Source organism: Bacteroides sp. AM07-18, assembly GCF_003602695.1.
In the GTDB taxonomy this organism is placed as follows: domain Bacteria; phylum Bacteroidota; class Bacteroidia; order Bacteroidales; family Bacteroidaceae; genus Bacteroides; species Bacteroides uniformis.
The window spans coordinates 1-42,851 of the sequence record NZ_QTLM01000025.1; the positions used below are offsets into that span (position 1 = coordinate 1).

37 protein-coding genes, 1 tRNA gene and 2 pseudogenes are annotated in these 42,851 nt (G+C 41.9%); 20 read left to right on the forward strand and 20 right to left on the reverse strand.

Annotated features, from left to right (window positions below; translation table 11 throughout):
• The first annotated feature begins 18 nt into the window (after positions 1-18).
• Both DW096_RS18525 and DW096_RS18530 read left to right on the forward strand, forming a co-directional pair.
• Complete coding sequence (locus tag DW096_RS18525) at positions 19-2,835, forward strand: SusC/RagA family TonB-linked outer membrane protein (protein WP_074668637.1); 2,817 nt, start codon at positions 19-21, stop codon at positions 2,833-2,835.
• Positions 2,836-2,852: 17 nt separating this feature from the next.
• Entirely contained in the window at positions 2,853-4,370 is a 1,518-nt protein-coding gene (locus DW096_RS18530) for a RagB/SusD family nutrient uptake outer membrane protein (protein ID WP_005828430.1), read from the forward strand.
• A gap of 59 nt (positions 4,371-4,429) precedes the next feature.
• On the opposite strand, the gene DW096_RS18535 is transcribed toward DW096_RS18530, so the two are convergent.
• The 5 genes from DW096_RS18535 to DW096_RS18555 all read right to left on the reverse strand — a co-directional run bounded on the left by DW096_RS18535 (position 4,430) and on the right by DW096_RS18555 (position 8,119).
• Positions 4,430-5,095 carry a MarC family protein gene (locus DW096_RS18535; RefSeq protein WP_008665785.1) on the reverse strand — a complete coding sequence of 222 codons (666 nt, stop codon included), beginning with the start codon at positions 5,093-5,095 and terminating at the stop codon, positions 4,430-4,432.
• A 52-nt stretch (positions 5,096-5,147) separates the two neighbouring features.
• On the reverse strand, positions 5,148-5,846 hold the full coding sequence (locus tag DW096_RS18540; protein ID WP_118931246.1) for a YjjG family noncanonical pyrimidine nucleotidase: 699 nt from the start codon (positions 5,844-5,846) through the stop codon (positions 5,148-5,150).
• An 87-nt stretch (positions 5,847-5,933) separates the two neighbouring features.
• Entirely contained in the window at positions 5,934-6,812 is an 879-nt protein-coding gene (locus DW096_RS18545) for a hypothetical protein (RefSeq protein ID WP_005828438.1), read from the reverse strand.
• A 34-nt stretch (positions 6,813-6,846) separates the two neighbouring features.
• A complete protein-coding gene (gene rsmI, locus DW096_RS18550) occupies positions 6,847-7,521 on the reverse strand; it encodes a 16S rRNA (cytidine(1402)-2'-O)-methyltransferase (protein WP_005828441.1) in 675 nt (224 codons plus the stop codon).
• 13 nt (positions 7,522-7,534) lie between these two features.
• On the reverse strand, positions 7,535-8,119 hold the full coding sequence (locus DW096_RS18555) for a hypothetical protein (RefSeq protein ID WP_117966393.1): 585 nt from the start codon (positions 8,117-8,119) through the stop codon (positions 7,535-7,537).
• A 110-nt stretch (positions 8,120-8,229) separates the two neighbouring features.
• Here DW096_RS18555 and DW096_RS18560 point away from each other — a divergent pair, with 110 nt between their 5' ends.
• The 10 genes from DW096_RS18560 to DW096_RS18605 all read left to right on the forward strand — a co-directional run bounded on the left by DW096_RS18560 (position 8,230) and on the right by DW096_RS18605 (position 18,865).
• Positions 8,230-8,829 carry a thymidine kinase gene (locus tag DW096_RS18560; protein ID WP_057282122.1) on the forward strand — a complete coding sequence of 200 codons (600 nt, stop codon included), beginning with the start codon at positions 8,230-8,232 and terminating at the stop codon, positions 8,827-8,829.
• Positions 8,830-8,914: 85 nt separating this feature from the next.
• The gene (locus DW096_RS18565; RefSeq protein WP_057282121.1) at positions 8,915-10,030 is read left to right on the forward strand and encodes an AI-2E family transporter; all 1,116 of its coding nucleotides are present in this window, start codon (positions 8,915-8,917) and stop codon (positions 10,028-10,030) included.
• A gap of 94 nt (positions 10,031-10,124) precedes the next feature.
• Positions 10,125-10,200, forward strand: a tRNA-Lys gene (locus DW096_RS18570).
• Between the two features lie 97 nt (positions 10,201-10,297).
• Complete coding sequence (locus DW096_RS18575; protein ID WP_120028774.1) at positions 10,298-11,497, forward strand: site-specific integrase; 1,200 nt, start codon at positions 10,298-10,300, stop codon at positions 11,495-11,497.
• A 555-nt stretch (positions 11,498-12,052) separates the two neighbouring features.
• Entirely contained in the window at positions 12,053-13,972 is a 1,920-nt protein-coding gene (locus DW096_RS18580; RefSeq protein WP_118931245.1) for a hypothetical protein, read from the forward strand.
• Positions 13,973-14,320: 348 nt separating this feature from the next.
• Complete coding sequence (locus DW096_RS18585) at positions 14,321-14,767, forward strand: RadC family protein (RefSeq protein ID WP_118931244.1); 447 nt, start codon at positions 14,321-14,323, stop codon at positions 14,765-14,767.
• Between the two features lie 105 nt (positions 14,768-14,872).
• Positions 14,873-15,547, forward strand: coding sequence for a recombinase family protein (locus DW096_RS18590; RefSeq protein WP_118931243.1), 675 nt, complete (start codon positions 14,873-14,875; stop codon positions 15,545-15,547).
• Between the two features lie 614 nt (positions 15,548-16,161).
• Entirely contained in the window at positions 16,162-16,482 is a 321-nt protein-coding gene (locus tag DW096_RS18595; RefSeq protein WP_118931242.1) for a hypothetical protein, read from the forward strand.
• A gap of 72 nt (positions 16,483-16,554) precedes the next feature.
• Entirely contained in the window at positions 16,555-17,010 is a 456-nt protein-coding gene (locus DW096_RS18600; RefSeq protein ID WP_118931241.1) for a lipocalin family protein, read from the forward strand.
• Between the two features lie 679 nt (positions 17,011-17,689).
• Positions 17,690-18,865 carry a site-specific integrase gene (locus tag DW096_RS18605; protein WP_118931240.1) on the forward strand — a complete coding sequence of 392 codons (1,176 nt, stop codon included), beginning with the start codon at positions 17,690-17,692 and terminating at the stop codon, positions 18,863-18,865.
• A gap of 189 nt (positions 18,866-19,054) precedes the next feature.
• Here the strand turns inward: DW096_RS18605 and DW096_RS18610 are convergent, their stop codons facing one another.
• The 3 genes from DW096_RS18610 to DW096_RS18620 are packed head-to-tail and all read right to left on the reverse strand — an operon-like array spanning position 19,055 to position 21,065.
• Positions 19,055-19,486: a hypothetical protein gene (locus DW096_RS18610; RefSeq protein ID WP_158589306.1), complete on the reverse strand. Its 432-nt coding sequence runs from the start codon at positions 19,484-19,486 to the stop codon at positions 19,055-19,057.
• A 45-nt stretch (positions 19,487-19,531) separates the two neighbouring features.
• Positions 19,532-20,725 carry an MFS transporter gene (locus DW096_RS18615; RefSeq protein ID WP_118931238.1) on the reverse strand — a complete coding sequence of 398 codons (1,194 nt, stop codon included), beginning with the start codon at positions 20,723-20,725 and terminating at the stop codon, positions 19,532-19,534.
• A gap of 13 nt (positions 20,726-20,738) precedes the next feature.
• Positions 20,739-21,065 (reverse strand): multidrug efflux SMR transporter, encoded by a 327-nt coding sequence (locus tag DW096_RS18620; protein ID WP_118931237.1) that lies wholly within the window; start codon positions 21,063-21,065, stop codon positions 20,739-20,741.
• 160 nt (positions 21,066-21,225) lie between these two features.
• Between DW096_RS18620 and DW096_RS18625 the strand changes: the two genes are divergently transcribed.
• Positions 21,226-21,789 (forward strand): Crp/Fnr family transcriptional regulator, encoded by a 564-nt coding sequence (locus DW096_RS18625; RefSeq protein WP_118295918.1) that lies wholly within the window; start codon positions 21,226-21,228, stop codon positions 21,787-21,789.
• Between the two features lie 102 nt (positions 21,790-21,891).
• On the opposite strand, the gene DW096_RS18630 is transcribed toward DW096_RS18625, so the two are convergent.
• The 4 genes from DW096_RS18630 to DW096_RS18645 form a co-directional block, all read right to left on the reverse strand.
• Entirely contained in the window at positions 21,892-23,442 is a 1,551-nt protein-coding gene (locus DW096_RS18630; protein ID WP_120028775.1) for a mobilization protein, read from the reverse strand.
• Positions 23,443-23,745: 303 nt separating this feature from the next.
• Entirely contained in the window at positions 23,746-24,351 is a 606-nt protein-coding gene (locus tag DW096_RS18635; protein ID WP_118931236.1) for a hypothetical protein, read from the reverse strand.
• On the reverse strand, positions 24,345-25,094 hold the full coding sequence (locus DW096_RS18640; protein ID WP_118931235.1) for a MarR family transcriptional regulator: 750 nt from the start codon (positions 25,092-25,094) through the stop codon (positions 24,345-24,347). The genes DW096_RS18635 and DW096_RS18640 overlap by 7 nt, the downstream gene beginning before the upstream one ends.
• Positions 25,075-25,320 carry an AlpA family transcriptional regulator gene (locus DW096_RS18645; protein ID WP_118113047.1) on the reverse strand — a complete coding sequence of 82 codons (246 nt, stop codon included), beginning with the start codon at positions 25,318-25,320 and terminating at the stop codon, positions 25,075-25,077. Before DW096_RS18645 ends, DW096_RS18640 begins: the two co-directional genes overlap by 20 nt.
• A gap of 754 nt (positions 25,321-26,074) precedes the next feature.
• Between DW096_RS18645 and DW096_RS18650 the strand changes: the two genes are divergently transcribed.
• Positions 26,075-27,301, forward strand: a complete 1,227-nt coding sequence (locus DW096_RS18650) for a site-specific integrase (RefSeq protein WP_057282120.1) — start codon at positions 26,075-26,077, stop codon at positions 27,299-27,301.
• Positions 27,302-27,682: 381 nt separating this feature from the next.
• On the opposite strand, the gene DW096_RS18660 is transcribed toward DW096_RS18650, so the two are convergent.
• Together DW096_RS18660 and DW096_RS18665 are read right to left on the reverse strand one after the other, a co-directional pair.
• On the reverse strand, positions 27,683-28,525 hold the full coding sequence (locus DW096_RS18660) for an RteC domain-containing protein (protein WP_057282118.1): 843 nt from the start codon (positions 28,523-28,525) through the stop codon (positions 27,683-27,685).
• Positions 28,526-28,543: 18 nt separating this feature from the next.
• Positions 28,544-29,431 carry a radical SAM protein gene (locus DW096_RS18665; RefSeq protein WP_057282117.1) on the reverse strand — a complete coding sequence of 296 codons (888 nt, stop codon included), beginning with the start codon at positions 29,429-29,431 and terminating at the stop codon, positions 28,544-28,546.
• A gap of 157 nt (positions 29,432-29,588) precedes the next feature.
• Between DW096_RS18665 and DW096_RS18670 the strand changes: the two are divergent.
• A pseudogene (locus DW096_RS18670) lies at positions 29,589-29,941 on the forward strand (winged helix-turn-helix transcriptional regulator).
• Between the two features lie 112 nt (positions 29,942-30,053).
• On the opposite strand, the gene DW096_RS18675 reads toward DW096_RS18670, so the two are convergent.
• On the reverse strand, positions 30,054-31,844 hold the full coding sequence (locus DW096_RS18675) for a hypothetical protein (RefSeq protein ID WP_057282116.1): 1,791 nt from the start codon (positions 31,842-31,844) through the stop codon (positions 30,054-30,056).
• A 727-nt stretch (positions 31,845-32,571) separates the two neighbouring features.
• On the opposite strand from DW096_RS18675, the gene DW096_RS18680 reads away from it, so the two are divergent.
• Complete coding sequence (locus tag DW096_RS18680) at positions 32,572-33,456, forward strand: phage integrase SAM-like domain and Arm DNA-binding domain-containing protein (protein ID WP_233555734.1); 885 nt, start codon at positions 32,572-32,574, stop codon at positions 33,454-33,456.
• Between the two features lie 99 nt (positions 33,457-33,555).
• Here the strand turns inward: DW096_RS18680 and DW096_RS18685 are convergent, their stop codons facing one another.
• From DW096_RS18685 to DW096_RS18700, 4 genes are all read right to left on the reverse strand, one after another.
• On the reverse strand, positions 33,556-34,878 hold the full coding sequence (locus DW096_RS18685; protein ID WP_057282115.1) for a sigma-54 dependent transcriptional regulator: 1,323 nt from the start codon (positions 34,876-34,878) through the stop codon (positions 33,556-33,558).
• On the reverse strand, positions 34,871-37,201 hold the full coding sequence (locus tag DW096_RS18690; protein ID WP_057282114.1) for an ATP-binding protein: 2,331 nt from the start codon (positions 37,199-37,201) through the stop codon (positions 34,871-34,873). The genes DW096_RS18685 and DW096_RS18690 overlap by 8 nt, the downstream gene beginning before the upstream one ends.
• Before the next feature lie 132 nt (positions 37,202-37,333).
• Positions 37,334-37,882: a flavodoxin family protein gene (locus DW096_RS18695; protein WP_005678299.1), complete on the reverse strand. Its 549-nt coding sequence runs from the start codon at positions 37,880-37,882 to the stop codon at positions 37,334-37,336.
• Between the two features lie 11 nt (positions 37,883-37,893).
• Positions 37,894-38,643: a DUF1349 domain-containing protein gene (locus DW096_RS18700; protein WP_057282113.1), complete on the reverse strand. Its 750-nt coding sequence runs from the start codon at positions 38,641-38,643 to the stop codon at positions 37,894-37,896.
• A gap of 86 nt (positions 38,644-38,729) precedes the next feature.
• On the opposite strand from DW096_RS18700, the gene DW096_RS18705 reads away from it, so the two are divergent.
• The 4 genes from DW096_RS18705 to DW096_RS18720 all read left to right on the forward strand — a co-directional run bounded on the left by DW096_RS18705 (position 38,730) and on the right by DW096_RS18720 (position 42,107).
• Positions 38,730-39,494, forward strand: a complete 765-nt coding sequence (locus tag DW096_RS18705) for a response regulator transcription factor (protein WP_064774951.1) — start codon at positions 38,730-38,732, stop codon at positions 39,492-39,494.
• 90 nt (positions 39,495-39,584) lie between these two features.
• Complete coding sequence (locus tag DW096_RS18710; protein ID WP_008761217.1) at positions 39,585-39,959, forward strand: transferase; 375 nt, start codon at positions 39,585-39,587, stop codon at positions 39,957-39,959.
• 137 nt (positions 39,960-40,096) lie between these two features.
• Positions 40,097-40,840, forward strand: a complete 744-nt coding sequence (locus DW096_RS18715) for a DUF1349 domain-containing protein (RefSeq protein ID WP_057282162.1) — start codon at positions 40,097-40,099, stop codon at positions 40,838-40,840.
• 70 nt (positions 40,841-40,910) lie between these two features.
• Positions 40,911-42,107: an MFS transporter gene (locus DW096_RS18720; RefSeq protein ID WP_005678306.1), complete on the forward strand. Its 1,197-nt coding sequence runs from the start codon at positions 40,911-40,913 to the stop codon at positions 42,105-42,107.
• Between the two features lie 339 nt (positions 42,108-42,446).
• On the opposite strand, the pseudogene DW096_RS18725 reads toward DW096_RS18720, so the two are convergent.
• Positions 42,447-42,746 (reverse strand): annotated as a pseudogene (locus DW096_RS18725) (DNA methylase); the annotation flags it as partial.
• Positions 42,747-42,851: the final 105 nt, after the last annotated feature.

The window sequence follows — 42,851 nt, forward strand, 5'->3', positions numbered from 1 at the left end:
AGTTCCGCGAAAACTCTGGTGATTTCGTTTGTTGGTATGCAAACCCAAGAAGTAACGATTAAACCTCATGTAAAGGTAATTTTGAAATCCGATTCTGAGCTGCTTGAAGAGGTTGTGGTTACCGGTTACGGTACATTTAAAAAAGCATCATTTACTGGAGCTGCTTCTACTGTAAACACTTCCACCTTGGAAGATGTACCTGTTCTTTCTGTTGCCGACAAACTTTCTGGTAATGTCGCTGGTGTTACTTTTGGCTCAAGTTCAAGTAATCCGGGTTCTGTAAGCAGTATCCGTGTACGTGGTATGGGTTCCATCAATGCCGGAAACAATCCGCTTTATGTTATTGACGGAACACCGGTCACAAGTGGAGACTTATCCGAGTTCACTTATAGTGATGCAGGAACTGATATTTTGTCTTCACTCAATACCAATGACATCGAGTCTATCACAGTTATCAAAGATGCGGCGGCTGCCTCTCTTTACGGCTCGCGTGCTGCTAACGGTGTTGTGGTCATTACGACGAAAAGCGGAAAACAAGGCAAAACAAATGTAAGTTTCCGTTCCGACTGGGGTTTCTCAAACATGGCAATAGATTATCGTCCTATGCTCGACGGTGACTCGCGCCGCGAACTCTTATGGACCGGTCTCAAGAATTACGGGTTATACACCGGAAACATGTCCGATGCAGATGCCGCAACTTTTGCAGACCAGAACATCGAGGACTTTGCTTCAAAACCCTCGACCGGATGGACGGATTGGAAAGACCTGCTTTTCCGTAACGGTTCTCATCAGAACTACCAGCTGAGCGTATCTGGTGGCAATGACCGTACCAAGTTCTACACCTCAGTAGCTTATACCAATCAGGAAGGTATCATTTACAAACAAGGTCTGGAACGTTTCACTGGTAATGCAAACCTCACTCATAAGTTTGGAGACTTTGAGGTTCAAGTTACAAGCCAATTCTCAAAAGTAAGACAAAACAAAACCAATGAAGCGACCTCCTATGATGGGCCTGTGGCCAATTACGCATTCTTCCAGAGCCCCTCATCAACCCCTTATAATGAAGACGGCACATTAAACAATGGTTGCGGCGTATTTGGAGTCAATCCTTTGTATGAAAGAGAACACAGCTCCGACGTTTATACCCTGATGAAGGCATTCAATACAATCAAGTTGACCTATAATATTTGGGACAAGTTGAATTTAAGTGAAAAGATTGCTTATGATTACGCACAAGGTACCAATGATGTTCTTTGGGACAGACACTCAAACAACGGCGCTCCGGGTGGTGTCATGCAGCGTATTGTCAATCGTAATGACCAGCTGAATACACAAACCCAGCTCTCTTACATCAACTCTTTCGGTCTGCACAATATTGATGCCCTGCTTGGTTTTGAAACACAAGATACGGAATATGCTTTCAACTACATGGCAGGCCAAGACTATCCGGGTGATTTGTACGAATTGACAAATGCCGGTTCAACAAGTGCCGAGACCAACAGACAGAGCTATCGCATGACTTCGTTCCTCGGACGTGCCAATTATAACTACGCAGACAGATATTATCTCGGTCTCAGCTATCGTACCGACGGAAGTTCACGTCTGGCAAGAGAAAACCGTTGGGGAAGTTTCTGGTCGGTTTCTGGAGCATGGAGATTCATAGACGAAAGTTTCCTAAATCCCGTCAAGAGTGTATTGACAGATGGAAAGCTCCGTGTGTCATACGGTGTAAACGGAACGCAACCTTCAGACTATTACGCTTATATGAATCTTTATAAATATGGAATCATATACAATGGACAGTCAGGAATGTCAATCGTCGGAATTGCAAACCCGGACCTGAAATGGGAAAAGAACAAAACATGGAATATCGGTCTCGACCTTTCATTCATTGACCGTATCTCTGTAACATTCGACTACTATCAGCGTAAAACCAGCGACCTTATATACGACCTCCCCGTATCACAAGTTGGCGGATATTATGATGGCAATTATGGATATACCACTCCGCAAAACATCGGTTCACTGAAGAACTCCGGTTTTGAGTTGACCATTACATCAACCAATTTCAGAAACAAGGATTTCACGTGGACCACTTCTCTGAACATGGCACACAACAGCAACAAACTGACTAAATTGGATGGCCAGCAGAATGAAATCGTATCAGGACCGCTGATTCACCGTGTAGGCGAACCTTACTATTCATACTATGTTTATGAATACGCCGGAGTCGACGCTGAGACCGGTAAAGAAATGTTCTATCTGAATGACGGAACAGAGAACGCCCGCAAGACTACTACAAATATCTCTGAAGCCAACAAAACTATTGTAGGCAAGCATCAGGCTAGTATAGAAGGCGGTCTTACCAACAACCTCAAATGGAAGTTTATCGACTTGGGCTTCACTTTCACTTATTCATTGGGTGGTGATGCTTTTGACTACTCCACTTGGCAGCACTCCAATGGCGGTTCATATCTATACGGTGGTGCCGTACCGACATACTATGACATCTCAAAGATGTGGACGGGCCCGGGCGACACGAATGCCACATTGCCTAAATTTGAATATGGAAGCGCAGCTTCACTGTCTTCACGCTGGCTGATGCCTACTGATTATCTACGTCTGAAGAACCTCACATTAGGCGTAAGCATTCCGCAAAACTATATCAGCAAGCTTGGGCTCAGCAAAGCCAGAATCTACTTCTCTGGTTCCAACCTGCTTACATGGAAGTCTAAAGACTTATTTGTAGATCCGGAAATGCGTGTAGACGGACTATGCACATTTGAGACTCCGGCATTGAGAACATATACATTCGGAATAGAATTGAATTTCTAACTAATAAAGATACGAAAATGAAAATATTAAAGACATTATACACAGCAACGCTTTGCGCAGCTATGGCAGTCAGCACTTCATCATGCCTCAACAGTTGGCTGGATCAGTCACCCGCAGACGGAATAGATGCTGAAACCGCAATCAAGAACAGCGATGATTTGGCCAATGTGCGGACGGGACTTTATGCTGCCGTTAAAGGTAACAGTAGCCTGATTAATTATTATGGACGCCTCATGTTCGTATACGGTGACATGAGAGGGGAAGATATCCAATATGAATATAACGGTGGAAGTGGAAGAGCAAACTTCTACTATTATATGGAATATACAACTGCCGACAATTTCACCACCTCAACAGCCGTATGGCAGATGCCTTATGTAGTCATAGCACGCGCCAACCGTCTGATTCAGGCAGCAGAAAGTGGCAACCTGACCGACGCGGCAGAGGCAAAAGCCACTATTGACCAATATGATGCAGAAGCAAAAGTTCTGCGCGCCATGGCACTGTTTGACCTTACACGTATCTACGGTAAACCTTATACGGTAGATCAAGGCAGCTCACTCGGTGTGCCCATCGCTACCTCCCCGCTGGAATCGACAGAAAAGCCAAGCCGCAGCACGGTAGCCCAATGTTATGAGGCTATTGAAAAGGATTTGACAGATGCAATCAACTCAAATGCACTGCCCAAAACTAATGAAGTGGGTTATGTCAACCTTTGGGCTGCCAAAGCCTTGCAGGTACGTGTATATATGACAAAAGGCGAATGGAGCAAGGCTTTATCCGTAGCTGAAGACATCATATCAAACTCGTCTTACAAACTTTGGGAACCGTCAGAATATGTTGCTGCATGGAGCAAAAGTGATGCCAATCATTCAAAAGAAATCATGTTCGAGATTTCCATCAACAACAATACTGACTGGACAGACCGTGAAGGTATTGCCTACTTATATGCAGACAAGGCTGGCGCTTCTCCCGGATATGGAGATGTAATTGTCACAAAAGACTTCTCTGACATGCTTACATCCGACCCGGCAGACATCCGTAACGACATATTATTGGCAGCGGCAGCAGGAGGATTTGACAAACGTAAAGTTTACATCAACAAAATGCCTGCTGTAAACGGAGATGTACGTTACTCCAATGTCCCATTGCTGCGTTTGTCAGAGGTTTACTTGTCAGCAGCAGAAGCAGCTTTCCAAGCCGGAGACAAGAACAAGGCTGCCAACTTGCTGAACGATATCATCTCCAACCGCACAACGGATGAAAGCAAACAAGTAACCAGCGGAAACATCACATTAGACCGCATATACATCGAACGCCGCAAGGAACTTGTAGGTGAAGGACAGCGCTACTTCGATGTTATGCGCCGAGGTGAAACCGTTACACGCTACACGGACGTTAATGACAGAGGATGGCACGACGTACTGAGCGAAGAAGCGCGTACATTCAACCGCGACTCCAAGAAAGCGCTCCCGTTGATTCCCGTCGGTGAAATCAATGCCAATCCGAACATAGAACAAAATCCAGGCTATTAATCAATAGTAGCCTAAAGAAACTTGGGAATTCTCCCAATGTGTTTTTATAAATAAAGTGTTTAGAGGAGGTGTGCCAGTGATGGTATGCCTCCTTCTTTCAATATATCCACCAATATAGGTTTCACTCCGCTGACAAAACACTCAACGGCAATAACCATCAGGATAAGTCCCATTAGGCGCATCATCACATTGTTTCCCGTCTCACCCAAAATTTTGACCAACCGCGTGGAAGCACGCAATATGAAAAAGGTAATCAGATAAATAAAGGCAATCATTCCTATAAGAACTCCTTTCATCTGAATGGTGTGGGCATCCTGCATCAGCACAATGGCATTGGCTATGGCACCAGGACCACAAAGCATCGGAATTCCAAGAGGAGTAATGGAAATATCATCGGCATAAGTCTTGATTTCCTCGTCTTTCAGCTTCATTGGGGTATAACGGGCTTGCAGCATATCGAAGCCAATCTTAAAGATAATAACTCCACCGGCAATACGGAAACCATTGGTAGAGATACCGAAGAACTTAAAGAGGAACTGTCCCGCAAACGTAAAAACCATAATCGTAATAAAGGCAACCAAAGTGGCGCGCGATACTACCGACTGCCGTTCACGGTCTGTCATTCCATGCGTCATGGTCAAAAACACCGGCATGGTGCCGAGAGGGTTTGTCAACGTAAAGAAGGAGGTAAAACAAAGTAAAGCGAAAGGTAAGATTGTGTCCATAGCTGTATAATATACGTTTCTGCAGACAAAAGTACAACTAAAAATTTCAATGTCACAAAATCTGCATCAATTCTTTCAGATTACTGATATGATAAGTCGGTTGGAAAGGCAGTTCTTCCTTCCCTGTTACATTATAAAACACTTGGTGCATGCCCACTCCTTTGGCTCCTGCCACATCATTCTCCCAACTATCGCCTATCATCAAAGAATCACGCACTTCGGATTGTGTGGCAGAAAGTGCAAAATGAAAGATTTCGGGCCAGGGCTTCAAGACACCGATGTCATCAGAGAGAACAATCTTCTTAAAAAAGCGGTCGATACCCGCCGAACGCATCTTATGACATTGCAGTTCTTGGAAACCATTGGAAAGGATATAGAGGTTATATTTCCCCGCCAAATATTCCAGCACCTCATAAGCATGCGGCATCAGCCGATTTTTTGTGGGAATGACCGAAAAGAAATCATCAGAAAAAGCCTCAGCCAAAGCAACATCCCTCGCCCCTACTGCCTCCAGAGGATATAGGAAACGCTGGCGGTTCAACTCTTCCTTACTGACCTGCCCTCTACCGTATTCTTCCCACAGCTCTGTATTACGATGCTGATAAAGAGTATAGAAATGCAGGAAAGAGCGAAAGAAACGACCATAGTCATACTTGTGATACATTTCTTCGAATGTATCACGTGCATTAAGGGAAAATGCCCAAAGCGTATCGTCCAGATCAAAAAAGAGGTTTTTATATTGAGATGCCATTACTTAAAGGAAAGGTATATATAAAAATAGACGCAGATTATCAATTCCAATAACCTGCGTCCGTTCTGTATCAATCTTATAACAGTGTTATTTTACTTGGATTACCAAATACTTGGACACACTCCAGAAGTCTTTCGGATTTGTAATCTTCAAAGTCAGCTGTCCTTTATCATCTTTCTCCAACGCATAAGAGCCAGCAGGATGAGTGGTCAAGATATCAGCATCTTTGGAGTATAGTTTAATCTCTTTTGTCGTACGGATATCCACTTGTGTAAAGTAGTCCTTGTTGATATCAGAATCTTTCAGCACCTGGCCTTTTTTGAAAAGCCCGGTATTTGTCAATATCTTCTGGTCTTTCAGCTCCTTCTTTGTGCCAAACACAAACCAAGCTGTGTTAAGTGCCTTATCTTGCTCGGCAACGGTTTTGGCCTTCGCCTCATTTTCGGCAGTCAATTCCTCCTTCTCACTAGACAAGCCGGTCACGGCAGCATCCAGTTCCTGGATACGGATATTCTTGGAAGCCAGCTCAGCCTGCAATTCTTCAATACGCTGGGTCTTTGCCACCAACTCCTGAGTCAAAGATTCTACAGCTCTCTTCAACTGAACAGAGTTGTTTTTGCTGTTCTTCAACATAGATTGCAGTTTGGCAATCTGCTCCTTGTTCTCTTCCATCTGTTTACGGATAAATTCAATGTCCGACGCAATCTGCTGCTTGGCATTCAAAGAGCCTTCTGCCACAGCGCCACGTTGCAAATCCACACGGCTCTCCGCCGCATTAATCTGGCGGAATCCCTCTGAAATATCATTGAAAGTACCCATCATCTCGTCTAATTCAGCATTACGCTGAGTCAGTTCCATCAATAAAGAATCATTTTCAGCTTTCAGCTGGTTCTTACTGCCACCAGAGAAACTGTCACACGAAGCCATTACAGCCGCGCATACAATTAAAACTGCTAACTTTTTCATACGCTTTCGTTTTACGTTTGGTTAATGAAGTTATTTAATCGTCTATTCCTGCTACTACAATCACAATTTCACCGCGCGGTTCGTTCGCCGTGAAATGTTCTATTAATTCTGTAAGCGTTCCACGCACCGTTTCTTCGTGCACCTTTGAAATTTCCCGCGAAACAGATGCCTGACGTCCGGCACCGAAATGTTCGGTAAACTGCGCCAAAGCTTTTACCAATCTGTGGGGAGACTCATAGAACACCATGGTACGACGCTCCCCGGCCAATGCCTTCAGGCGAGTCATCCTTCCTTTCTTCTGTGGAAGAAAACCTTCAAAACAGAACTTCTCATTCGGCAATCCGGAAGCTACTAATGCCGGCACAAAAGCTGTCGCTCCCGGCAGGCATTGCACTTCGATGCCGTTGCGCACACACTCTCTGACCACCAGAAAGCCCGGGTCGGATATACCCGGTGTACCTGCATCCGAAATCAAAGCTACAGTTTCTCCCCCCTTTATTCTATTAACAACACTTTCAACCGTTTTATGTTCATTAAATTTATGGTGAGATTGCATCACATTCTTTATTTCGAAGTGTTTCAGCAATATGCCGGAAGTACGTGTATCCTCAGCCAATATTAAATCCACTTCTTTCAGAATCCGGATAGCACGGAATGTCATATCTTCCAAATTCCCTACCGGGGTAGGCACTACATAAAGTTTTCCCATACTTATCGGTTGTTTAGCTGAAATATTTTTTGAGGAGTTCCATAAAATCGACAGCGGCTTCATTCTCTTCATCCGGCTGCACTTCCGAAACGAAAATATCCATAGCCTTGTCCAAAGAAGGGGCCTCACCCAAACGTCGTACCACTTCATTCATCCGTGCAGCATCGCCTGCGAACAGCTCGCGGACAAAACGGAATGAATCGTTCAGACTGATGGCATGTCTCAAATCCTTGGCAGGCTTGATACGTTCTGCCAAAATAGGAGATGCCGAAGTTACAACAGTCTGGAGCGCTTCAGCCGTATGAACTGTTTCCGGTTCCTCACATACCATCTTCATTGTATCAGGGACGACCGGTACAACCGGAGAAACCGGTCCAGCCAAAGGAGTAGTAGCAGTAGGGATGTCCTTCAGGGGCGGCACAACAGCCGTTGGCGCCTCCTCAAGCAGTTCTTGCAACGCCTCCAAGCGTACCTTCATCTGCTGGATATTCCGTTTTGCCACAATCCTCAATGTCGGATTGGTATCACTTGAAATGGCTTGCATCAAACATTTCAATTCCTGAATATCTAATTCTATGTCATTTAATAAGGTTTGCATATCCTTTACACAGTCCGTGTTAACGCTACAAATGTAGAAATAAATAATGAAAAAATATCGGAAAGCAAACAAAAGTGTTACTTTTGCGCTTAAATATAACACTCGAAAGCATGGTATTATTCTCAGAAGATCATATACAGGAAACCAAACGCAGGGGAAGAATTGAGGTCATTTGCGGTTCTATGTTTTCCGGCAAAACCGAAGAGCTGATAAGGAGACTGAAACGGGCAAAATTTGCCAAACAACGCGTAGAGATATTCAAGCCCGCCATAGACACCCGTTATTCCGAAGCCGATGTAGTATCGCATGACAGTCATTCCATAGCCTCCACTCCCATCGACTCGTCTGCCAGCATTCTGCTCTTCACTTCAGAGATAGATGTAGTGGGCATTGACGAAGCCCAGTTCTTTGATAGCGGCCTGATTGATGTATGCAACCAGCTTGCCAACAATGGTATACGCGTCATTGTTGCCGGACTGGACATGGACTTCCGGGGTATTCCATTCGGTCCTATGCCGGGACTGTGCGCCATTGCAGACGAAGTTTCCAAAGTGCACGCCATCTGTGTGAAATGCGGACAACTCGCCTCTTTCTCCCACCGCACCGTCAAGAACGACAAACAAGTGCTGCTGGGAGAAACCGAAGAATACGAGCCGCTATGCCGGGAGTGCTATCAGCAAGCTATTCAGGCAGACCAAAAAGAAGACTGACTGCAGGACTATCGGCCTCTAACTCCCGATAACTCCCCAAAAACAGAACTTGCAGAATCAAACAAAGAACTAAAAACAGAGCATTATGGAACGTAAAAAGATTACATTCGACAGTTTTATCCGAGGTGTCATACTCGGTGTCATCATTATCGGCATCCTTATGCTCTTCAAGCGTCTGAGCGGCGTATTGCTGCCATTCTTCATCGCATGGCTCATTGCCTATCTGATATACCCCCTGGTCACCTTCTTCCAGTACAGATTAAGGCTCAAGAACCGGGTCATATCCATCTTCTGCGCCTTGTTCAGTATTCTGATTGTAGGAGGAACCGCCTTCTATCTGCTTGTGCCTCCCATGATGGACGAATTCGTCAGGGTAAAAGATTTGGTAATAGACTACTTTTCCAACGGAACCCACGACGGCAATGTGCCCAAAACACTCTCTGAATTCCTTCGTGAGAACATAGACACCCAGTTCGTCACCCAATTGTTCAAGGAAGAGAATATGCTGAACGCCATCAAGGAAACCGTTCCCCGGCTCTGGTCCTTGTTGTCAGAATCCGTCAATCTGCTGTTCAGTTTTTTCACTTTCTTCCTCATTCTTCTCTATATAGTTTTCATATTGCTGGATTACGAAAGCATTGCCGAAGGATGGACCCACCTGGTACCGCAAAAATACCGGCCTTTCGTAGTCAGTGTGATGAACGATGTAAAAGACGGCATGAACAGATACTTCCGCGGACAAGCATTCGTGGCATTGTGTGTAGGTATTCTGTTCAGTATAGGTTTTCTGATTATTGATTTCCCACTGGCCATTGGGCTCGGCTTGTTCATCGGCGCTTTAAACCTAGTGCCTTATTTGCAGATTATCGGCTTTATACCTACCATCGTGCTGGCCATACTGAAAGCAGCGGATACGGGAGGGAACTTCTGGATTATCATTGCATCAGCCCTTGCTGTATTCATAATAGTACAAGTCATTCAAGACGGATTCATCGTACCGCGTGTCATGGGGAAGATTACGGGCCTGAACCCTGCCATCATCCTACTGTCTTTATCAATTTGGGGTTCATTGATGGGTATGCTGGGTATGATTATAGCACTTCCGCTTACTACCCTTATGCTCTCCTACTATCAACGTTTCATCATAAACAGAGAAAAAATTCACAAGTTTGAACAGACTGATAATCAACAAGAAGAGTAAAAACAGAAGTCGTTATCAAAACTTTTTCCCTTAATCCATTTGTTTTTTAAACAAAAGTAGCTATCTTTGCACCCGCTTAACAGCAATAAGGTCTGATTCGCTAGCTCAGCAGGTAGAGCACAACACTTTTAATGTTGGGGTCCTGGGTTCGAGCCCCAGGCGGATCACCAAAGAATTCAGAGAGTTACCCCGAAAGGTAGCTCTCTTTTTTTATGCCTAAATTGCGCTGGTTTACATGGTTCAGTTAAACCGAGAGTTAAACCAAGAATGGAAGCGACTGTTAATGTAACGTGCTACAAATCAAAAGTCTTAAAGAATGGAGAATCACCACTTATGGTGAGAATCTGTAAGAATGGAAAGAAGAAGTACAAGAGCTTAGGAATCTCAGTCAATCCTGCACATTGGGACTTCAAGAAGAATCTGCCCAAGCCAAAGTGTCCCAACTATGAAGCATTGCTCATTCTCATAAACGAGAAGATTAGCGAGTACCAACGAATCATCTTGGATAAGAAAGTCAATAACGCAGAGTTTACCGCCACGACTTTACTCCAAGCCACAGACACCTTACAAACCAAGCACCCCGTATCTGTTGGAGAAGAATTTCAAAACTATATCCAAGCACTCAAAGACGAGCATAGGCTAAGATACGCAGGAATGTTTGAAGTGTCCTATTCTTCTTTTGTAAAGTTCAACAAGCATCTTGACATACCATTCTCTGATATTGATGTTGCTTGGCTAAAGAAATATGAGCAGTGGATGAAGTCAAACCATTATGCCGTCAATACCATAGGTACACGGCTTAGACATTTACGTGCGGTATTCAACCGTGCTATCGAAAACAAGCAGACCACCGCCTATCCTTTCAGTTCCTACAAGTTGTCAAAGGTAAATCAGCAGACAGCCAAGAGAGCCATATCCAAACAGGACATTCAAAAGATCATCAATTATAAAGGCAAGTCTAACATGGAATGTTTGGCGATAGACCTGTTTACGTTCTCCTACTTCACAGCTGGAATCAACTTTATTGATATGGCTATGTTGGAACGAAGCAACATTGTGGACGGTCAACTTACCTATTACAGGAAGAAGACCAAGAAGCAAATCATCATCCCCTTGCAGGATAAGGCTGTTGAAATTATTCACAAGTACAATAACGAGCGTTCGCCTTACTTGTTCCCGATACTTTCACCGTTTCATAAGACGGAAGTACAGATTGCAAACAGGCTGCATAAGGTGTTGGCAAAGGTAAATAAGTACCTCAAAGATATTGGCGATAAACTGAAGTTGCCATTACCCTTGACCACATACGTTGCCCGACACTCGTATGCGACAGTTCTCAAACGTGCAGGAGTTTCAACGGCTATTATCAGTGAATCTTTAGGGCATAGCTCGGAGAAGATTACACAAACTTACCTCGACAGTTTCGACAATGAGCAAGTAGATGAAGCAATGAAAAATTTACTTTAAAATCATTGCAATATGAATGAAAAGTTATATCTTTGTGCCAATTCTACAACAGAGGTAGAAGATACGGGCTAAGACTTAAATAAGCCCTCCTAATGGTTCACGTGACAGTGCAGTTATCAAGTGAGATAATCAAGAAAGGCAACCATATAAGAAGCTTGTCAGCAATTAAATTCTACTGCATAAGTAGCGGCTTCTGCAACTAAGTTCTCGGAGCGATGACTTCCGAAATTTATTATTGGATGAAGATTCATTCACACCTTGCAAGGGTGAATTATATCCAATCGTAAGGGAACTTGGTTGCAGGAGCTTTTTTATTTCCCTTAGTCCAATTGTTAAATTTCTAAATTCATCTAATTATGCCAATGAATTTAAGAATCCGAACAATTGGATTGAGCCGCCAATCGGTACTTGTCACCCCGACAAGTCTTAATCGGCTCACAAGTTTTACAACGTTATATGGGTCTGAACTCCATTCTTCGGGTGGGGTAACAAAATCATCACGCCCATATAATAACCAGTTCTTCCAAGTTTCTTACCCCCTAAATCCAATGTACCATGAATGACGCGGCAAACAGAACATTGGACGTGGAGGTACTGAACATCCACAAGGGAGAGTATCTGTCCGAGGCCTTAAAAAGACAAGGCTACCCCATGCTACCGAGTAATGCCATTATTAATAAGGTAATGACAGGTACAGGTGCTACTTACATGGAATTGAACCCGAAGTTAAGTCCAAGAAATTCTATCGTGATCGAGCCGTATCGTTCTGCGGTGGAGAACAAAGTGCAAGCATTTGACGAAGCACAAGGAGTGTTCAAGGAAGTAACCGTAAAGAAGCTGACCGCCTACCTTAACAACTCCAAAATCAAGTACAAGAAAATTATCACTACTCCCGAAGGATTTCGGGATAAAGTTTTAAAGGCGGCAAAGAATTTGAAGATGAACATCTATAAGGAATTCTTCAACTTGTACGATGAATCCGAACATATAACGGAAGACACGGATTACCGTAGGAGCATATCTTCCCCGATGAAGGAGTTCTTCAAGTTTGAGGGAAAGGCTCTCGTATCCGCCACTCCGTTAAAGCCGAACAAGTACACCTTAACGCTGTTCTTACGTCACCAATTTAGGTGGGTAGAAATTAAGCCCGACTATGACTATCGGGAAGATATGACTTTGATAACGACCCGTAGCTTTTACAGTCGGGTGAAGCAGGAAGTAAAAAGCCTGTTGGATTACGGCTCTCCCCATGTGTGCATCTTCTATAAGACAACAGAGGGTATATGTAACATCGTGGAATCATTGCTGCATGACGGAATAATAAAAGAGGAAGACTACAAGGTATTCTGTTCAAAGGAAAGTGCCGATAAGCTAAAGAGCCGTTTCTTGGAACACAGCACGGACAAGTTGGAGCTTCCTCTAAGAAAAGTGAACTTGTTTACCTTGCGGTTCTTCCCGTCAATAGACATCAATCTGAAAGAACTTTGCGATGTGCTGGTGTTGTCGAACTACGATCATGTGAAGCACACCCTAATCAATCCGTTTACCGAAGCTATTCAGTGTCAAGGAAGATTTAGGCATGTGTTCCCCAACGGAAAGAGGTACAACTCGCTTACGGTTATTGCTTCAATTCCCAACGAGCTTGAAGTTAAATCCGAAGAAGAAATTTACAAGGATATTGACGCAAGGATTAAATCTTACCGAGCCGTTCAAAAGGAGAAACTGAAAGCTGATGATTCCAAATATTATGATAAGGAACTAAAACGGCTACGGTTGAATGAAGTCTTAAATTCCGAGCGGAACGGATTTGACAGGTTCGCCATAGAGCAACTGTTACTTGACGAGCAGGTGAAAGGATATTATCTCTCACCCGATGCACTTAGACAGGCATACGAAGCAACGGGATATTTCAATGTGGACTTCCAGCCCGAAGAAGAAGTGGTCGGTGAAGATGACATTTACAGAATCAAAGCAGCCAAGACCAAAGAGAAATGGCAGTTCATTGTATCCGTCTTAAGCAACATCAAGGAGGATGAAAATGCCGTACAACTTCTCCGAGCCAAGTGCGTGGAGGAAGAATGGCTTATAAATGCGTTCTTCAAATTGGGGCAGGAAGTTATCGAGCAACAACAATACAGCAAGACTGCAATCAAGAAGCTGTTGGAACAGACCGAGCAGGAAGAAGCCCTACAACGAAGATTCAGCACAGAGTTTCTTAATGATATAATCAGAGAATTTGAATCGGAAACAGGTAACGATTTATATATCCCCGTAAAGAATGTGCTTGACAGGATTGGACACCTGTTGGAGTGCCACGGAATAACCTACTCCCGATATGGGGACGGTAAGAAAGGAATGATGTGTACGTTGTCCGAAGCTATCATCAAGGATTATTTCGATCCGAAGCGTAGCAATCGGGACGGTGCTAAAATCAAACTGGAGAAGTTCAAAGATGAATTACTGAACCGACATTAAATGAAGTGCAGGCTGGCGCAGCCAGCCGGAACTTCGTTCCGTCTGACTGCACCCCTATTTTAGTCCCCCTTATACCTGCCGAAGAAAAAAGAATGCTTTAATAATTGCACTATCACCTCACATCGTCAATTAAAAAGACATTCTTTGTTGACAGCGTATATGTTCACAACTCTATTCCCGTAGCCGACCAATTACTCACTAATGCTCCGAACTTCCTTTGATTGAATATTTAGGGAAAGACATAGAACGAGCCTTAGATGCAAGCGAAGAAATTCACTTGTGTTTAGGGTTTGTTCTTGTTAAATCCGCTCAATTAATAACCCTTTAAATTTCAATTATAGATAGATTATGAAAGCTGATTACACAGTTGGAGAAGTGGAACTCACTTACAAATCCACATCGAAAGCTCGGAGTAAAATATATAGCTCGGAGGACGCTTACAAGGTCTTACTCCCCACATATAAGGAGGGTACAATCTGTTACAAGGAATATTTCAAAGTCTTGTTCCTAAACCAATCCAACCAAGTTTTAGGTTACACGCTCATATCAGAGGGTGGAATAACAGACACAACCGTTGATGTCAGAGTAATTCTACAAGCCGCATTGCTCACTAATTCAGTAGCTATCATTCTTGCACATAATCACCCAAGCGGTAATCTGAAACCAAGCAGGCAGGATATGGAGATTACTAAGCAGGTCAAGGATGCTGCAAGGCTTATGAGGATTACAGTTACAGACCACCTCATATTAACAGATGCAGGATATTACAGCTTCGCAGACGAAGGACAGTTATAGCGTATCATCTTGAAAAGGACATTCAATTTTTAAGTTGGGTGTCCTTACTTACATAAGCTGAATGTTCGTTCAGCATTTGTAACCAACTATTAATAATTGTGAATTATGAAGACATATATAGCATATCTAAGGCAATCCACCATGAAGCAGCAAATATCGGGTCTTGGCGTGGAAGCACAACGGGAGATTATACACAATCATGTGAAGCATAAGCCCATACTTGCTGAATATATTGAAACGGAGAGTGGGAAGAAATCTAACAGACCTCAACTTCTTGCAGCTTTGGCAATGTGCAGGAAAACCAACTCTATTCTGATTGTAGCCAAATTGGATAGGTTGTCAAGGAATGTAGCATTTACTTCTAAACTGTTAGAATCAGATGTTGAGATTGTCTTCTGTGACTTTCCACAGGCTAACAGATTAATCTTACATATCATAAGTAGCATAGCTGAATATGAAGCAGGGTTAATCAGTCAGAGAACCAAACAATCACTTCAAGCCAAGAAAGCAAGGGGTGTTCAGCTTGGTAAATCGGAGAATTTGATGAATAAATTTGAACAAGCAGTTCAGAATAGTATCGTTACCAACAAGGCTAAAGCAGATAACAATCCAAATAACATGAGAGCGATAGCACTGTTACGGTCACTATCAATGCAAGGCAAATCATTATCTGAAATGACTTGTCTGTTAAATGAGCAAGGCTTCGTTACATCTAAAGGATGCAAGTTTCAGATTACACAAGTCAAGAGGTTGCTTGTCAGAGCAGGGTTGATGTCGTGAAATCACTTTGAAAGGCAGGACAAATTTAGAACAAGGTCAGTCTTATATACCCCAATCTAAATTTGTCCTACCCTCAAATTCAGTCGGAGAAATTGACTTTAGCTTTATAAATTCATACGGGTAACAATTTCTAAAATTCACTTCTTATAAGGGGATTTATCATTTTGATACCCGCATGGATTTACAGAGTATGGATGCAAATCTTATTAAATATCCCGTTCAGACCATGTTTGAGAGCATGGAAGTTACTATTAATCCACACTTCATGCCTATTAATTTAGAACCTTTCGCTATCTTTGCACCAATTCCAATGAACTGATGCGTCAAGGAGTTGGAAGGACATATTTAACGAAAGGTGTTATTGAAATTATCTTCCATTCTCAAATCTCGCAAATTTGATAACGGTACGAAGATGATAGCAGTAGCGCCACATCATAGATATATACCTACCCAATCTTTGGGCTTAGATATTGTCTTATGGTGTGGGCTATTGTTTTATCCGTACCAAAGGCAATGCGAGAGCCTGAGAATGAGATAAGACAGTATGTTCCCACACCTTTTTATTTTATAACAGCTTATCGTAGGGAACAGGTAGGCATAATATCATTATCATTATGAAATACTTGTTTATCTTTTTACTTATCATTGCATTTACCAGCTGTGGTAATTCTAACAAAACCGTCAATAGCGAGGACACTGAAACCGTCAATGGTTACAGATACGAGAAAGGTAGCGATAAAGCCTTTACAGGTACGGTCAAATTTAAGAACGGTACAACAAGGGAATATAAGGACGGCAAAGTCACATCAAGAACAATCTACCATGAGAATGGACAGCCTGCTTCTACCAAATATAAGGATGAGAATGGACGCTATTACAAGAAAGTAGAATATGACAAGTCGGGCAACAAGATTGATGAAAAAGTTTATGAATAAACCTTATCAGCATATCTAAATGACAACGGACATAGTAGTTTATAATCGTAAATAATAATCAATTTAACAACAATGAAAACTTTAAGATTAATTGGAACGACCTTATTAATGGTCATGTTGGCTGTAAACTTTACAGCATGTAGCGATGATGAAGATGAACAAACAATCATTGAACAAGCCAACCTTATAGGTAAATGGCAGTCCACTTGGGAGAAGATTCACAAAGTGGAGAATGGCAAGGAAGTAGTAACTTCTGATGAAGCCTACACCAATGGCTTATGGGAGTTCAAAGCTGATGGTACTTGCACAGAAGGCTATGCGGACGGTGGATATACAGAAACAAGTCGCTGGTCTTTGAAAGACAATAAGCTGACTATCTCCTACAATGACGGCTATTCGGATGTCCTTACTATCAATGAACTTACAGCTACTAAGCTGGTACTTGCCTTTGAGGATTGGGATAATACGGATGACGGTGGTTTGGAGTTAGACGATATTACTACGACTACCTATAAGAAGATTAATTAATTCCCCAAGCTACTTAAACGGGACAGCATTTGAGGAAACTCTTATGCTGTTTTTTTATGTGGGTACGAATCTTGAAATATTCTTCTTCATATGGGGAACTTCCATATTCATACCCACATAAGTTTTAACTCACAATCAGCATACCTAATGAAGTAATCTAATTGTGATGTTCTATTACCCGTACTAATTCAAATTTAAGAGTGGATATTTCCCCTAAATTGTAACAGGAGATAAGCCATATTAGAGATAGTAAATTTAATGTTAAATCAATGAACCAGTTAAACCGAGAGTTAAACCAAAGGTAAAAGAACTGAGAGTTTGTGTAACTACTGATTAATGGATAAGATTCGCTTGCTCAGCAGGTTGCATTTGAAAGTCGAGCCGCAGGCGAAGGCTTTTAAATGCCTTGAGAGACAACACTTTTAATGTTGGGGTCTTGGGTTCGAGCCCCAAGCGGATCACCAAAGAAGGTCTTCAGCAATGAAGACCTTTTCTTTTCAAAAATATTCACTGCCTCTGATGCTCAGTCAGTTATCCATTCTTTTGAGGCAGTATATAAGGTGGTAACACCATCAAAAAAAAACGAGAAAAAGCGACACACTTGGACGTAAAAAGCCCCCTCGGGACGGTTTTTGTGTTACCGTAGCTGTGTTACCAATCTCACAAATGTGTTACCATTATGAGTAAGTACGTCAGATTATTCTTCAACCGGAAGAAGAAAGCCACAACAACAGTGGCAGGAGCCATTGAAATCGTAGTTTGCCTACAAAGGGAACGCTGTTATTTTCATTCAGGACATAACGTTACCCTCGACCAATGGGAGAATGGAATGGTGGTTAATCATCCGCGTGCCGTTGTTATCAATGAGGAAATCCAAAAGAAAGTGACAGAGTTTGAGCATATTCTTATAGCCATGCAGGTGAATAAGGATGATATGACCATTGCCCAATTCAAAACATACCTAAGTGCAGACGGTGGCAATCGCCGTAATTTTATGGCATGGCTCAGGGAACGTATCAATAATCGTCCGCTTCGCGAAGGTACTCGAAAAGGGCATTTAACCACATACAAAGCACTTGAACGATTCGACAAGTTCAAAACCTTTGATGATGTAACCTTGCAACATATCTATCAGTTCGACCTTTTCATAAGGGAGGAGCAAACCTGTACGATGAAAGGGAAGCCAATCATAAGAAGCCAGGCTGCCATCCACAACTATCACAAACGGTTTAAGTCGTATGTAGCTGAAGCTTTCCGTCTCGGACTTATCAAGGAAAATCCATACGAGCGTTTTCAAGATAAACGTGGGGAGAAAAGCGACCGTCCTCACCTCACCGAAGCACAAGTGAAAAAGCTAATCCGGATGCGGGAAGAAAGCACGGATGCCGTAATGAACAGGTATCTTGACTTCTTTCTCTTCCAGACTTTTACAGGCATGGCATATAGCGATGCCAAATCATTCGATTATGAACAGCACGTTGTCACCATTGATGGCAAAGATTACATTGACGGACATCGTATAAAGACAGGAAATGAGTTTGTAACCCCCATTCTACCAATTACACAGAAAATCTTGGAACGTAACAATTACAAGATGGAAATAACCTCCAATCAGAAATACAACCAATTCCTTAAAGGTATAGGCTTGGCTCTCAATTGTTCTTTCCCATTAACCACACATATTGCCCGCCATACATTCGCCTGTACGGTGGCTCTCGGACAGGGTATATCCAAAGAGGTATTACAATTTATGATGGGGCATACCTCAATAAAGACAACTGAAATTTATGCAAAGTTGCCAATGCAATATGTGTCGCAGAATATTGGGGATAAGATGTTCAGAGCGTGGAAGTAAAAATTCAAAAGGGAGATGATGAAAAACATCTCCTTTTTGTTTGCTATTTATGCAGATGGCAAATTAACGATAATCAATTGTCAAGGAATTTCTTACTACTGCTGAAAATCAATATTATATACAGTCCAAGAAACAAGCCGGGTACATTAACTCCCGGAAAACAACTTAAAGATGGTGACAAGGGTTCGATTATTTCAATTTCCTGACTATCTCCCTACATCCTTTCTCGATGGTATTGAAGCATGTGTAATATACCTGTGCTGACTGATAGTGAGGATCCGGGAGGTCTGAAGATTCTCCGAAACAGATGTCGTTAAATAATGCGATACAATTCCAATGTGATGGATCCAATAACCGTATCACTTCGGTCTTATGTTGCCTTGTCATAACAATGATTCGGTCTGCTGCATTAACCAATTCCGCAGTTATCATCACAGCCTTACCACCCATCGAATATCCATGCTCCGCCGCTATTTGACACATGATTCCTTCACGTTCTTGTCCGTATGGAACATCTGTTCCACATGACGACACCTCAATGTCCTCAAGATTCTTTTCTTGAATCATTTTTCTCAAAATGACCTCGGCAACTGCCGAGCGGCTTGCATTACCGGTACACACAAATACGATTTTCATTGGAGCGAATTTATTTATAAAATGAATATGTTACATTCCAGCCGGATCAACTTTTTGTTTTGAGCAATTGACAAGGAGAGAAGCCACTATGAAAAATATTCCCGTGCATACTACACCTGTCCACCCATAATGCTGCCAAGACAGACCGGAAACGAATGTACCGGCAGAACCACCCAAAAAGTAAATGGTCATATAAACGGTATTGATACGATTGATGGCAGATGCGTCAAGGGCGACTACGCTGGTTTGATTCGACAAATGGATGCATTGCATACCAGCATCAATCAGCAAGATAGCAATTATTATCCACAAATAGCTGTCATTCCCCCAAAATGCCAGTATCCATGCAGCCAACACTACACATCCTCCGGCAATAGAGAAGAACCTCGCACCATACTTTTGGACGTAGCCGCTGATGAAAACCACCGCGGATGCACCTGCCAGTCCACACAAACCGAGTGCTCCGATAATGTCGTCGCTAGCAAAAAAAGGTTCCTGTTTCATCCGAAAAGCAAGGCAACTCCACAAAGCGAAGAACGAGCCATATGCCAATGCCGCCCTCAGCGATGCTATACGCAAGTACGGGTATTGGGAGAGCAGGCGCAACAAAGATTTCATCAACCTTGCATAACTTTCTTGAGAACTGGCAGACAGCATGGGTAGCATCCTGTGAATCATCAGGAAGCATCCGAGCATAAACAAGCAAGCCACAAAATAGACGGAACGCCATCCACATACGTCAGCCAGAAAGCCACTGAATACCCGTGAACCAAGAATGCCTATGAGCAGGCAAGATTGTATAATCCCTACGTTACGCACCTTGTGCGCAGGGGGTGAATAGTAAGATACTAACGGAATGAAAAATTGCGGCATAACCGAAGATGCGCCGGCAAGCAATGATGCGCCCCACGCCCAATAGATGTTCGGGGCAAGGGCTATGGCAAGCAAGGCGCACGAAGATATGATATAATTGGTCAATATCAGCTTCTTTCGTGAGACCAAATCACCAAGCGGGATGACAAACACAAGTCCGGTCACATAGCCTATCTGTGTCAGTGTCGCTACCATGCTAGCAGAAAAGTCGTTTACCGTGAAATCTTTTGCCATGCTACCCAACAAAGGTTGGTTGTAGTAGCAGTTGGCAACGGAAAGTCCAGTAGCAACTGCCATCAGAGCCAGCAGAGGTACCGGAATGCCTTGGTTTTCCCTTAATTCATACTTCATTTGTCACTTCCTTTCAGTATGACACGACTTTCAATCCTATCAAGGATGCAATGAGCGTGAAGAGGAAGAAAAGCCGTATGGGAGTGGCAGGTTCCTTGAAAACGAATATCCCAATCAAAACCGTACCAACCGCTCCGATTCCCGTCCAAATGGCGTACGCAGTTCCCAAAGGCAAAGTCTGTACTGCTTTGGCAAGCAAAGCCATGCTCAGTACGGTAGAGGCAAGGAAACCGCTTCCCCACAAATAAAATTCAACTCCTGATGCCGCTCTCGTTTTCCCTAAACAGAATGTGAGGCTCACCTCAAACAATCCTGCCAATAATAAGATTATCCAATTCATACCTATGATTTATTAAATTCGGGCGCAAAAATAAATAAGCAATCCCTAATAGCTTTTTGCATTTGGCAAAAACAGACTTTTCATTTGACAAAAAACATCTGTTTATTCTCGTTTCCGTATGCTATTTTATAATTTTGCACACTAACAACAGCAATGAACTATGGATATAAAGGAAATCATCAACCAAAGATATGCCATGCCGGACGCATCTTTGGACAGGTTGCGACAATGCCTGACGGAAGTCTCATATCCCAAAGGATTCCGAGTATTGGAATGCGGCAAGGTAGAGAAAGACATCTTTTTCATTAAACAAGGCATTGTCCGTGCCTATACTTCGGTGGATGGAAAAGAAATTACTTTTTGGGTCGGCAAAGAGGGAGCGACCCTTGTTTCTATGAAAGGCTATGTAAATGACGAGCCGGGATATGAAACAATGGAATTGATGGAAGATTCCGTCTTATATGTATTGAAAAGGAAAAAACTGAAAGAGTTGTTTTCGGAAGACTTGCACATCGCCAATTGGGGACGGCGTTATGCGGAGATGGAGCTGCTTGCCACTGAGGAACGGCTGATTTCTATGTTGTCCGCTATCGCTTCGGAACGGTATAAGGAGCTATTGGAGAAAGAACCAGATTTGTTACAGCGATTGCCGTTGGGAAGTATCGCCACCTATTTAGGCGTAACGCAGGCAAGTCTGAGCCGGATTAGGGCAAAAGTAAGATAACTTCGAGCAAACAGTCAAAGCATAAATATCAAAAGTGCTACAAAGAAGCCAAAATATATGCTTCCCAAGCACTATTTTGAAAAGAGGATTGTGAAAAAAGGATTACAGGCTGATTCCGCCTCGCCCTCTCTCAACCTTCCAGTCATACCGACCTTCCGCGACATCGCCAACCTCGTTGAGTGTATGGCGATGTTTTATTTCATCAAAGGGCTGTCGGTGTTCCGCATAGTCGCAGAGCCATGCGCCGACCGCTTTCTGCTGCTCCGTGGTCTCTCCGTAGCTCTGCATCACGCTCTTGATGTCGGCGGCTTCAGAGGGAGAGAAGATAGACTTGTACCGCTCCGTGGCGAAATGGATAATCGCTTCAACGGCTCGCCTGAACACCTCGCTTGCCTTGTAGAGAATATCTGCGATGATATTCAGAATATCCCGGCTCGATTTCAGTTCACCCTGCAACCGCTCTATGGTCTTGTCCTTCTCCGCCGTTGCCCGGCTCACTGCCATGCTGATGCGGCGCTGCTCCCCGGTCTTCTGCTCCTGAAGCTGTCGCAGAGCCGTGTCCCTCTCGGATTCATAAGTGTCAGCGATTGCCATGGCACTGTCACGCTCCAGTTCGACCGCACGCTTCGCCTCGGTCAGTGCCTTCGTCCGTTTCGCCACCTCTTTCCTGACGGCATCGGGGAAAGATTCTTTGATATGCTCATTCTCGGCTTTCAGTCTCTCGTTCTCCTGCTCGATGGCTGCGTACTTGCCCTTGCCGAAAAGGTTGGCGATGCCGGACTTTATGCTGTCCGTGTTCTCCCGGTCAACCTCTCTCGCGCGTTCCTCCTTTTCGGCGATTTCGCTGTCAAGTTCCACGCTGCGCCGCCGCTTCTCCTCGTTTCCAATCTGGAGTTTTTCATGTTCGGATTTGGCATTGTCCGTTTCACGGATCGCGGCATCCCTGTCGGCTTCGGCTGCTTCCTTTTCCGCCTTTACCTGTTCGGTTTCCTGCTTCTGCTTGGCAAGAATGAAATCAGCGCGTTCAAGATGCTCCTTTCCCGTCTGCTCCTTGGAGGTGCCCCTCTCCATTTCAAGACACTCAGCCAAAAGCGTCTGCATGTCGCTCATGGCTTTATCATCCAGCTTGCAAGATTTCCCAGTGTCGTGGTTCATCCAGTCCCATACGATATGAGCGTGAAGGTTGGGCTTCCATGTGGCAGTCTCTCCGGGAGTGCCGTAATGCCCCTCGTCACGGTGGATGAATATTTGCAAAGCTGTGATTCCCCACCGCTGCTTACACACCTCGCAGAAACGGCGCAACTGTTCCATCGTGGTATCATCCTTGATTACCACGACACCCTCTTTGAGCGGAGTGCTGCCGCGCACGACGGTCACCTTCCCGGTCTTCTTGTTCACGCGCTCCCGGTCTTTGGTCTGCATCGCCCGACCTGTCTTTTCCTTTACCATCGCGGCTATCTGATTGTAGCGGTCGGTCAGTGTCGAATTTTCAAATTCAGGTGCTACCCATGCCTCGTTCCGGGTCATGAGTTCGGTACGGATGTAGAGCTTTTCCTTATTGACACGGGCGAGGTATTCGGCTTTCCGCCTGTTGTGTTTCTCGCTGCTTCCGATGTTGCAGGGTTTGATGTTGACTGATGTCTTCTGTGCCATAGGCATGATGATGTTTACAGATTTACAATAGGGAAAGGGTCATTAGAGCGGAGCCTTAATCGGAGGGTGCAGGGAGAGGGTCACTTCCTGCTCGGGGTTCCCAGGGGTCGAGACCTCTGGGCGGAGATTCCAAAGAGAGGGTCACTCTTTGGTCAGGGGTGTTGGGGGCTGACAGCCATCCGACCGGGTTCTTAGGGCAGAGCCATAAGTGGGACGGGGCAAAGCCCAGCCCCTCGGGAGAGCCCACAACTACGGAAGCGAAGCGTGTAGTTATAGTGGGCTATATCAGGGCAAGCCCAGTATTTATCCATGCCGCAAATCCTCTCCTGCAAACACCACCAGTCGGGTAATTGCTTTCAATCTGGAAAGGGTACGCTCTCCGTATTTTTCCGCTAATTGTTCTTTGGTACAGTTGGTATTTGCAATTAGGAATTTGCCTCTGCGTTCGCAATCATCCACGAAATCAGGGAACACGTTGAAACGGTTGCCGTATTCTTGATATGGTTCCTCACGCCCTACATCGTCAATGATAAGTAAACGGTTCTGCATCACTTCGGCGTAGTGTCGATTCATCTCACGCGCCAAACACATTGCCATAATTTTGTGAAGATAGTGTTGCATGATGCATGGAAGTATCTGCAAACAAATGGTGGTCTTTCCCCTACCGCAGTTGCCCATGCAGAACAGCCCAAGCCCTTTGTTGTCGGTCAACCAGTCCGCCACCTTATCATATTCTGGTTGCCATTTATAATCACCGCCTAAGAAATGTTGCAGTCCTGCATTCAGCACCTCTTTTGCATTGGATAGATGAATCTGTAGCCGTTGCGGTTGCAGGCATATTTTCCGTTCTGCGAAATTGCGCACTGATGCACTGAAGTCTATCATGTCATTTGATTTTGTGTTTACCATTCTGATATGTTTTTGAATTTGTTCGGATTATCTTCTGTCAATTTGACTCCCACTTGCTGAGGTGACAATGATTTCTGCTTGTTCCCCCTGCTACATTCTCTTTTCATCAGCCAATTCACAAAATGCTTTTGCGTATCGGCAATCGATTTGAGTTTTGTACCGCCAGTTTGCAGGTAGAGGAAAAAATCTTCAAGTCTCTTCCCTATGTTTGTTTCATCCAGTTTGATTCCCTGTTTGTCGAGATATTCCTTTATACGCATTATCCATTCCCTATCATCACATAGAATACTTTGCAGCCTGTCCAAAGGAAGAAGTTCTTCCATAGAAATAATAGATTCATTGTCTGCTGTCTTATGTGTCTTTATAATAGTTCCGTCCGCTGTCTCACATGGTGTCACATTCACGGTTCCATTCTGTGTTCCATTTATAGTCACATTCTGCATTATCGAATCTTTCGACTTTATCAGTAATCCATAGCAGGGTACTATAGAATTGTTCTTTCCCTCTTCGTAAATAATAAGTCCACGGTCTTGCAGTTTTTTCCTCAACCGGCAGAGCGTTTGACGACTGATGCCGAGATTATTAGTTATTCGCTGCGTGCTGCATCCAAAAGGATTGCGCCAATACAGGCGATTGGACTCCGACAGGAAAAAGAAATACAGTTGAGTTTCTTTTGCTGAAAACATCTGTACTTCATTCTCTCGCCAGAACTGCTTCATGTAATCAAAAGGACTCACTTCCATGTCGTTTACGATTAAGTAGGGCTGCATCCACTTCCAGCTTACTAAAATAAAGATGCTTGGCATTGAGATGACAGGGCAACTGTTTACGCTGGCAACGCTTACGCACTGCATCAACCGACAGGCCTAAATATTCCGCAACCTGCTTCACGTTCATCACCACATCGGTATGCCTTTCCATACGTTGAACCACATCCTTCACTACTTTGATATAATTTTCCTGTTTCATGTCTTTTTTTAAGAGTTAAATCGCTTCCGATTGTGGTACCTTCAATCAGGAAGTGACACAAAGGTACAGAGCTGGTCACGAGCAAAACAAATTTCAAAATGATTAAAGCCGGAAACTTAACGCTTATTATTATATGAAGGCGATTTCATACTCACTTTCATATTCAAATGCAATGTTTCAGGTAGTTACACAAGATATTAAAAGAGGGAGCAATTGATGGTAAGAAAGATAATCATAGCCGAAAAAGGGGGCAAAAGAAAAATAGCCACATAAAATGGGCGCAGTTTCAAAAGGAAACATTATCTTTGCAAAGAAGACGAACAAAGAGAGTCTGTCATGTGAGTTTATAAATATGTGTTACCACATTGTGTTACTCACTCAAATAGAACGCTACAACTGAATATCGGAAGACTCTGATAATGAAAAGATAACGCTTGATATTCCGCCAATAAAAAAGGCTTAATTCGGATACCAAGCGGATCACAGAAACGCTGGACAGAAATGGGCAGTAAATGTACAACTCCTACAATATCAAGGTATTGTAGGAGTTTTTCTTTGTATAATGTCTATGACCTAAGACACGAAAAGGTCACAAAAAGACACAATTTCGTGACCAATTCGTGACCTGTCCACCCTCTAAGATTTTAGGTCACGGAATGTCTTAAATTGGCGGTTTGTTGTCTTGATTTGTCCGTACTGCAAATATCTCATTTTCAGTTTATCAATTTAAGTTTGTAACTAAAAAAAAGAGATTATGAGAAGTACTTTTAAGCTACTCTATTTCGTCAAACGAAATGCAGTAAAGAAAAATGGTAACGCACCGATTATCGCACGTATCACTATCGACCAAGTTGTAGCCCAGTTTAACACCAAACTGGAAATAAATCCGGCTCACTGGAGCGTGGAATTAGGCAAGGCTTCCGGCAGAACCGCAGAAGCCGTACACATCAATTCCATGCTGGAAAGTATTCGTAGCACAGTTCATCAACATTACCATGCGTTAATGGCGCAAGACGGATATGTAACCGCAGAACTGGTAAAGAACGCTTTTTTAGGCAAGATAGCAAGGGAACGGACTTTGATAGAGTTCTTCAAACAGCACAACGAACAGTATTTGCAAAAGGTTAAAATGAATACCGCAGACAAAACCTACTCACGTTATGAACTGACAAAGAAACGACTTATGGAGTTTATGAAGTTTAAATACTCCGTTTCCGATATGCTCATTAAAGATATAAATGTGGTATTCATTGAAGATTTCCTGTTGTATATCAAGAATAACTATGGGTGTAGCCATAATACGGCTATGAAGTTCGTACAACGTTTTCGCACGGTAGTAAACTTTGCCAAGAATACGGGTTTAGTGACTGCCGACCCTTTCGGGAGTTATCGGGTAAGGTTTGAACGTACCGATAGGGATTATCTGACTATGGAAGAAATTACCGCTATTTACAATCACGAGTTCAGCACCAAGCGACTGGAACAAGTGCGTGACTTGTTTATTTTTAGCTGCTATACGGCACTTTCTTACATTGATGTATGCGAACTAAAACAAGAGGACATTCGCACCGGATTTGACGGTAATTTGTGGATTATACGGAAAAGACACAAAACAAATGTTACATCTACTATCCGATTGCTGGATATACCAAAAGCCATATTGGAAAAGTACAAAGACAAATTGCCAAACGGTAAAATTTTACCAGTTATCAGCAATCAGAAAATGAATGATTACTTAAAAGAAATCGCAACCATTTGCGGAATTGAAAAGACCTTGACCTATCATGTAGCGCGCCATTCGTGTGCAACTTCGGTGCTGCTCGCCAATGGTGTACCTATCGAGACAGTATCTAAAATTTTAGGTCATACCAATATCCGGACTACTCAAATCTATGCGAGGATTACCGATTTGAAAGTAAGTAGCGACATGGAAATGTTGGCTCAAAAACTGGATGTTCCAAATCGTACTGCCAGTCGATGAAATCATGTTATCGTCAGATAACAGCAAGGTGTGATTTGTGGCACACAAATCTGTTTTCCGTGCCGCAAAACACCTTGGGCAAATTCACTCCGAAGTCGTGTTGCCAATGAAAGAAAGACATTCCCTAACTAAAGATTTTTTCGCTCGTCGGGACGGGTGGTCCCGCCCCTTGCCGCTGGGCGTTCCCCGACCGATGAGTTTATTTTTGTAATTCTGTAATCTTGTTTTATTGAAATATTGATAGCTTGATTGATTGAAAGCAAGATTTCAATATGGCAGGATTGAATGAAAACAATAAACCATTCAATATTGATTGAAATACTGAATGGTTTATTTATTGGTAAGAATATAATTACTTGCGAAAGGAAAATAAAACTCGCATCAAGTATCGTTTTCATCCATTCTTCGAAGCAGACTTTTTTGCAATGTTTCCAAATACCGAGTTCTATTTATTTTACGGCTTCGCATTTCCAAATAAGAATGATATAAATCACCAATATCTATACTGAACACATTTTCAAAATATCCTGCAATCTCTTTTAAAGTAGCCGTTCCTTTATTAAAATCCCCATTCGCTTCTAAAGCATAAATCAATTCTACCAACGCCCTTTTAGAGCCAGTCCAACGCAAAATAGTTTCTACAACCTGTCCGTTATCCGCTTTGCGCTGTACAATACGCTCCAATTCCTGCAATCTGTTAGTCAAATAGATTTTCAACAGTTCGTTGGTAATAATTTTAGCCACTTTAAAATCATATCCGGTTGAATATAGAGGGTCTTTATCAATATGGGAACTGTCTGTACATATTCGTAAATCGTTTTGGTTTCGGGTAAAATAATACCTATCCAAATAAGTAGATTTAGAACGGTAATACTGATAAAAGTCCAAGTTCCTACTAAAATAAAACGTCAAACTATCCAATTCTTTATATAAATACTCTCTTTGTGCAATATCACTACCAGTAGGATATTTACTTTCAATGACATATATTTTATTGTAATACAAATACTTGCTCAATACTTCTGGCTTATACTCCTTAAAAAAAGAGATTTCTTCCGTTTCATCAGCAAACTGATAAGCTAATATGTATTTTCTCAATTCATCACATAAAGGCTGAATAAAACGCATCATATGCAAAGCACTGTCAATGCCCATACAATCATCTATACCGAGCTTTTCTATCTCTGTATTGATTTGGAACAATATCTTATCTACAAATTGCATAGAATATCTTTGAGCTGATTATAAAGACCTAATACTATCTCTATATCGCCTTAATTCTTTTTCTCCAGCATTTTTTATAGCCGAATCCAGTTCATTAAGAACTCTAACTCTATCATTAGGTATCATTCCGACAAACGGGATAGTGTTTGATACCGTATTTCCTAATAAAGTTGTTTTTATATGAAGTCTTGAAATAAAAGTCCGTAGTTCCAGCAACCTTTCGTGTTCGGTAGCTTCTACAAAAGAACCACGTTGTATTTCCTCGTATAATTCTGATTCGGGAAATACGGTCAGTGATACAAAGTTTACAGTAAAGGGGTGTAACTGATTAAACACATTGGCAGTATTAATAGCGTTCCGCTCTCCCTTGCCTTTTCCTGCAAGCCCTGTCAGATACACGAAGTTATATCTGATATTTGCGTCTTCCAGCTTCTTGCATTGCTCGATAATATCATTAGCTGTATATCCCTTGTTCATTGCTGCCAATGTATTATCATCGCCCGATTCTGTTCCGATACTGATACCGTCAAAACCTAAATGACGCAGGTTCTTCAATTCTTCTACTGTTTTTGGCTTAATATCTGAAATCCGAGCAAACATACCGATACTTTCACAATGACGAAGATATTTCCTGATTAGAAGACCTAAATCCAGCAGCCTGTTATAACTTAGCACAAATGGATTAGCCCCCGTTAAAAATACTCGCCGGGCTTTGGGCTGGTAACTTTGTATCACTTTCAAATCTTCTTCGACTTCCGTAATGGGAGATAGACGAAACTTTGTTCCGTGATATAAACTACAAAATTTACACTTGTTGTGAGTGCATCCGGCTGTTACCTGTAAGAGTTGAGAACTTGCTTCGTATGGTGGTCGCCATACTTGTCCCGTAAAATGTAATAGTTCCATATAATTATAAATTAAACACTTGGAATTAGTTATTTTTGATATTTTTGTACTGCAAAGTTAGGATGTTCTTTTTATGAAAAGAAGAACTATACTATCTGTCAGCCACTTACGTTTGAGTTAGTTTTTCTCAATATCAATGTATTTAAGGACGAAAAAAATGCGAAAAAAGTTAGATTACGATTATTGTTCTGCTTCCCCTATACTGGAATGGCTGGGTGACAAATGGGCTTTAGTTGTCCTATTGAAGCTACATGAGAATGGAGTAATACGTTTCAATGAACTATACAAAACAATTCCCTCTATATCGGAAAAGATGCTTTCTACTGTTTTACGTTCATTGGTGACGGACGGATTAGTAGGTAGAAAAATATATCCCTCAGTACCACCCAAAGTGGAATATTATGTATCTGAATTTGGAGAAACTTTAATCCCTCATTTAGAGCAGTTGAAACAATGGGGCAAGAAAATTTTGAAATGATAATGGAGAATAGACGAAAAAATAAGTATTGAAATTTAGTGCAAGGTGCAAGTATATATCTATATATAGCTTGCACTAACCTTAGAATTGATATGTTAGTACAACAATCAAAAATATAAACATCAACTTGAACACTTCAATCTATTATAAAAGAAAATTTAAAGGAATTTCCACTTCTATGTATTTTTCCAATTTCTCTTTTTGCAAACAGCCAAATAAGATTTCTTGAGCAATAAAATAATCGTCTATGGATATTTTACCATCATTATCTACATCTATCGCATTTTCAGCCATAAAGTCTAATATAGAATTGAGAATAAATGTGAGATAATATTTTAAATGTGCAATGTTAGTATATATTCCATTTTTTATCGCAGCATTATGCACTATCTCATTTCTTATTCGATATAAACGGGTTATATTCCAAATAAGATTTTCTTGGTGTTTCTTTAGAGAGCCTCCTATCTTATTAGGTTCTTGATACCATTTCTGAAACAAGTTTGCTCGATATTTCAAAAGTTCGGAAGCCGATTCTCGCTTAATATCTTCATATGCAGTATTAGATAATAAATATAATAAATCATCATTATATAATGTGACTTTCTGATCTAAATTTAAGCGTTTCAGTGTTTTGTGAAAATCGATTAAATTACGTTTTATATAAATCAGACTATGACAGATTGGAAAATATTTTCTTATTCTATCTATCGTTTTTTCCCCTGAATTAAATGAGGTAAAAATAAACTCTAAACCAATCCAATAGTTCAATAATTTAGTTTCCAATTCAGGAGACTCACTACCTGTTCTATAATAACGTATTGCACTCAATATCTTCTTATAACTATCCTTGTCTATATTTTTCTGTTTCAGTTTATTTATCTTATTCAATATGTTTTCAAATATATCTCCATTATTATGGAAATAACCATCTATTTGATAGTTGCTTGGCAACACGGAAGATTGTGTCGGATCTTTATCGCCAATAACCAAGCACTGAGAAGCTATTTTATAATACTTTCTGTTATACCCAAGATGATATATATCTAAATCTTTGGAAAATTTATTTACGCCCAATTGAACAGCACTGAAATGGTCTTTAGCTTGAAAAGAAATAGCAATCAATATAAATTGCTTGTTTTTCTCTATAAATTCTTTTCCATTATTTGAAATTTTAGAACATAGTTTGTTTTTTGCAATTTTGTCTACAAAAGAATATCGTGCATCAATCTTTTTAAGCTCGTTATATTTGAAAGATTGATCATCAATAGAAAAAACAATAGTGTAATTTTCATTATCACTTCTTATCAACTGCTCAAACTTATTATATTGAATATCAAAATTTGTATCATAAGTACTATACACAAAAATCGATAGAATACGTTTATATAAATACTGTTTTGAAAAACCTTTGTTTATTAATTCAATATAAAAATACTCTAGCTGTTTAATTAACCTCTTCTTACTTGTTTCATATTTCTCTGAATGAGAAGAAATTATTTCACCTTTTCTATTTATTAAATCCGTATACGAATTTAATAGGTTTGATATATTACGATAAACATTGTCAAGATATTCTGTGTTGTATTTCAAAATGATATTAATAGATTGCAATATTAAACCATAATTATTTCTATTCGGTTTCTCTAAAATTGATAGGAAATGCTTTTTGCTTAAATGCTTAAATACTAGCCCATCATTATCTTCTTCAAGAAATCTTTTTAACTCTTTTGATGTAAACTCAACATAATCATTATTTGTCAGAACCCCCTGCATTGAAGAATAGATAACCTCTCTAAGTTCTTCTAATAATGTTTTTGGATTATGCAACCTAATTCTATAACTGTCTATGCTATAAATAGAAAGCAATTCTATCGACTTGTAAATAAATAGATTTTCTAGAGGATTGACCGAATATTTAAGATTAATATTTTGCATATATTCTTTTTTTGCTTATCTTTGCATCAAATTCAGTCTGCAAAGATACAAAATTATACAGAAAGATACAGAAAGGGGAATGGATTTTTCCTCTGTTTCTAGCAATAGAACAAGATTTATCCTTTCCCTATGAAATTGAAGGAGTATTAAAAAATACTCCTTTTTTTATAAAAAAAGAATTCATACAAATTGCTCATCCAATCTTACTAAATTTTAGTGCAAGGTGCAAGTATAGATATACTTGCACCTTGCACTAACCTTAGAATGTTTATTTTCAACGATTTGCATAATCCAAAAATAATGCGTACATTTGAACCCAAGATGTTGGCAGACAGACACCGGACAACAGCAAACAGTTTTTAAGGACTAAAGCGTGACGGATGCAAAGCCGAAATTTCTGAAAGTACTGATATTGAGGAAGAAATAACGTTTGGTTCATAACCCAGGCGGATCACTTAGGAGAAAAGACAATACTCCGCCAAACTATGACAAAGCTCTCTAAACTAACGGTTTAGGGAGCTTTTTTCTTACCCCATATGGATAGTAAAAAGAACTTCAAAAGCCAATTTCAGACTAATAATCGTTACCAAATCGTTACGGTATTTTGTTACGGAGAAAATCGTAACGATTTTAATGCTAAGTCATTGATATGTCGCATATTGTCACTCGTTAGTCCGCTTCATTCCGAACATAGAAAACTAATTTTGCAAATTAAAAACGTTACGGTATGAAAAGTACATTTAGAATCCTCTTCTATTTAAAGAAGAACGAACCGAAAAAAGATGGAACAGTGACCATTATGGCACGTATCACAGTCGATGGAGAAACCAAGCAATTCAGCACGAAGAAAACAATTCTTCCTGAAGATTGGGATATAAAATCAGGTCGTGCAGTTAATAAGAGTGGGAAAAGCACCAGTGCCAAAATATCCAAGTTGAATAAAGAACTGGATGACCTGCGTGGTCAAATCTCCATACAATATACCAAGCAGCTAAACAACAACGGATATGTAGAGCCGGAGAAGTTACGCAATAATGTATTGGGTATTGAAGAAAAGCAGCACAGCCTACTCACTTACTTTACGGAGCATAATTTGCAATATAAAGACAAGGTAGGAACAACAGCTACACAAAAGACCTATTCACGTTACGAATTAACCAAGCAACGCCTGATAGACTTTATGAAAGTGAAGTACAGAGTTTCCGACATTCTTATTCGTGAAATCAATGCGGTGTTCATTGAGAACTTCTATCTTTATTTAAGAAACGAACACGGCATCAACAACAACACTGCCATGAAGTTTGTGCAACGCTTCCACTCCGTTCTTATATATGCAAAAAACAGCGGATTGAATTTTGTTGACCCTTTTGGTTCGTTCAAGTTCAGCTTTGACAAAGTGGACAGAGGCTATCTCAACCAAGACGAGATAGACCTTATCTACAATAAAGAATTTTCATCCGCGCGATTGACACAAGTACGCGATATGTTTATTTTTAGCTGTTATACATTTGTTGCACTAACTAATGTATGCTTGATTATCAATAAATTGCAAACCAATAATAAAGGTATAGGTAATGGTTTAGAAACCACCTATCTTCATCATTTTGCATGATTCCCAATCATTTCAAATAGCTCAATGCGAAGATAATATTATTTTAAGAATTAACCAAATTCTGATAATCAAAATCATACAAATCCGGTGAATTGCGGGCTATGGTTGCTCAAATTTATACTTCAATCCATATTCTTCCAGTTTATTATAGAGTGTTGTCCTGCCTATTCCAAGCAGTTCGGCAGCGACCTTCCGGTTCCCGTCAGCCTGCTTCAAAGCACGCAGAATCCGCTCTTTATCTTCTTCATCGTTGCGCAGTGCGAAGCTGACAGGTGAGTTAGGTTTTGTTACGGCAAGTTCCAGATGTTCTTTCGTGACAAGTCCTGTCTGTGCCTGCAACACCGCACCCATGATTTTCTGCCGAAGCTCACGGACGTTGCCCGGCCATGAATGGGTCAGCAATGTCTTCCGAGCTTCCCCGTCAAAGCCGATAACATTACATTCCAGTTCATTGTTCGCAATCTCACGAAAGAACTCCGCCAGCGGCATGATGTCCTCCTGACTATCACGCAGCGGCGGAACTGTTATCTCGAAGTCGTGCAGACGGTACAGCAAGTCCTGACGGAAACGCTTTTCATTGACCGCCTTTTCCAGATTCTCGTTGGTAGCAGCGATAATACGGACGTTGAAACTCTTGTCCGTTCTGTCACCCACCGGGCGGTATCTCCGTTCTTGTATGGCTCGAAGTAGCATCTGCTGTGTTTCCGGTGCGAGGTTGCCTACCTCATCCAAGAACAGCGTGCCGCCTTCGGCTTCATGGAAATAACCTTTCTTGGCACTGTCCGCACCGGTGAATGCGCCTTTGACATGTCCGAAGAATGCCGACGGCGCAAGCTCTTTGGTGAGTGAACCGCAGTCCACAGGCACGAACGGCTTGTCCGAACGTTTGCTTTTGTCATGCAGGTGGTGGGCGATATGCTCCTTGCCCGTGCCGTTCTCTCCGAAGATCAGCACACTCATATCGGTGGGGGCTACCAGCCTTATCCGGTGCATGATTTTCCGGAAGGCGGAACCGTCACGGGCAAACACTGGCATACGGCTTCGTCCGATATTCCGCTCTTTCAGTATGGTGCGGAGAAGAGGCACGAGTTTATCCTCCACGAGTTGTTTGGGTATGTAGTCCAGTGAGCCGAGTTTCATGCTTTCCACCGCCGTATGTACTTCAGCATAGTCGGTCATGATAATGAACGGCTGCGTCATGCCTTCCTTGCGCATCCAGCGCAACAGGTCGATTCCGTCACCATCAGGCAAACGCAAATCAGAAACTACTATATCATTGTCAGTAGCTTGTTGCAGATATTTCTTCGCTGTCGAGAGGTGGAAAGCCTGCACGGTACGGAATTTCTCCCGTGCCAGCAGGTTGCAAACAAACTCGCAATATACGATGTTGTCCTCCACCACGATTATTTTTGTTTTATCCATTGTTGTATTTCTTCATTTCTTCTTTTGCCATTTCAATAATCATTAAACCCATATCCGACACAGTATTTACGGCATTGTGTATTGCCTCCCAATCGGATGTGTTTTCGTTACGAAGCAATACGTAAAGTTTCTTCAACGGTTGGTCGGCACAAAGTATCTCCCAAGAACTGCGCAGGTGGTGAGTAAGTGCATCCAGTTCTTGAAGATCTTTACGCCGTTCTGCATCCTTGACTGCTTGCATTTCCTTTTCGGTTTCCGCTATCAGTTTATCCAGCATGACGGATTCATTGCCGTAGGATAGCAGAGAGGTGAAATCCGGCTTTTCATTCTGTTTGCCTTTTATGGCGCACTTGTCAGAAATCTCCATCAGTTCCGATATGGAGAACGGTTTGAGCAGGCATCCGGCAAATCCACGTTCTATAAGTTCCTCCTTGCTGCAACTGCTCGAAGCGGTTGTCACGACCACCGGAATGGTCCTTGAATTTCCCACGTTGGAAGCACGCAACAATTCCAATAACTCAAAGCCGTTTATATCCGGCATGTTCAGATCCGTAAGCAACAGACTGTATTCCTTTTTCCTTACCATTTCCATAAGTTCTGCCGCATCGTTGCAAGTGTCGCAGTGTATCCCTTCCTGTGCATACATTTCTTTCAGCATCAGAAGCAAAACTTCGTCATTATCGATAGCAATTACTTCATGGAATGTTCTGTTATGGTGAACTTGTGTTTTATTTATCTGTTCCGGCAGTTCCTCGGCTGTCTGCATGGGGATTTCCACCGTGAAACGGCTACCTTTGCCTTTATCGCTCTCCAGCCGGATTGTGCCACCGAGCATTGTCACAATACGCTGAACAATGGAAAGACCTAATCCGAAGCCATCCTTTGCGGCAGCGTTTGACAGACGTTCAAACGCCCCGAATACCCGCTGCTGTTCCTCTTCGGTCATACCTGTACCCGTATCTTCGACGATAAGTTTCAGCAGACCGTTATCATAATCTGCCCGCAAAGAAATACTGCCGTTCTCCGTGAACTTGATAGCGTTGGACAGCAGGTTGTTCCCGATTTGCAAGATGCGTTCCTTATCTGTACATACAAAGGCATCCTTGTGGCAATGTATTGTCAGAGTCAGTCCTTTGTTTATGGCGATTGGCATAAACTCCGTTTCGAGCGTATGTGTAATTGCGGAAATCCTACATGCGGAGAAATTAGGCTGTTCCTTGCCGTTGTCCAGCCGGAAAAAATTCAGCAGGGTGTTCAGCATTTCACGCATGCGGTCAGAAGATTCCTGAATGTTTCGGATATACGTCCCGGTTTTATCCGTATTGCAGTCTTTCCGCATCAGTCCGGCATAACCCGTTATTGCCGTCAGTGGAGAACGTAATTCATGGGTGATGGTATGAACGGCTTTTTTACGAGAGGCAATCAGTGCCTCGTTTTGTTTGATAGACTGTATCTGCTGTTCTATTAAATCCGCAGTTTCTCGTTTGTACCGTTTGATACGGGTGATATTTCGGTGGATGATTATGTAAGAGATTACCAATAACAACACAACGAATCCTGTCAAGCCACCTATCTGAATAAAAGAACTTTCACGCATGGCGGCTATTTCCGCTTCCCGTTTCTGTAAGTCTGCTTGAACCTTCTTGTCTATTTGAACTACCAGTCCTTGCAGTTGTCTGTTGAGTTCCGCATTTCGTGCAGCAAGACTGTCGGCGTGTTCCGACAAACGGCGGCTTTGTGCCTGTTGTTCAGCTATCATATTCCGATTAAGGGAACGCAGCATCGTAGTAGTCGCAGTTGGTTTCGCTTCTTCCTTTTTGCCAAAGATGCCTAAGAAACCCTTGCGCTTGGATTTCTTGGGCTGTTCCTGCACACTCTTCTGCACGATTACAGGTACTTGACTGGTTATCTTATCGTTGATGGCTTGTTGCTGTTCAAGTATCTGCACGATTTGGCACATCTGCCGTTCCTTGTCTTCGAGAAAATGGCGTACACTGTCTATGCGTTCTACCGGATAGATAGCTTTGAACCGACAAAGCATACTGTCCATTGTCATACGCCGAGCATGGTAAAGTCCTAAATCTTCATCATCCCATTCCAATATCGTTTCACCTAATAAAGAAAACTCTATCAAATGAATATGAATATTGTTTACCTCTTTTCGAAATTCATCGATTTCTCGGTTTTTGGCTTCCAGTCCCTCCATGTCTCGCCATTCGCCAAGCCATGTGTACATGATGCCGCCTACCAGCAAAGCTATTAGTAGATAGCCTATGGAAGTCAGCATACGGAAGTGTCTTGTTTCAGCGTTATGTCGATTCATGCGTTATTGCCATTGATTATTGATAATACAGCCCGTAGGTCTTTATAGGCTTACGGGCTGTATGGTCTTTGAAGCTCAGTCTAATAAAGATGCTATATCAAATTGGATTATAGAACATCCTCAATAGACAATTCAAAATTTCTTTCCGATATCATATATCTTTTGTAGATGTTCGGTATTTGAAATAGCCCCCTTCTCATTGACACTATTTACAAGATAATGGCCTCTGTTTTTCCATCCCCTATCTTGCGCAATGAGTTCAAAGGAACGCACTATACCGTCAAATACATGTGGGTCTTCCAACTCTCCACACGAAAGAAGCATACATTCCTTAATAGGCACATCTTTTTTACCTATGATGAAAGAATAAAACTTGTCTATGGCAGCTTTTATCTGGGTAGGAAACGAGTACCAATAAAGAGGGGTACAGAATATGATGACATCACTTTCTGCCATCAAAGATGCCAGTTCATTGAAATCATCATTAAAAATACAGGCTTTATTCTCCTTGCTAAAACAATTATCGCAAGCTCTGCATCCTTGAATATGTTTATGCGCAGTATTAAACTGCACAACACTGTTGCCCGCTTCGGATGCTCCTTTCGCAAAAGCGTCCGCCATAAGGTCGCTGTTACCTCCCCGTCGTGGGCTGCCGGTTAAAATCAAAATTCGTTTGCTCATATCCTTTACATTTATTCACCCATACGGAAATCTCCTACGTTGTCATGACTAAGAGTTATATCTTCGATGATGCTTGTGCATCCACCATGTTGCGGACACTGGCTGCTGATGCCGAGATATATTTGATCGGGATATTCATTACGATACAGACGCACCATATGCCACTCTTTTTTGTCTAATGAATAGTAGCTGGCGATAGTGCGAGTATCAGAAGATATTTTCATATAGACTGATTTTGCGTCTATCTTATCATGGTTATTGTCATCCGATGTACCTTGTGTTCGTACCGTTACGATGCGGTGGTTGCCATATTCGTCCTGCTCAAAGGCAAGTTTCTGCCAAAGTGTATCGTTGACATACACAAAAAGATCGGCGGCATTGTAAAGTCCATCAGAGGTAAACTCAGGGGTTACTTTAGCTGTCAGCGTGAATGGCTTTGTATTATCGGTCGGAATCAGTAACACAGGCAGTGTATTGTTGGACAGCTTACCCTCGTTAGGATCACAGAAGAAGTCAAGTCCTCCGGGACAGTTGAATTCCAATCCTCCGTCTGCAAGTATGGTTACACATGTATCTGCGCCATTGATGGATTTGGTAAAAGTGACATCTCCCACTTTTATCTCATAGTCTGTGATTTGGCTTGTTTCAGCCACTTTACCGGTCAAATCCGGTTCACTTGTTTTGGACTCTTTGTGCTGCTGACATGCAGCTAAAGAGAGGCATCCAACAAGAAATGCTCCATATAAAACGGTTCTTTTCATCTTTGAATCATTTATTATTCGTAATTTTGTGGCAAAATTAGGACTATTGGCGCAATCCCGCAATGGTGAAAATTAACCAATTCACTATGGAACAGGAACATCAACTAAAATCACTTCTGACTGAGCAGCAGTTTGAAGATGCTGAAAATAAGGAATTTATGCTTGCTCAAGCAAGAGCGTGCGCAAATGGTTATGCTCTTGCAACAGAAGGTATAGCAGTTGTGTCAGATTTTCAAAACAACGAATGTCATATATATTCTGGCAGATTCGGTCAAACTATAATGGACTTCCCGGAATATATGGTTGACCATACATCTGCCTTTGAAAATACCGTTTTCAGCCACGCGAATGAAGAAGAGCTTATTCAACGTCATATACTCGAACTTCGTTTCTTCAACTTTATAAAAGAACTTCCCATAAATGAAAAGACAAATTTCTCGGCTTCGTGTATCATCAGTTTCTATCGGACAGGGAGTAATGAGACAATAAAAATATTACATACAACGAGATATTTTAGTTGTAGCAACGGTGGAAGTGTCATTCTCGGTCTATGCACTTATTCTCCATACTTTGGTTCTCATAACAAACAAGACGGTATTATTGTAAATCTCGTGACAGGAGAAACCGTTAGACGAAACGTGTACGAAGCATGCGACCGAAAAATCCTTAGTCGGCGACAACTTGAAATACTATCACTAATAGCGAAAGGGGTGCCCAGTAAACAGATTGCAGACAACCTAAATATTTCCGTTTATACCGTTAATCGCCATCGTCAGGATATTTTAGCTTCATTAAAAGTCGCTAATACTGCGGCTGCTGTAGAAATCGCATTAAGAATGAATCTTATTTAATGAGCCCTCTTGCTTTATGATTGGTTAAAAATCAGTGTTGTACCAGTTATTATTGGTTCGTAATTTTGCGGGCATATAAAAGCGAAAAAGATGAATCAATTTGCTGGTAAATTAGAATTGGAAGCAGGCATAACAGTTCTGCAAAATGAATGTGAACGTATTTCTAGTTCTGTGCCCATTCATTTTGGTAAAGGCGTTTCTCTTACACACGGAGCTTCTATTTATTGCACAGGAGTAGGTGATGACATCTATATCGGAGATAATAATATCATAGGAGGAGAACTTATTTTGTTTCCGGGAGCAAGAATAGGCAATCGTTGTGTTTTTGGTACAGGAACTATAATTGTCGCGGGTAGCTTTAGTGTTGGTAATGGTTGTGTCATGTCACATGGATGTACCATAACCCAAGATGTTCCTGATAATTCGTTGGTAGTAGGCCGTAGAGGATTGATATTCAACAAATAATAGTTAATTCCTATTGCTGTTGATGCGAAAATTGGTTAGAAATCAGTATTGTGCACATCTTTTGTTCTATCTAACTTTGCAACCGCAAATAAATCACAAGGAAATTGCAATTTAATAATAATCAAATCAATATCATAATGAAAAAATTAGTATTTATCGCAGCCATTGCAAGTCTTGCAATGGCTGGATGCACCCAGAAAGAACCAGAGAAAAAAGCGGGAAATTCTGACAAGAAAGCTACAACAGAAAACGTTGAACTCGCCACATGCGACATCAATGTAGGAGGAATTCGTTTTACAAAGTCGAAAAACGGCGGAGAGAATGGCATCACACTTCTTGGCGACACGCTCAAATTTGTGGCCGGTCCTCAAACTGATTATTTCCGTTCCCCGGATGGAAGCGTAGTCAATAACTCTGCGGTCATCTTCACAGAGGTTGACAACACCAAACCTTTCACTTTCACGGCTAAAGTGCAGCCTGAATTCACTGAAACCGGAACTTATTCGGCAGGGGTGATATATGCTTATGAAAACGACACACATTGTCAAAAACTATGTTTCGAGCAGGATGAGTATGGCGATCACCGAGTGGTGTCAGTTCGCACATTAGGCACCTCTGATGACAATAACCATCAGGCAATCACGGCTCCATACGTTTATATGAGATTATCCTCCGATGGCACAACCCTTGGTAGCTATTTCTCAGAAGATGGTAAAATATGGCGTATGGCCCGACTCTATAAGAATGACTTTCCTGAAAAATTGCTTATAGGCATCAGTTCACAGAGTCCTAAGGATAATGAACACACCTGCCTATTCACCGAAGTATCTCTGACAGATAAACCTGTCGCTGACTTTAGAAAGGGTAATATAGCAGAATAATAAAACAATCTAATCATTTTCAAAGGCGCACACATATTCAAAATGTGCGCTTTTCTTATACCTTTAAACGATGAGTAAACATCCAATTATCGCAAATCGCACCGCTTTTCTCGTCATAGGTTGTCTTGAGGCTGCATGGGCACCTCTTGTACCGTATGTTAAACGTGCATTTAGTTTGGACGAAGCTTCCTTAGGACTTCTGATGCTTTGTACCGGGTTGGGTTCAATAATAGCACTTCCTCTATCAAGTTGGCTATGTGTGAGATTTGGCGCAAAACGAGTAGTTTATTTCTCCGGATTTTTAATGGCTTTTTCTCTATTGACGATAAGCCTATTGGCTAACTTCACCCTGACGGCTATAATGTTATTGGTATTCGGCGGTTGTACTATCACCATCGATGTTGCTGCTAATGTGAATGGTGTTGCAGTTGAAGGTCAGACAGGAAAACATCTGATGTCAGGATTTCATGGGGGTTATTCACTTGGTACGCTCATCGGTGCCGGTGTGATGAGTTCTCTTTTCGCATTCGGAATAATCCCTATGTGGTCGGTCGTAATATTTATGATATTGGTATTGGCTGCGATGATGGCCGGATGCCGTGACCTTCTATCCTCAAAGGTACTTAAAAGCAACGACCATCCGAAACAGGATGTGAATAAGAAATTTTATATTCCACCTATGGTGATAGTGGTCGGTTTGTTATGTTTTATCATGTATGCGTCGGAAGGTGCTGTAATGGGGTGGTCAGCAATTTTTGTTAGTCAAGAGCGTGGCATTGACATGTCCGTGGCCGGATTTTTCTATACCGCTTTTGCCATAGCAATGACTATTATGAGACTTTGCGGCGACAAGATCGTCGATCGATTTGGACGAAGGACTGTGATTAGCGGAGGGGCATTACTTATTTCCGCTGGTTTCCTGATTGTGGTATCAATTGATAGTGCGATCGCTTCTGTAGCTGGTTTTGCTATGGTCGGTTGTGGTGCGGCCAATGTAGTTCCTCAATTAGTATCTTTTGCGGCCCACATAAAAGGGATGGCAGTACACAACATCATTAGTTTTATTAATGCTCTTGGATATTCCGGCATACTTCTTGGTCCGGTTATAATCGGATTCATAGGAAAACGCTACGGTTTGCATGTGTCATTTATAGGTATTGCCGTGTTTGCTTTGATTGTTGCTATAATTTCATCTATAATATTAAGAAGCAAACAGATTACACTGCAAGTAGATTTGCAAAACGAAAGAGAAACTTGTTCGCTGTAATTCTGCAAAATAAGAAATCAGTGTGCAACGTATAAAAAAATTGCATTGCTTTTTTGTGTAACTACTCAGGTATCTAAATGTGCCCAAATGCTTGATTATCAACAGTAGCAAACTTGTTGATTTACTATATTTCGATGAAAATCGGGCATTACGCAAGATTGACCTCGTGCAATAGAGTTGATACTCAACGACTTTGCATAGCTGAGTAGTTACTTTTTTTATTCTATTTTGTTAAATTTGTCTGTACCAACTTCTATCAGCCAATATCCAAAAGCGATAAGGATTATTTGTTATTGTGGGCAGTAACGAAAACAATGACGTTACTGCCCACAATAAAAGTTATATTTTTATCCCTTTCGGACGGTTATCATCCTTGATCTGAAAACCCGGTCGTCCGATGATGACATGGTCGGCAATGAAATTGCTCGACGGACTTCGTTCATTCACCGGGCTGCGTATCTGCGGGACATCATCGGTTTGTTGTGGCGATATGCTCCGTACACCTTCCGCATCTGGTTTGACTTCCTGTCCATCCTTTTCTTTTTCGGCGACTTCGGGCGTGGGCGGTGCAAGCTCCAACTGTATCTTGCGGTCGAGTGCGGCAAGTTCGGACTTCAACTGTTTCAACTCATCCTCCTTGTGACACAGACACCGTAGGTTTACAAGGCTTCCCGACTTTGGAGGGTAAGCCCAGCCCCCTGCATGTAGCTAACACTTGAAAAGGGACCCGGGTAGCATTTGAAA

Excerpts from the sequence above, each read along its gene's own strand:
- DW096_RS18710 (WP_008761217.1), top strand. The coding sequence starts at position 39,585 with ATGAATCAATTTGCTGGTAAATTAGAATTGGAAGCAGGCATAACAGTT.
- DW096_RS18640 (WP_118931235.1), bottom strand. The coding sequence starts at position 25,094 with ATGGAAGTGAGTCCTTTTGATTACATGAAGCAGTTCTGGCGAGAGAAT.
- DW096_RS18690 (WP_057282114.1), bottom strand. The coding sequence starts at position 37,201 with ATGAATCGACATAACGCTGAAACAAGACACTTCCGTATGCTGACTTCC.
- DW096_RS18685 (WP_057282115.1), bottom strand. The coding sequence starts at position 34,878 with ATGGATAAAACAAAAATAATCGTGGTGGAGGACAACATCGTATATTGC.
- DW096_RS18585 (WP_118931244.1), top strand. The coding sequence starts at position 14,321 with ATGAAAGCTGATTACACAGTTGGAGAAGTGGAACTCACTTACAAATCC.
- DW096_RS18705 (WP_064774951.1), top strand. The coding sequence starts at position 38,730 with ATGGAACAGGAACATCAACTAAAATCACTTCTGACTGAGCAGCAGTTT.
- DW096_RS18605 (WP_118931240.1), top strand. The coding sequence starts at position 17,690 with ATGAGTAAGTACGTCAGATTATTCTTCAACCGGAAGAAGAAAGCCACA.
- DW096_RS18635 (WP_118931236.1), bottom strand. The coding sequence starts at position 24,351 with ATGGTAAACACAAAATCAAATGACATGATAGACTTCAGTGCATCAGTG.
- DW096_RS18600 (WP_118931241.1), top strand. The coding sequence starts at position 16,555 with ATGAAAACTTTAAGATTAATTGGAACGACCTTATTAATGGTCATGTTG.
- DW096_RS18580 (WP_118931245.1), top strand. The coding sequence starts at position 12,053 with ATGAATGACGCGGCAAACAGAACATTGGACGTGGAGGTACTGAACATC.
- DW096_RS18665 (WP_057282117.1), bottom strand. The coding sequence starts at position 29,431 with ATGGAACTATTACATTTTACGGGACAAGTATGGCGACCACCATACGAA.
- DW096_RS18530 (WP_005828430.1), top strand. The coding sequence starts at position 2,853 with ATGAAAATATTAAAGACATTATACACAGCAACGCTTTGCGCAGCTATG.
- DW096_RS18560 (WP_057282122.1), top strand. The coding sequence starts at position 8,230 with ATGGTATTATTCTCAGAAGATCATATACAGGAAACCAAACGCAGGGGA.
- DW096_RS18645 (WP_118113047.1), bottom strand. The coding sequence starts at position 25,320 with ATGAAACAGGAAAATTATATCAAAGTAGTGAAGGATGTGGTTCAACGT.
- DW096_RS18720 (WP_005678306.1), top strand. The coding sequence starts at position 40,911 with ATGAGTAAACATCCAATTATCGCAAATCGCACCGCTTTTCTCGTCATA.
- DW096_RS18555 (WP_117966393.1), bottom strand. The coding sequence starts at position 8,119 with ATGCAAACCTTATTAAATGACATAGAATTAGATATTCAGGAATTGAAA.
- DW096_RS18595 (WP_118931242.1), top strand. The coding sequence starts at position 16,162 with ATGAAATACTTGTTTATCTTTTTACTTATCATTGCATTTACCAGCTGT.
- DW096_RS18535 (WP_008665785.1), bottom strand. The coding sequence starts at position 5,095 with ATGGACACAATCTTACCTTTCGCTTTACTTTGTTTTACCTCCTTCTTT.
- DW096_RS18630 (WP_120028775.1), bottom strand. The coding sequence starts at position 23,442 with ATGGCACAGAAGACATCAGTCAACATCAAACCCTGCAACATCGGAAGC.
- DW096_RS18590 (WP_118931243.1), top strand. The coding sequence starts at position 14,873 with ATGAAGACATATATAGCATATCTAAGGCAATCCACCATGAAGCAGCAA.
- rsmI (WP_005828441.1), bottom strand. The coding sequence starts at position 7,521 with ATGGGAAAACTTTATGTAGTGCCTACCCCGGTAGGGAATTTGGAAGAT.
- DW096_RS18575 (WP_120028774.1), top strand. The coding sequence starts at position 10,298 with ATGGAAGCGACTGTTAATGTAACGTGCTACAAATCAAAAGTCTTAAAG.
- DW096_RS18660 (WP_057282118.1), bottom strand. The coding sequence starts at position 28,525 with ATGCAATTTGTAGATAAGATATTGTTCCAAATCAATACAGAGATAGAA.
- DW096_RS18545 (WP_005828438.1), bottom strand. The coding sequence starts at position 6,812 with ATGAAAAAGTTAGCAGTTTTAATTGTATGCGCGGCTGTAATGGCTTCG.
- DW096_RS18625 (WP_118295918.1), top strand. The coding sequence starts at position 21,226 with ATGGATATAAAGGAAATCATCAACCAAAGATATGCCATGCCGGACGCA.
- DW096_RS18700 (WP_057282113.1), bottom strand. The coding sequence starts at position 38,643 with ATGAAAAGAACCGTTTTATATGGAGCATTTCTTGTTGGATGCCTCTCT.
- DW096_RS18680 (WP_233555734.1), top strand. The coding sequence starts at position 32,572 with ATGAAAAGTACATTTAGAATCCTCTTCTATTTAAAGAAGAACGAACCG.
- DW096_RS18565 (WP_057282121.1), top strand. The coding sequence starts at position 8,915 with ATGGAACGTAAAAAGATTACATTCGACAGTTTTATCCGAGGTGTCATA.
- DW096_RS18540 (WP_118931246.1), bottom strand. The coding sequence starts at position 5,846 with ATGGCATCTCAATATAAAAACCTCTTTTTTGATCTGGACGATACGCTT.
- DW096_RS18615 (WP_118931238.1), bottom strand. The coding sequence starts at position 20,725 with ATGAAGTATGAATTAAGGGAAAACCAAGGCATTCCGGTACCTCTGCTG.
- DW096_RS18695 (WP_005678299.1), bottom strand. The coding sequence starts at position 37,882 with ATGAGCAAACGAATTTTGATTTTAACCGGCAGCCCACGACGGGGAGGT.
- DW096_RS18650 (WP_057282120.1), top strand. The coding sequence starts at position 26,075 with ATGAGAAGTACTTTTAAGCTACTCTATTTCGTCAAACGAAATGCAGTA.
- DW096_RS18715 (WP_057282162.1), top strand. The coding sequence starts at position 40,097 with ATGAAAAAATTAGTATTTATCGCAGCCATTGCAAGTCTTGCAATGGCT.
- DW096_RS18620 (WP_118931237.1), bottom strand. The coding sequence starts at position 21,065 with ATGAATTGGATAATCTTATTATTGGCAGGATTGTTTGAGGTGAGCCTC.
- DW096_RS18675 (WP_057282116.1), bottom strand. The coding sequence starts at position 31,844 with ATGCAAAATATTAATCTTAAATATTCGGTCAATCCTCTAGAAAATCTA.